Origin of the sequence: Pseudomonas sp. DY-1 (assembly GCF_003626975.1) — a bacterium.
Taxonomy (GTDB): domain Bacteria; phylum Pseudomonadota; class Gammaproteobacteria; order Pseudomonadales; family Pseudomonadaceae; genus Metapseudomonas.
On record NZ_CP032616.1, the window covers coordinates 168,363 to 226,033 of the forward strand.

Sequence of the window (57,671 nt, forward strand, 5' to 3'; positions counted from 1 at the left end):
GCCGGGCACCCTGGCTGGTACCAAGGAAGTGGCCATCGCCGTGGGTGGGGAGAAACCAGAAAACGTTCATGTCAGGTCCTTCAGGCAATCTTCAGCAGGTCGGCGGCAGCGCCGGTGAAGAGGGGGGCGGCGCGCTCGGCGGCGAGCTGGATGCGGGCTTTCAGTGCGTCGCTGGCGATCTGGTAGTTGTCGAAGTCGGCCTCGGAGGCATAGACGCCGATGGGCAGGGTCAGCGACTGGAAGAAACTGAACAGCGGACGCAACTGGTGGTCGAGGACCAGCGCGTGGCGCTCGCTGCCACCGGTGGCGGCGAGCAGCACCGGGGTATCGATCAGGGCATTGAGGTCGATCAGGTCGAACAGGTGCTTGAACTGGCCCGGATAGGTACCGCGATAGACCGGCGTGGCCACGACCAGCAGGTCGGCGTTCTCGATGGCGCGCAGTTCGTGCTCGACGGTATCCGGCAGTTCCTTGCGGGACAGGGCGCCGCCTACCGAGCGGGCGATATCACCCAGTTCGATCAGATGGCTCTGGATGGGCAGGTGCTTGCCCAGCTCGGCGACGATGGCCTGGGTGAGTACCAGGGTGCGGGAAGGACGGAAGGTGCTGCCGGTGACAGCGACCACTTTGATCGGCTTGGTCATGGGGAATCCCTTGTGATGTTGCTCTGTGTGCAGCGGGACAGAGCAAGGGGCGTACCAAGACGTAAAGTGTGCTGAATCAGGGCAGTTCAATGCTGTTTTTCAGGTTTTCTCTGATTAATGCGCAACAGTTGTGCTGATGAAGTGTTGCTGTGGCAACACTCCCTCGGCCGTCTTGAAAGGTTTATATTCGAAAAAGAAATATATAAATATCAATCAATAATTTTTTTATCTATATGTGTTTCGTGCATCATCCGCCTGCGCTATCGGCTGCCAGGAATGCACCATGTCTCTGCTTACGCTCCCCAATGCCCGTGAACTGACCAAGTCGGTACGGGCCACTGTGCTGGTGTTCAAGGACCCGGCTTCCCAGGAACTGCTCAGCCGCATCGAGCGCCTGGCGCCTAGTGAGGCCAATGCGCTGATCATTGGCGAGACCGGTACCGGCAAGGAGCTGGCGGCCCGTCATATCCACAATCTCAGTCGCCGCGCCAGTGGCCCCTTCGTGGCGGTGAACTGCGGCGCCTTTGCCGAAACCCTGGTGGAAAGCGAGTTGTTCGGTCACGAGAAGGGCGCCTTTACCGGCGCCACCCAGGCCAAGGCCGGTTGGTTCGAAACGGCCAACGGCGGCACGTTGTTCCTCGACGAAATCGGCGACCTGCCACTGAACATGCAGGTGAAGCTGTTGCGTGTTTTGCAGGAGCGGGAGGTGGTTCGGCTGGGTTCGCGCACGCCCATTCCCATCGATGTGCGCCTGGTGGCTGCGACTAACGTGAACCTGGCGGACGCCGTCGTCGCCGGGCACTTTCGCGAGGACCTGTTCTATCGGCTGCACGTGGCCAGCATCAAGCTGCCGCCGCTGCGCGAGCGCAAGGGCGATGTCCTGCCCCTGGCGGAATTTTTCCTCGCAGAACATTGCCGGCGCCTGGGCTACACCCCGGCCAGCCTGAGCGAAGAGGCTGCACGCAAGCTGCTCGCCCACAGCTGGCCGGGCAATATCCGCGAGCTGGAGAACGCCATCCACCACGCCCTGCTGGTTTGCCGCAATCGCGAGGTGCAACCTGGCGATTTGCAACTGGTGGATTTGCGCCCGGCCTCGATTCGCCAGGAAGTGCCTCTTCAGCCCGTCGGCCTCGAGTCCGCACTGGAGGCGCTGTTCGAGGAAAACCAGCCGGATCTCTACGAGCGGATCGAGGAGCGGCTGTTCCGCACGGCCTACCGCTTCTGCCACGGCAACCAGCTGCAGACCGCCCGGCTGCTGGGCATCAGCCGCAATATCGTGCGCGCGCGGCTGGAGAAGATTGGCGAACTGGAGGCTGTCAGCCGCACCCCCGGCGTTCGTCTTGCCTGATCCCATCTCCCGCGCCTCATCCTGAGGCGCGAGCGGACTGTAGGAGCGAGCTGGCTCGCAAGCCTTCTGGGCCGCCCCTTCGCGAGCAAGCTCGCTCCTACACAAAGCCCAACCCTGCTGCCGATTCAGGCAAAGGCACGGTTTTTTGACTCACCTGTTCGCGTATTTTGCAAGTCTTGGCGTGCGGCTTCCGGGCGGTGGCAAACAGCAGATTAACGGAGGTTTGTTGATTGGAAGGCTCTAGATCAATGGTTTCGGCGGTTGGTGATGGCCCCTGAATTGGGTGGGTATAGCCCCGAAGTACCACGTATTCGCATCTTTGTAAGAACTTATTTCATTGTAAAAAGCCGTAATAACAACAACTTAGAGTTGTAAATGTTGCGATATTGGTCATTCCGACGGTCGCTTGACAGTGTTTTTGGCCGAATCTTTAGTCAGGTGTGTAAGAAATTGTTTCGCATCGTAGGCAGCTGCATCGTGAGGGCGCTGCAGCCTTAGCCGGGAAACAATAAAAGCTAGGGAGAACGTCATGAGCACTGTCTTTCGAGTCCTGTCCCAAGGGGCGATTTCGCCCATTTCCTCTCATCTTTCCGAATATCACGACCCGCCGGGTCATTGACCCAGGTGCCGGCCAACTTCGCCGGTACCGTCAGGGATAGAACCTCCTGCTGAAGAGCATGAACTGCGCTAGCACCTGCGTCGCTTCAAGGTAGGCGTCATCTAATCCCCCAAATCCCGAAGTCAAGTCGAAAGCGTGGCGCATGACCTTGCTGCCATGGCGCACGCCCCTACGCAGTCGGAAGTGAGGAATCAGCAAAATGGCCAATTTCAACCTCGCGGACCTGGATTTCATCCTCCAGCAGATTCTCATCGCCGAAGCACACGCTTCCGGGGAGGATCTTCGCGACCTGCTACCCAACGTGCAGGTGCCTTTCGGCCTGCGCACCATCGATGGCTCGTTCAACAACCTGTTCGCTGACCAGTCCCAGTTCGGCGCCGCGGATAGCATTTTCCCGCGCCTGCTGGACCCGGTGTTCCGGCCTGCGGAGGCAGGAACTTCCTACGCGCAGATCACGGGCACGGTGATCGACTCCCAGCCGAGGACGATCAGCAACCTGATTGTCGACCAGACCGCCAATAATCCTGCAGTGGTGGCGGCGGCCTTCGATCCGGGGCCGGACGGGACCCTCGGGACCGCCGACGATGTGCTGAAGGACGGCGCCCAGATCGTGACCAGCCCTGGTCTCGACGGGCTGTTCGGTACGGGCGATGACACGCCGACCTTCTTCATTCCCAACGTCGCGCCAGACGGCGGCCTGTCCGCCCCCTTCAATGCGTGGATGACCTTCTTCGGGCAGTTCTTCGACCACGGCCTGGACCTGGTCACCAAAGGCGGCAATGACATCGTCTTCATCCCGCTGCAACCGGATGACCCGCGCTTCGTGGTGGGCAGCCCGACCAACTTCATGGTCCTGACCCGCGCCACCCAAGTGGGCGGTGTACTCGGGCAGAACGAGAACACCACCTCGCCCTTCGTCGACCAGAACCAGACCTACAGCTCGCACCCGTCGCACCAGGTGTTCCTGCGCGCCTATGCGATTGGCGCCGATGGTGAACCGCACGCGACCGGCAGGCTGATCACCAACCGCGCCTTGGGCGCCGATGGCGACTTCGGCACCGCCGATGACGTGGAAATCGGCGGCATGGCCACCTGGGCGGTGGTCAAGGCGCAGGCCCGTGACATCCTCGGGATCAACCTGACCGACGCCAACGTCTTCGATGTGCCGCTGCTGGCCACCGATGCCTATGGCAACTTCATCAAGGGCCCGAACGGCTTCCCGCAAGTCGTCATGAAAGGGGCCGATGGCCTGGCCGGCACCGCTGACGACTTCCTGGTGGAAGGCAATCCGCTGGCGCCCATCGACCTGACCAATGCGGTCGGCACCGGCCACCAGTTCCTTATCGACATCGCCCATAGTGCCGACCCCTCGGCCGCAGCTGGGCTGGTGCGCGACAACAACGGCGTGATCGGTGGTGTCCAGCCGGCCGGTACCTATGACGGCGAACTGCTCGATGCCCACTACATGGCTGGCGACGGCCGGGTCAACGAGAACATCGGCCTGACCACCGTGCACCACGTGTTCCACTCCGAGCACAACCGCCTGGTGGAACAGACCAAGGCGACACTGCTGGCTTCCGGTGATGTGGCGGTCCTCAATCAATGGCTGCTGACGCCCGTAGTCACCATCCCCGCCGACACCTCGACCCTCAACTGGAACGGCGAGCGTCTGTTCCAGGCCGCCAAGTTCGGCACCGAAATGCAGTACCAGCACCTGGTGTTCGAAGAATTCGCCCGGACCATCCAGCCGCAGGTGGATGGATTCCTGGCACCGTCCGGCTATGACACCACCATTGATCCGTCCATCGTCGCCGAGTTCGCCCACACGGTTTACCGTTTCGGCCACTCGATGCTGACCGAGACCATCGACCGCTTCGACCCGAACTTCAACCCGGTCACGGTCGATCCGCTGCACCCGACCAACGACCAGCAGATCGGCCTCATCGCCGCCTTCCTCAACCCATTGGCCTATGCCGCCAGCGGCCCGAGCGCCGAAGAAGCGGCCGGTGCGATCGTGCGTGGCCTGACCCGCACCGTGGGCAACGAGATCGATGAGTTCGTCACTGAGGCCCTGCGCAATAACCTGGTGGGCCTGCCGCTTGACCTGGCGGCACTGAACATCGCTCGTGGCCGCGACGCCGGTATTCCGTCGCTGAACGCAGCACGCCGCGAGTTCTATCACATGACCGGCGACGAGCAACTGACCCCCTATACCAGTTGGGTGGACTTTGCCGATCACCTCAAGCACATGGAGTCGCTGATCAACTTCATTGCTGCTTACGGCACGCACTCCAGCATTACCGGCGCCACCTCTCTGGCGGCCAAGCGCGCGGCGGCGACCTTGTTGGTGCTGGGTGGCGCCGGTGAGCCGGCCGACCGTCAGGACTTCCTGCACAGCACCGGCGCCTGGGCCAGTGGCGCCGACGGCGTGACCACCACCGGCCTCGATCTGGTGGACTTCTGGATCGGCGGCCTGGCCGAAGAGAAGATGCCCTTTGGCGGCATGCTGGGTTCGACCTTCAACTTCGTCTTCGAGACCCAGTTGGAGGCCCTGCAGAACGGCGACCGCTTCTACTATCTGTCGCGCACCGCGGGGATGCACTTCGGCACGGAGCTGGAGAACAACTCCTTCGCCAAACTGGTGATGCTCAACACCGACGTCACTCACCTGCCGAACGCGATCTTCTCAACCCCGACCTGGACCCTTGAGGTCAACCAGGCAGCCCAGCACACCGGCCTGGGCGTTACCGGGCGCGACGACCCCACTGGCGGCATCCTCATCAACGGCGTGGAAATCACCCCGCTGGTTATTCGCGACGATCCCAACACCGCGGCTGTTGAAACCAATTACCTGCGCTACACCGGCGAGGACCATGTGGTGCTCGGCGGTACCGCAAACAACGACACCATCATTTCCGGCGAAGGTGACGACACCCTCTATGGCGATGGCGGCGACGACGTGCTGGAGGGCGGTTACGGCAACGACACCGTCATGGGCGGCGCAGGCGATGACATCATCACCGATGCCGGCGGCGACAACCGCATGGAAGGCGGCGACGGCAACGATGTGATCCATGTCGGCAACATGATGGCTGGCGGCGTCGGTAACCTGATCCTCGGCGGCAACGGCAAGGACTTCATCGTCACCAGCGAAGACATGTCCACCACCTTCGGCGGCCAGGGCGACGACTTCATCTATAGCGCCAAGACCAGCCTGCCGCCCACCGGTAACGAGGGTGATGACTGGATCGAGTGGGGTACCCAGGACGGTGCGCCTGGCGACAACTTTGCGCCCCTGCTGGCTGACAACATCATCGGCAACGATGTGTTCATCGGCGGCGGCGGCTTCGACGAGATGATCGGGGAGGGCGGCGACGATATCTTCGTCGGCAGTGATGCCCAGGACAAGATGGACGGCATGTCCGGCTATGACTGGGTGACCTACAAGAATGACAACATCGGCGTAACCGTCGACCTGGCCCTGGCGGCGTTCCTTGGTATCGGTGAGGTGGGTGACCACATCGCCTTCCCGGTGGCCCAGTCACCAGCCTCGATCTTCGACCGTTTCGCTGAAGTGGAAGGTCTGTCCGGTTCCGCCTTCGCCGATATCCTGCGCGGCGATGACGTCGACCCGACCACCATCATCAACCACGGTGGCGCCACTGGCGGCGCGCTGACCAACCTTGACCTGATCACCGGCCTGCGTGCGTTTGTCGGTACCCAGGCCAGCGTCGGGGCGGACGCCATTCTTGGCACCGCGGACGACCTGGTGGACACCTTCATCGGCGGCAACATCATCCTCGGCGGTGGCGGTAGCGACATCATGGAAGGTCGCGGCGGCAACGACTTGATCGAGGGTGACCTGATGCTGAACGTGCGTATCAGCGTGCGCCAGAACGTCGACGGCACCGGACCGGAGATCGCCAGCTTCGACAGCATGGTGGACCTGATTCCGCTGATGCTGAACCACACCTTCAACCCCGGCCAACTGGTGGCCGTGCGTGAGCTGGTCAACGGTGGTGCGGACTTCGACACTGCCAATTACCAGGGGCGCGCCGGCGAATACACCGTCGTCGCCAATGCCGACGGCTCCTTTACGGTGACTGACTCGGTGGCTGGCCGTGACGGCATCGACCGCCTGACCAACGTCGAACGCATTCAGTTCTCGGACGCCCGTCAGGTGCTGGTCGCCGGCCTCAACGCCGAGCCGGTCGGATCGCTGACCATCACCGATACCAATGGCGGCGGCCTGCAGGTGGGCGACTTCCTCACGGTTTCGGCTGCTGGCGTCACTGATGCCGACAACCCAGGGGCCATCACCGATGTCAACTACGTGTGGCAGGTGGAACGCAACCCAGGCACCGGTGTGTTCGAGGACATCATTGCCGCTCCGGCGGGCGATCTGGCCTTCCAGAGCGCCAACGGCATCCGCTTCCGCATCACACCCGACCTGGCCGGGCTGTCGATCCGGGTAAAAGGTGTCTATGCCGACGGCAATGGCGTGACTGAGCAGGTATTCTCGGCGGCTACCGCTGCCGTGGCGCCCTTCACCCCGCCGCCACCCACCACTGCGGTGGACCCAGGGCCGGCGATCACCGCCGGTGGGCCTGGCGTCCAGTTGGTTCGTGGGGACCTGGACTTCATCCTTGACCAGATCCGCGTCGCCGAAGCTCACGCCAATGGCGCGGACCTGCTGTCCCTGCTACCCAACATCCGTGCTTCGATGGGCTTGCGTACTGTCACCGGCGAGTTCAACAACCTGCTGAACTTCTCCGGCATCGACCAGAGCCAGTTCGGCGCTGCCGACAATACATTCCCGCGGCTGCTGCCGGCGGAGTTCACCAATGAGCAGGATGAGGCGCCGTTCCTCGGTGTGACCAACACCAACTACAACTCCTCCACCAACGTGGTGGACAGCGACCCGCGCACCATCAGTAACCTGATCGTCGACCAGACCAACAACAACCCGGCGGCGGTCGCTGCCGCTGCGGGTACCAATGGCTCCACCCTGGTGACCAGCCCCGGCCTGGATGGCCTGTTCGGTACGGCCGATGACCAGCAGGTGAATTTCATCCCGAACACCATGCCGGACGCCGGCCTGACCGCGCCGTTCAACGCCTGGATGACCTTCTTCGGGCAGTTCTTCGACCACGGCCTGGACCTGGTCACCAAGGGTGGCAGCGGTACGGTGTTCATCCCGTTGCAACCGGATGATCCACGCTTCGTGGTGGGCAGCCCGACCAACTTCATGGTCCTGACTCGTGCCACCCAAGTGGGCGGTGTAGCTGGGCAGAACGAGAACACCACCTCGCCCTTCGTCGACCAGAACCAGACCTACAGCTCGCACCCGTCGCACCAGGTGTTCCTGCGCGAGTACGTGATGACGGCCGGTGGTCCGGTGGCCACCGGTGAGCTGGTCACCAACCGCAACCTGGGCGCTGACGGTCAGTTCGGTACCGCCGACGACCTGGAAATCGGTGGCATGGCCACCTGGGCAGTAGTCAAGGCTCAGGCCCGCGACATGCTGGGGATCAATCTGACCGATGCCAATGTGTTCGATGTGCCGCTGCTGGCCACCGACGACTATGGCAACTTCATCAAGGGTCCGAATGGATTCCCGATGGTGGTCTTCGTCGGTCCGGACGGTCTCCCGGGAACTGCGGACGATGTGCTGCTCGAAGGCGACCCTGCCGCCAACGGTGGTGTGGGGATCAGCCTGGCCGGCGCGGTCGGCACCGGGCACCAGTTCCTCATCGACATCGCCCATGCCGCCGATCCTTCGGCAGCACCGGGGCTGGTGCGGGACAATGACGGCGTCATCAACAGCCAGGTCGGAGCTCCACAGCCAGCCGGTACCTACGATGGCGAACTGCTGGATGCCCACTACATGGCGGGCGACGGCCGGGTCAACGAAAACATCGGCCTGACCGCCGTGCACGCGATCTTCCACTCGGAACACAACCGCCTGGTGGAGCAGACCAAGAGCACCGTGCTGGCCAGCAACGACGTGGCCTTCATCAACGAGTGGCTGCTGACCCCTGTCACCACCTTCCCGACCACCCCGGCCGAGATCGCGGCCCTGCAGTGGAACGGCGAGCGTCTGTTCCAGGCCGCCAAGTTCGGTACCGAAATGCAGTACCAGCACCTGGTGTTCGAGGAGTTTGCGCGGACCATCCAGCCGAACATCGACCCGTTCTTTGCGCCGACCCAGGTCTATGACGTCAACCTGGATCCCTCGATCGTCGCCGAGTTCGCCCACACGGTTTACCGTTTCGGCCACTCGATGCTGACCGAGACGGTCGACCGCTTCGACGCCAACTTCAACCCGATCACGGTCGACCCGCTGCACCCGACCAACGACCAGCAACTGGGCCTGATCGCGGCCTTCCTCAACCCCCTGGCCTATGCTGCCAGCGGGCTGACCCCGGAAGACGCCACCAGCGCCATCGTCCGTGGCGTGACCCGCACCGTGGGCAACCAGATCGACGAGTTCGTCACCGAGGCCCTGCGCAACAACCTGGTGGGCCTGCCCCTCGACCTCGCCGCACTGAACATCGCCCGGGGCCGTGACACGGGCGTGGCAACGCTCAACCATGCCCGCGCGCAGTTCTATGAAGCCACCGGCGACGCCAACCTGAAGCCCTACGTCAGTTGGGCGGATATGGTGATGCACCTGAAGCATCCGGAGTCGCTGATCAACTTCATCGCGGCCTACGGTACCCATGATTCCATCGATGTGACGGCAACGACCCTGGCCGAGAAACGCGCGGCGGCCACGGCCATCGTCCTTGGCGGCGCTGGTGCGCCGGCCGATCGACTGGACTTCCTTAACAGCACCGGCACCTGGGCTGGCGTGGAGACCGGCCTGAACCTGGTGGACTTCTGGATCGGTGGCCTGGCCGAGAAGGTCACGCCCTTCGGCGGCATGCTGGGCTCGACCTTCAACTTCGTGTTCGAGAACCAGCTGGAGAAACTCCAGGACGGTGACCGCTTCTACTACCTGGAGCGCACCGCCGGCCTGAACTTCAACGCCGAACTGGAAGGCAACTCGTTCGCCAAGCTGATCATGGCCAACACTGCTGCTACTCACCTACCGGGCGTGGTCTTCCTGACCCCGGCCTTCACCCTTGAAGTCAATCCGTTGCTGCAGCACACCGGCCTCAACGATGCAGGGCTCGATGGCATCCAGGGCACGCTGGACGATGTAGTGGGCGCCGACGGCATCGCCGGCAACTCCGACCCGCTGGGTGACAACCCGCTGCTGCCACTGGTTAGTCGCGACAACCCGGACACTCCCGGGGCCGATACCAACTACCTGTTGTACCGCGGACCCGACCATGTGGTGCTGGGCGGTAGCGCCGGCAACGACATCCTGCGCTCCAGCGAGGGTGACGACACTCTCTACGGCGACGGCGGCAACGACCGCCTGGATGGTGGGTACGGCAATGACTTCATCAATGGTGGCGACGGCGACGACATCATCACGGACGTGGGTGGCGACGACAACATCAAGGGTGACAACGGCAACGACGTGATCCAGGGCGGCAATGGCGTCAACCTGATCCTCGGAGGTTTCGGTAACGACTTCATCATCACCGGTGAAGACGCCAGTGAGGCCTTCGGTGGACAGGGCAACGACTTCATCCTGGGCTCCAAGGCCAACGAGCAGGACATGGGTAATGAAGGGGATGACTGGCTGGAAGCCGGTACCTCGGACGGCGCCCCTGGCGACAACTTCGATCCGGCCGGCAACGACCCGATCGCGGGCAACGACGTCTATGTCGGCAGTGGGGAGAACGACAAGTTCAACGCTGAGGGCGGTGACGACATCATGGTCGGCAGCGCCGGCCTGGGTGATCGCTACATCGGTGCTTCAGGCTACGACTGGGCGACCTTCAAGAACGATACTCGCGGTGTCACGATCGACATCAGCGATCGCTTCTTCGACCAACCGCAACAACCGGGCTCGGGTGCCTCGGTACTGGCCCGCTTCGACTTCGTCGAAGGCCTGTCAGGCTCCGCCTTCGGTGATGTGATCAGCGGCGACGACTCCGATGCCACTACGCTGCCGACAGCTGGAGCCAAGGGCAGCGTGCTGACCAACATCGCGCTGATCTCGGGTCTGCAGGAGTTCCTCGGCGCCGGGGTCACCTTCTTCGACGGCGGCAACATCATCCTCGGCGGCAGCGGCAGCGATATCCTCATGGGGCGCGGCGGCGATGACCTGATCGATGGCGACAAGTGGCTGAACGTGCGCATCAGCGTACGTCAGAACCTGGACGGCTCAGGCCCGGAAATCGCCAGTTTCAACAGCATGGCCGAGATGGTGCCGCTCATGGTCAACGGAACTTACAACCCGGGGCAATTGGTGATCGTGCGGGAGATCCTGCAGGGCGATGCGGCGCTGGATACGGCGGCCTATCGGGGCCTTTCGTCGGAGTACGACTTCGTCACCAACCTGGACGGCTCTGTGACGGTGACCGACCTGGTGGCTGGTCGTGATGGCGTTGACCGCCTCACCAGCATCGAGCGGCTGCAGTTCACCGACGGGATCATCGATCTGTCCGGCACTGATGCCCGTCCGGTGGGCGCCGTGAGCATTAGCGACGGTACGCCTGAGGTTGGCTCGTTGCTGACCGCATCCCTGGCCGGCGTCACCGATGCCGACAATGCCGGCGGTACCATCACCGGTCCGGTGTCCTACTACTGGCAGGTGGAAACCGTCGCGGGCTCGGGCATCTTCGAAGACATCACCTTCGTCGCTGCCGGTGAGGTGTCCCGCGCCACCGGCCGGACGTTCCGCGTCACCGAGGATCTGGCTGGCCTGGCCCTGCGGGTGATGGCCATCTACAAGGACGCTAACGGCGTGCTGGAGACTGTCCTGTCGAATGTGACGGATACGGTAGCTGTCACCCAGGTCAACGATGTACCGACCGGTGCGCCGGTGATCAGTGGAGCATCGTTCTTCCAAGGTGTGGCGCTAACTGCGAGCCAGGGCACCATTGCCGATGCCGATGGCACCACCACCTCGGTGTTCAGCTTCCAGTGGCAGTCCTCCACCAACGGCACGACCTGGACCAACATCGGCGGTGCCTCCACGACGAACTTCACCCCCGGCGCGGCGCAGGTCGGGTTGATGCTGCGGGTGGTGGTGAGCTTCACGGATGACCAGGGCTTTGCCAACCAGGTGGCGTCGGCGGCGACCGCCTTCATCGGCGGGACGTTCAACGGCGGTCCTGGCAACGACATCCTGACCGGTGGGGCTGGCGACGACGTGATGAACGGCGGTGGTGGTAACGACACGCTCAACGGTGGAGCCGGCAATGACCTGATCGATGGCGCCACGGGTGCCGACAGCATGACCGGTGGAGCCGGCAACGACACCTTCTATGTCGACAACGTGCTCGATTCGGTGACCGAGGCAGTCGGGGACGGGCGTGACATGGTGCGCACGACACTCGCGAGTTACAGCCTGGGCGCCAACGTCGAGGATCTGGCCTATATCGGAAGCAGCAATTTCACGGCGGTGGGGAACGGCCTGGCGAATGTGATCGCCGGTGCCGTGGGGAACGATACCCTGAGCGGTGGCGGCGGCAATGACATGATGTTCGGTGTAGCCGGCAATGATGTCCTCAACGGCAATGCAGGGGCTGATCGTATGGTGGGGGGAGTCGGGGACGACACCTTCTATGTGGACAACGCGCTGGATGTGGTGGTCGAGAATACGGGCGAGGGGAGTGACATGGTCCGTACGACGCTGTCCAGCTACACCCTGGGGGCCAATCTCGAGGTCCTGGTCTCCCTTGGTGCCGGCGCCTTTACGGGGACCGGCAACGCCTTGGCCAACCGGCTGGTCGGTGGCACCAGCACTGATACCCTCGACGGCCTGGCCGGGAATGACATTCTCCATGGGCTGACCGGCAACGACGTGCTCAATGGTGGCGCGGATGCCGACACGATGATGGGTGGCAGCGGTAATGACACCTACTACGTGGACAATGCGCTGGACTTCGTGGCTGAGGCGGTGGGTGATGGGACTGATGTCGTTCGCACGACGCTGTCGAGTTACAGTCTCGGGACGAACGTGGAGAACCTGGTGTTCATTGGCAGCGGGGCGTTCAGTGGCACGGGCAATACCCTGGCCAACCGGATCCTGGGCGGAAGTGACGCCGACACTCTCAATGGACTGGGTGGGAACGACGTCCTGGTTGGCGGTGCAGGCAACGACACCATGAATGGTGGCGCAGGCAATGACATCTTCCAGTTCGGTGCGGGCTTCGGGCAGGACCAGATTCTCGGCTTCGATGCCATTCCTGCGGGAGGCCAGGACCGCTTGCATGTCGCGAATCTGGGCATTACCGCGGCGAACTTCGCTGGTAGTGTGGTCATCGCTGGGGTGGGGGCCGACACCCTGGTCACCATCGGAGCCGACAGCATCACTTTGGTGGGCGTGGCCAGTGCCACCGTGACCCAGGCGGACTTCATCGTCAGCTGAGGAGGCAGCCAACGCGCACGATGCAGTAACGGAAAAGGGGTGAAGCCCTCGCGGCTTCACCCCTTTTTCATGCCTGGCAGAATCGCTCGCCAGATCGATTGCCAGGCCCTATTTCGGCACTTTTGGACTGCTGAATCGGTGTCGCCAAGTTTCTGGCGTATGGGCCGCCCCGTCTACTCTTTATCAAGCAAAAAAGGTGCCGGTGAATTGCCCGGATTTCCCACTTGAGTCAACGGTTGTAATCCGCTGATAAGTGGGAATACGACCAGAAGCCGCTCTAGAACGCCACTTCTAGCTGTCAGGAGAAGAGCGTGCCAGGACCGTTGGAAGAGTGCTACCGCATGTTGAATGCACTTGGTGCACTTGAATTAGTCAACTAATCCTTTTAAATCATTAGCTTAATGTGTTTTTACATTTAGAAACACATGCTGACGTTTTATTGACAGTGCCTAGGGCCGGGGCTTTAGTCAGGGTGTGAACGAGCATGACTGTTTTTTGGCACGCAGCGGCGTTGAGGGACATCGCTGTGGCGCCCGCCACAAGAGTGCTAGGGAGAACACCGCAATGAGCATCGATTCATTCTCGCGCAGTGGGCCAAATGGCCCTTCAGCCTGTGCCGCCCCCCAGGTCCGTTTCCACGGCCCACCCCTCGCCTGAGTTGAAGTGCCGCCTTTGAGCGCGGCGCTGACGGGGACAAATCCATTCAGTCGGAACTGAGCCACTTCCAAGGCTTGGCGGGTTCGGCCGCGACTGCGATTTGCCCGGCTTGATCGATTTCCTTCGAAGAAACGTGGAATTGCCCCCGCGTGGGTGTGATTCGGCCTGACTAATTGCTGTCGGATTGAGGAAAACAACACCATGGCCACCTACATCAAGTCTGACCTCGAGTTCATTCTCCAGCAGATCCTGATCTCTGAAGCCCATGCGGCAGGTGAGGACCTGTCGCTACTGCTGCCGAATTCACAGGTTCCCTGGGGACTGCGGACCGTCGACGGATCATTCAACCACCTGGTGCTGGGGCAGACCGAGTTCGGGGCGGCGGACAACCTGTTTCCGCGCTTGCTCGATCCGGTTTTCCGCATTGCAGATAACGGGACGACCTACAGCCAGACCAGTGGTTTAGTGTTCGACTCGCAGCCGAGGACCATCAGTAACTTGATCGTCGACCAGACCGCCAATAATCCGGCGGCGGTGGAAGCCAACGGTGGCGCGGCTCCCGTCCTGAGCCCGGGACTCGATGGCATCTTTGGCACGCCGGATGACCAGGAGGTGTTCTTCATCCCCAACACCACACCGGATGAGGGCCTGTCGGCACCGTTCAACTCCTGGTTCACTTTCTTCGGCCAGTTCTTCGACCATGGTCTGGACTTGGTGAGCAAGGGGGGCAGCGGGACCATCTTCATTCAGCTGCAAGAGGACGATCCGCTGTTCAACCCGAACAGCGCGACCAATTTCCTGGTCCTGACCCGTGCCACCAACCAGCCGGGTGCGGATGGTGTATTGGGTACCGAGGACGATATCCACGAGCACACCAACACCACCTCGCCCTTCGTCGACCAGAACCAGACCTACAGTTCGCACCCCTCGCACCAGGTGTTCCTGCGTGCCTATGTCACGACTGCTGACGGTCCGGTAACGACTGGCAAGCTGATTACCAACCGTGACCTGGTGGACGGGGTCTTTGGCAACGGCAATGACGTGGACCTGGGCGGCATGGCCACTTGGGCCACGGTCAAGGCCCAGGCCCGCGATGTCCTTGGCATCAACCTGACCGATGCGGACGTGGGCAACATTCCGCTGCTAGCTACCGATCCCTATGGCAACTTCATCAAGGGGGCCAACGGCTATCCGCAAGTGGTAATGAGCGATGGTGCCGGTGGGACCTTCTTGGTCGAAGGCGATCCGACCGCCAACGGCGGACAGGGCATCAGTTTGGCCAACGCTGTGCGCACCGGCCATGCCTTCCTCGATGACATCGCCCATAGCGCGAACCCCTTCAATAGCCAGACCGGCGCGCTGCTGGCCGCCGACGCTGACGGCGTTGCCGGAACCGACGATGGCAATCCGGCCACCTACGACAACGAATTGCTGGACTCCCACTACATCGCTGGCGACGGTCGGGTGAACGAGAACATCGGTCTCACCGCCGTGCACCACGTGTTCCACTCGGAGCACAACCGCCTGGTGGACCACACGAAGGAGGTGATTCTGAGTTCCGGCGATGTGGATTTCCTCAACCAGTGGTTGCTGGTTCCCGTTGTCGGACAGATTCCCGCCGATACATCCACTCTGGTATGGAATGGCGAGCGACTGTTCCAGGCCGCCAAGTTCGGCACGGAAATGCAGTACCAGCACCTGGTGTTCGAGGAGTTCGCCCGTAAGGTGCAGCCGAATGTCGATGCGTTCCTCGCTCCCACTGGCTTCGACGCCACCATCGACCCGTCGATCGTCGCCGAGTTCGCCCACGTGGTGTATCGCTTCGGTCACTCCATGCTGACTGAAACCATCGACCGTCTGGACCCGAACTTCGTCAACAGCGAGATAGGCCTGATCGCCGCCTTCCTCAACCCCTTGGCGTTCGCCGCCAGCGGGGCGGATGCGGATGCAGCCGCCGGAGCCATTGTTCGTGGTGTCACCCGTCAACAGGGCAACGAGATCGACGAGTTCGTCACCGAGGCCTTGCGCAACAATCTGCTGGGTCTGCCGCTGGACTTGGCGACCATTAACATCGCCCGTGGCCGTGATGCCGGTATCCCGTCGCTCAACGCAGCTCGCCGTGAGTTCTTCGAAGCGACCGGGGACAGTCAGCTGGAGGCCTACAGCAGCTGGGTGGACTTCATGGGCGGCCTCAAGCATGAGGCGTCGCTGATCAACTTCATCGCCGCCTATGGCACCCACTCCACCATCACCGGCGCATTGACCCTTGATGGCAAGCGCGCCGCCGCCATGGCCATCGTTCTAGGTGGTGCTGGTGCACCCGAGGACCGCCTGGACTTCTTGCACAGCACCGGAGAATGGGCCAGCGGCGCCAATGGAGTGACCACTACCGGCCTGGATCTGGTGGACTTCTGGGTGGGCGGCCTGGCCGAGAAGCAGATGCCCTTCGGCGGGCTGCTGGGTTCCACCTTCAACTTCGTCTTCGAGACCCAGTTGGAGGCCCTGCAGAACGGCGACCGCTTCTACTACTTGGGCCGCTTGGCAGGACTCAACTTCCTCACCGAGATGGAGCAGAACTCCTTCGCCAAGATGGTGATGCGCAACACCGACGTTGATCGACTGCCGGCGGATATCTTCACCGCTCCTGGTCTGATCCTGGAAGTCGACCAGACGCGCCAGTTCAACGCTGGTGTCGTCAACAACCCCGGTGCTGATGGAATTCTTGGCGATGATCCATCCACCCCGCTTGTGGATGAAAGCGCCGACGATATCGCGACGCCCAACGAGGACCCGCTGGGCGACAATGTGCTTGTTCCGTTGGTGATCCGCGACAACCCGGCCACTCCGGGAGCCGACACCAACTACCTGCGCTACACCGGTGAAGACCACGTGGTGCTCGGTGGCACCAACGAAGCCGACATCCTGATCGCCAGCATCGGCGATGACACCATCTGGGGCGATGGCGGCAATGACCGTATCGAAGGCGGCGATGGCGTGGACAGCCTCAATGGCGGCGCCGGCGACGACATCATCACGGACATGGGCGGCGACGATAACATCAAGGGTGACGACGGCAACGACGTCATCCATGGCGGCAACGGCTTCAACCTGATCCTTGGCGGTGCCGGAAACGACTTCATCATCACTGGCGAGGACGTGTCGGAAACCTTCGGCGGTACCGGCAACGACTTCATCTACGGTGCCAAGGGCAACCTGCAGACTGCCGGTAACGAAGGCGACGACTGGATCGAGATCGGTACCCAGGACGGTGCCCCCGGCGACAACTTCTCGCCCTTCGCCCTGGACGAGGTGGCAGGCAATGACGTCTTCGTCGGCGGTGGTGGCTTCGATGAGATGATCGGTGAAGGCGGCGACGATATCTTCTTCGGCTCGGAAGGTGCCGACCACTTCGATGGTGGCTCCGGCTTCGACTGGGTCAGCTACAAGTTCGACCCGTTCGGCGTGCTGGCCGACATGATCGTCGACGACTTCTTCGAGCCGCCGGTTCCCGCTTCCAACGCCGGCATCTTCGACCGCTTCGCCTTCGTCGAAGGCTTGGCGGGTTCGCAGTTCGGTGATGTCCTGCGCGGTGACAACGCGGATGCTGCGGAGATCGCTGAAAACGGTCCGCTGGGCAGCGTGCTGAACCAAGCCGGCATCGACCTGATCGCCGGGCTGCAGGAGTTCCTCGGCGCAGGTGTCACGTCGTTCGGCGGGGGCAACATCATCCTTGGCGGTGGCGGCAGCGATATCCTCGAAGGCCGCGGCGGCGATGACCTGATCGATGGCGATCGTACGCTCAACGCCTATGTCAGCGTGCGTACCAATCCTAGCGATCCGGCCACGGAAATTCGCCGGGTCGACAGTATTGGCGCGCTGATTCCGGACATGCTCTCGGGTGCGATCAATCCGTCGCAGCTGGTCATCGTGCGTGAAGTCATCCAGACCGTTGGCCCCAACTACGACACAGCGGTTTACTCGGGCAACTTCGACGACTACCAGGTCGATATCAACAACAACGGCACCACGCTGGACTTCAGCGACGACGTGATCACGGTGACCCACCTTGAGGTGGACGTCGACGGCAATACCGTCATTGGTGCCGACGGCGTGGACCGGCTGACCGGCATCGAACGGCTCCAGTTCAACGATCAGTCCGTGGCTTTGGTGCCGGGTGGCAACGCCGGCCCGCAGGGGCTGCTGCAGATCAGCGATAACACTCCGCAGAACGGCCAGGTCCTGACCGCTTCGTCCCTGCTGGTGACCGATGCGGACAACATTACCGGAGGGAACCCGACGGGCGCGATTACCGGGCCGGTTGCCTACTTCTGGCAAAGAGAGACCGTTGCCGGATCGGGTTTGTTCGTGGATATCGTCAACGAAGCCGGGGAACGACCGGAAACGGCGCAACGCGACAGCTTCCGTGTGACTGCCGACCTCGACGGCCTGGCGCTGCGGGTGAGGGCTGTCTACAAGGACGCCGATGGCGTGCTGGAGAACGTGTTCTCGAACGCTACTGCCGCGGTGAACGGCAACGTGGTTGTTGCGCCGCCAGCAGCCGTACCGCAGGAAAGCTTCGTTGCCAGCCCCGGCGTACATCTGGTTCGCAGCGACCTGCAGTTCATCCTCGACCAGATCATTATCTCCGAGCGCCATGCCGCTGGTGAGAACCTGCTGGATATCGTGCCTAACTCTCGCGGTGCATTTGGTCTGCGCACTGTGGATGGCTCCTTCAATAACCTGGTTCCGGGTCAGGAGCACTTCGGTGCGGCTGACCAGCCTTTCCCGAACCTGGTCCCACCCGTGTTCCGTGACGACCAGGACGGGGACACCATGAACCTCGGCCCGGGAGGCGTGGTCACCAACACCGACTACGGCGCCCCCGGCAATGTGGCCGATACTGACCCGCGGACCATCTCCAACCTGATCGTCGACCAGACCATCACCAACCCAGCCGCTGTGCAGGCCTATGTGGATGCCGGTCTGGGAACCCTGGACCCCAGTGGCGTGCTGCTGGACCTGAACGGCGCACCGATCCCGGCTGGCCAGCCGCTGTTCATCCCCAACACCGCGCCGGACGAGGGGCTGTCCGCCGGCTTCAACTCCTGGTTCACCCTGTTCGGCCAGTTCTTCGACCATGGCCTGGACCTGGTGACCAAGGGCGGCAATGGCTTTGTCTTCGTGCCGCTGCAGCCGGATGACCCCCTCTTCGTTCCGGGGGGTACCTCGAACTTCATGATCCTCACCCGCACCAGCAACGATGCTCCGGGGCAGGACGGCTTGATGGGCACCGCAGACGACATCATCGGTGGCGGACCGCTCAATACGACCACGCCGTTCGTCGACCAGAACCAGACCTATACGTCCCACGCCTCGCACCAGGTGTTCCTGCGCGAGTACGAGCCAGACGCTAGCGGAAATCCGGTCGCCACGGGTCGCATGCTCGATGGCGTCGGTGGCCTGCCGACCTGGGCCGAAGTCAAGGCTCAGGCCGCCCAGATGCTGGGCATCCAGTTGACCGATGGCAACATCGGCAATGTCCCGCTGTTGGCGACTGACCTCTATGGCAAGTTCATCCCGGGAGCGAACGGGTTCGCGCAGATCGTCACCCTTGTTGGCGACCAGATCGTGCTCGTCGAGGGCGTCGCGGGCGGCCTCGCGATTCCGGGCAACGCCCTGTTCACCGGGCATGCGTTCCTGGATGACATCGCCCATGCGGCCAACCCGTTCAACAGCCAGACCGGCGCGTTGATGACGGCGGATGCAGACGCGGTAACCGGTCCGGTACCGAACCCCGCATTCGATCCGAATCTACCGGTGGGGCCAGGCAACCAACCGTTCCTGCCCCAACCGGCCAATACCTTTGACAACGAACTGCTCGACCGCCACTTCATCACAGGCGACGGGCGTGGTAACGAGAACATCGGGCTGACCTCGGTTCACCATGTGTTCCACGCCGAGCACAACCGCATGGTCGATCAGATCAAGGCTGTGGTGCTGGCCAGCAACGATCCGGATTTCATCAGCAATTGGCAGAATGCGGACGGCAGCTGGAATGGCGAACGTCTGTTCCAGGCGGCTCGCTTCACGACGGAAATGCAGTACCAGCACCTGGTGTTCGAGGAGTTCGCCCGCAAGGTGCAGCCGCAGGTGGATGTGTTCTTCAATGCCACCCAGGTGTATGACACCCAGATCAACCCGGCGATCGTCGCCGAGTTCGCCCACGTGGTGTACCGCTTCGGCCACTCCATGCTCACCGAGACTGTGGACCGGCTGAACCCGGACTTCACCGACGCGGGCAGCATGGATCTGATCGATGCCTTCCTGAACCCGCTAGCGTTCAACAACAACGGTGCCCTGTCGGCTGAGGAGGCTGCCGGCAATATCGTCCGTGGCATGACTCGCCAGGCCGGCAACGAGATTGACGAGTTCGTCACCGAGGCATTGCGCAACAACCTCCTCGGATTGCCACTGGACCTGGCCACCATCAACATCGCTCGCGGCCGTGACACCGGCGTGCCCACGCTCAACGCGGCGCGTCAGGACTTCTACAACGCGACCGGCGACAGCCAGCTGCGGCCCTACACCAGTTGGGTCGACTTCGCTGCTCATCTGAAGCACCAGACGTCCATCGTCAACTTCATCGCGGCCTATGGCACCCATGCCGAATTGCTGGCGGCTGACGTGAATACGACTGCCGAGAAGCGTGCGGTGGCCTTCGCCCTGGTGTTTGGTGGCGATGCGATCATCAACGAAGGGACTGCGGAACAGCGCACCTTCACCGCCGACACCGCGGATCGTCTGGCCTTCCTCAATGGACCCGCGGCTACCACTGGGGTCAACGATATCGACCTGTGGATCGGTGGTTTGGCTGAAAGGCAGATGCCTTTCGGTGGTCTGCTGGGCTCGACCTTCAACTTCGTGTTCGAGAACCAGATGGAGAAACTCCAGGACGGCGATCGTTTCTACTACCTCGAACGCACGGCGAGCATGAACTTCCTCACCGAGCTGGAGAACAACTCCTTCGCCAAGATGGTGATGGCCAACACCAACGCGATCCACCTGCCAGGGGATATCTTCTCCGACCCAGGCCTGATCCTGGAGGTGGACATTACCCGGCAGTTCAACGCGGATGTGGTCAACCCTGGGGCTGATGGCATTCTCGGTGATGATCCCTCGACGGTGGGTATCGACGAAAGCCTCGACGACTTCGCTGCTCCAGGCGAAGACCCGCAGGGCGGCAGTGCCTTGCTGCCCTGGGTGATCCGCGACAACCCGGTCAATACCGACAATCTCGCCACGGCGTTCTACAACGAGGCGAACACCAACTACCTGCGCTACACCGGTGATGAGCACGTGGTGCTGGGCGGTACCGACGGCGACGACGTCATGATCGCCAGCATCGGTGACGACACGATCTGGGGCGATGGCGGTCGTGATCGCATTGAAGGCGGCGACGGCAACGACCTGATCCGCGCAGGCGATGGCGACGACATCATCACCGACCGCGGCGGCGACGATAACATCCAGGGCGACGGTGGCAACGACGTCATCCACGGCGGCAATGGCATCAACCTGCTGCTGGGTGGTTTCGGCAACGACTTCATCGTCTCGGGTGAGGACGCCACGGAAATCTTCGGTGGCGTCGGCAACGACTTCATCCTTGGTACCCGTGGCAACGAAGCGCAGTTCGGCAACGAGGGTGATGACTGGCTGGAACTGGGCGGCCCTGACGGCAACGCCGGTGACAACTTCAACGAGTTCGGCCTGGACAACGTGCCCGGCAACGATGTGTACATCGGCGAGCGCGGCATCATCGACCGCATGGATGGCGAGGGTGGTGACGACATCATGCTCGGCAATGGCGGCGAGGGCGACCGCTATGTCGGTGCCTCCGGCTTCGACTGGGCAGTGTTCCGCGACGACCCGCAGGGGGTCAATATCGAGTTCGACCTGCGTGCCTTCGACGAAACCCCGGTGACTCCGTCGACCGCTTCCCTGTTGACTCGCTTCGAGTTCATGGAAGGTCTGTCCGGTTCGTCCCACAGCGACATCCTCAAGGGTGACGACCGCGATGCGGCGGCCATCTCCACCTCGGGCGTGAACGGCAGCATCCTCACCAACATCGGCCTGATCGCCGGGTTGGGGGAATTCCTGGGCACTGGGGTCACCTCGTTCGGCGCCGGTAACATCATCCTCGGTGGCAGCGGTAGCGACATCATCGCGGGCCGGGGCGGGGATGACCGGATCGACGGCGATCGCTCGTTGACCGTCTATATCAGCGTGAAGCAGAACGCCGACGGAACCGGACCGGAGATTGACCGCGCCTTCAGCATGACCGAGCTGGTACACGACATGCTTACCGGCCGCTACACCCCCGGTCAGTTGGTGGTCACTCGCGAGCTGCTCGCCGGCAATGGGGCGTTCAACTACGACACCGCCGAGTTTTCCGGCAATCGTGCCGATTACACGGTGCTCAACAACGGTGATGGCACCTGGACCGTGACCGACACTGTCGATGGACGCGATGGTAGCGACCGCCTGAGTGGTATCGAGCGCCTGCAGTTCAACGATGTCAGCGAGGCGCTGGTGGTTGGTCTCAATAGCGGGCCTGTGGGGCTGGCAACAATCAGCGATGCCACACCGGAGGTGGGGACTCGCCTGGTGGCATCCATTGCAGGTGTGACCGATGCCAACAACGCGGGTGGCATTGTCACCGGGCCGGTGTCCTACTACTGGCAGGCTGACGTGCGTGGTGACGGCATCTTCGAAGACATCATCATCGAGAACGCCGGCGCCGAACTGGCCCGCGCCACCGGACCGAGCTTCCTGGTCACCGCCGCCCAGGCTGGGCTGGCGATGCGCCTGAAGGCCATCTACAAGGACGGCAATGGCGTGCTGGAGACCGTGTACTCGGCAGTGACTGCACCGGTATCGGGCACCCAGGTCAACGATGTACCGACTGGTGCGCCAGTGATCAGCGACACCACGCCGGCCCAAGGCCAACTGCTGACGGCCACGCGCGGCACCATCGCCGATGCCGATGGCACCACCACCTCGGTGTTCAGCTTCCAGTGGCAGTCCTCCGCCAACGGCACGACCTGGACCAACATTGGCGGTGCCACGTCGGCAAGCTTCACCCCCGGCGCATTGCAGGTTGGGTTGATGCTGCGGGTGGTGGCGAGCTTCACGGATGACCAGGGCTTCCTCAACCAGGTGGCGTCGGCGGCGACCGCCTTCATCGGCGGGACGTTCAACGGCGGTCCTGGCAACGACATCCTGACCGGTACCGCCGGTGACGATGTGATGAACGGCGGTGGTGGTAACGACACGCTCAACGGTGGAGCCGGCAATGACCTGATCGATGGCGCCACGGGTGCCGACAGCATGACCGGTGGAGCCGGCAACGACACCTTCTATGTCGACAACGTGCTCGATTCGGTGACCGAGGCAGCCGGGGACGGGCGTGACATGGTGCGCACGACCCTTGCGAGTTACAGCCTGGGCGCCAACGTCGAGGATCTGGCCTATATCGGAAGCAGCAATTTCACGGCGGTGGGGAACGGCCTGGCGAATGTGATCGCCGGTGCCGTGGGGAACGATACCCTGAGCGGTGGCGGCGGCAATGACATGATGTTCGGTGTAGCCGGCAATGATGTCCTCAACGGCAATGCAGGGGCTGATCGTATGGTGGGGGGAGTCGGGGACGACACCTTCTATGTGGACAACGCGCTGGATGTGGTGGTCGAGAATACGGGCGAGGGGAGTGACATGGTCCGTACGACGCTGTCCAGCTACACCCTGGGGGCCAATCTCGAGGTCCTGGTCTCCCTTGGTGCCGGCGCCTTTACGGGGACCGGCAACGCCTTGGCCAACCGGCTGGTCGGTGGCACCAGCACTGATACCCTCGACGGCCTGGCCGGGAATGACATTCTCCATGGGCTGACCGGCAACGACGTGCTCAATGGTGGCGCGGATGCCGACACGATGATGGGTGGCAGCGGTAATGACACCTACTACGTGGACAATGCGCTGGACTTCGTGGCTGAGGCGGTGGGTGATGGGACTGATGTCGTTCGCACGACGCTGTCGAGTTACAGTCTCGGGACGAACGTGGAGAACCTGGTGTTCATTGGCAGCGGGGCGTTCAGTGGCACGGGCAATACCCTGGCCAACCGGATCCTGGGCGGAAGTGACGCCGACACTCTCAATGGACTGGGTGGGAACGACGTCCTGGTTGGCGGTGCAGGCAACGACACCATGAATGGTGGCGCAGGCAATGACATCTTCCAGTTCGGTGCGGGCTTCGGGCAGGACCAGATTCTCGGCTTCGATGCCATTCCTGCGGGAGGCCAGGACCGCTTGCATGTCGCGAATCTGGGCATTACCGCGGCGAACTTCGCTGGTAGTGTGGTCATCGCTGGGGTGGGGGCCGACACCCTGGTCACCATCGGAGCCGACAGCATCACTTTGGTGGGCGTGGCCAGTGCCACCGTGACCCAGGCGGACTTCATCGTCAGCTGAGGAGGCAGCCAACGCGCACGATGCAGTAACGGAAAAGGGGTGAAGCCCTCGCGGCTTCACCCCTTTTTCATGGCATGAAGAATCGCCGTTTCACCTGCTTGATATTTCGAACGGCCGGTGCGTATTTTGTACAAGCCGCCATCCAGAGCGGCTGTAGTGCACAAGGACAATAACCATGACTACCAAAGTCCGCAGCCCGCTCGCCGAGCGACTGGCCGGTGTAGAAGAGATCGAGTGCGTCACCCCCGACCTGAACGGGGTGATGCGGGGCAAGGTGATGACGGGGGAGGGCTTCCTCTCCGGCCGCCGTTTGCAGCTGGCGCGGGGTGTGCTTCTTCAATGCATCATGGGCGGTTACCCGCCGGCCCGTTTCTATGGCTGCGACGACGGCGACCTGGCCCTGGTCGCCGAGCCGAGCCAGATCCATTGCCTGCCTTGGGCCGATCGGCCACGCGCCTTGGCGATCTGCGATGCCCAGGAGCTGGACGGTCGGCCTTCGGGGTTGTCCACGCGGGGGCTGCTGCGCAAGGTGGTGGAGCGCTATGCCGAACACGGCTGGAAGCCCGTGGTCGCCACAGAGCTGGAGTTCTTTGTCTTCGCGACCAACCCGAATCCGACGGAGGCTTTCCAGCCGCCACTCGGGCTGGACGGACGTCGTGAGATCGGTTGTTCGGCCTTCAGCGTGTCCTCCAACAATGGCCTGAGGCCGTTCTTCGAGGAGGTCTATCGCGGCATGGCGGCTTTCGGCATGTCCCGCGATACCTTCATGCACGAGATGGGCGTCAGCCAGTTTGAGATCAACTTCCTCCATGGCGACCCGCTGCTGCTCGCGGACCAGACCTTCCTGTTCAAGCATCTGCTCAAGGAGGTCGCGCTCAAGCACGGCATCCAGGTGGTCTGCATGGCCAAGCCATTGGCGCACACGCCGGGCAGTTCGATGCATATCCATCAGAGTGTGGTGACGCTCGACGATGAGGCGAACATCTTCAGCGATACCCTGGGCGAGCCCACCGCGGCCTTTGCCCACTTCATCGGTGGCCAGCAGGCGGCCATGGCGGATTTCACCGCGCTCTTCGCGCCAAACGTGAACTCCTACCAGCGGCTTTGCCACCCTTATGCGTCGCCCAACAATGCCTGCTGGTCCCACGACAACCGGGCGGCGGGCCTGCGTATTCCAGCCAGTGCGCCGGAGGCCAGAAGGGTGGAGAACCGCTTGCCCGGCGCAGACGCCAATCCCTATCTCGCCATCGCCGCCAGTCTGGCAGCCGGGCTCTACGGGATGGAACAGCAGCTGCAGCCGAGCGCGCCTATCCAGGGCGAATTCGAGGCGCCGGACGAATTGTTGCTTCCCTGTACCCTGCATGCTGCGATCGAGCGTCTGAAACGCAGCGATCTGGCGCGTGAACTGTTCGGCAAGGAGTTCATCGAAGGCTACATTGCTACAAAGACGATGGAGCTCAGCAGCTTCTTCGATGAGATCACGCCCTGGGAACGGCGCATCCTCGCCTCTCAGGTCTGATCGCCCAAGGGCCGTCCGATCGGTCGGCCCTTCCTGTACATGGAGCCGCCTGGAGCGCCGATGCATCGGATCTGGAAGTCGTTTCGCGCACTGTATTTCGCCACCTTGCTCATGCTGATCGGCTCCGGCCTGCTCAGTACCTACCTCGGCCTGCGCCTCGCGGCGGACAAGGTGGATGGGCTCTGGGTCGGCGCCCTGATGGCGGCCAACTATTTCGGCCTGATCCTTGGCGGCAAGCTGGGACACCGGCTGATCGCGCGGGTCGGGCATATCCGTGCCTACGTGGCCTGCGCCGGGGTGGTGACGGCGGCCGTGCTTGGGCACGGTCTGATCGACTTCCTGCCAGCCTGGTTGTTCATGCGGATGCTTGTTGGCCTGGGGATGATGTGCCAGTACATGGTGATCGAGAGTTGGCTCACCGAGCAGGCCGAGGCGAGCCAGCGTGGACAGGTTTTCGCGGGCTACATGGTTGCCTCCTACCTGGGGCTGGTCCTCGGGCAGCTGGTGCTGGTCCTGCATCCCGGCCTCGGGCCGGAGTTGTTGATGCTGGTGGCCATGTGCTTCGCACTGTGCTTGGTACCGGTGGCGCTGACCCGCAAGCTGCACCCGGCGCCGCTGCATCCGGCACCGCTGGAGCCGCGCTTCTTCATCAAGCGGGTGCCGCAGTCCATGACCACTGTGCTGGTTTCCGGTCTGGTGATCGGTTCCTTCTACGGCCTGGCGCCGCTCTATGCCACGGCCCAGGGCCTGCCTATCGATCAGGTGGGCTTGTTCATGGGGAGCTGCATCCTGGCCGGACTCCTCGTGCAGTGGCCGTTGGGCTGGCTGTCGGACCGTCATGATCGCGCGGTGCTGATTCGCAGCACAGCGGCCTTGCTCGCAGTGTCCGCTTTGCCCCTGGCGATCATGCCGACGGCGCCCCTCGAGGTGCTGTTCCCGGTAGGCTTCCTGGTCTGCCTGCTGCAGTTCAGCCTTTACCCGCTCGCGGTGGCTTTCTCCAATGACCATATAGAAGCCGAAAGGAGGGTGTCGCTGACCGCCATGTTACTGATCACCTTCGGTGTGGGGGCGAGTATCGGTCCGCTGTTGACCGGCGCACTGATGAAACAGCTGGGACCGAACATGCTCTATGCATTCGTCTGCTTCTGCGCCACGGTTCTGGTGTTGCGGGTTCGACCTGATGCCGTTACCGGGCTACACCGGGTCGACGAGGCGCCGCTGCACCATGTGCCGACCCCGGACAACATGACCAGTTCACCCCTGGTGGCAGCCCTGGACCCGCGCGTCGATGAAAAGGCGGTGCACGACCAGATGCAGAACGGCGACGTTCCGCCGCCAGAGCCGTCGACCGAGGGAATGCCGGAGCAGCCACAGCCCGACAAATAGTGGCCCAACGCCACATCGTTTTTGCCCAATTATCGACCAGTGCGGCTACCCGAGCTTCAAGCCCAAGGCCTGCCTTGGGACTTCAAGGAGGAACTGGTCATGTCGTTGAGCATTTCCCTGCATCTGCTGGCCAGCGCCCCTCAGGCTGGCAAGCACCACCCCCGCCTGGTTCCGGAGTTGGGCGAGGAGGGGGTGAGCCAGTTGCATCGGCAATTGGTGGCGCGCGTACTCAACCTACCGCCGCTTGGCTTCTGTGAGCGGATCTTCTGGATCGAGGATGGGCCGGACGAGGCCCTTGAAGCCCTGGCCGAGGACAACGACTGGATGGTCGTGGGGCAGCCGGTGGGTGACCTGGGGGAGCGCATGCGACGTATCGCTGCCTTGGGGTTGTCAGAAAACGATGCCGTGGTGCTTATCGGCCAGCATTGCCCGATGCTGGATGCCGATTACCTGTCGGCCGCTTGCGAGGCGCTGCATCAGCACCAGGCGGTTCTGGGGCCGACGGAGGATGGCCGCTACGTGCTCCTCGGCTTGCGACGTGTCGATCCGCGCCTGTTTGAAGCCATGCCCTGGGGCAGTGACCAGGTGCTGGCCCTGACGTGTGAACGCCTGCAGGAGCTGGATTGGCAGCATGGGCTGCTGCCATCGCTATGGGTGATGGACAGTCCCGAGCATCTGCCGCGCCTGGGGCGTCTGGGTTTCAAGCTCGGAACTGTCTGAGGGAAGGTCGACACAGCGGAAGCCATGCCGGGTTGAGCGCTAGAAGAGCTCGTCCTTTTCGAATCGACGCGCTTCACGTTGCAGCTGGTAGACGAAGCGCTCGACGTTGCGCTGTACCAGCCCACTCATGTTGTGGAAGCGGATGCCTACGAAGCTCATACCCAGCTTCTCGTCGAAATGCAGATGGCGTAGCTCAACCGGGGTGGTAACGGGGCCGATGGGCATCTTGGCGCTGAAACGCTCATAAATCTGCCCAGGTTGCAGGCGGCCGCTCAGGTCGCCTTCGAACCGCAGCTTACACCCGGTGGCCGAGATATCCAGCATCACACCCTTTATCGCGGACGACATCTTGTCGCCGTCCAGCTCGATGGGTACCAATTGGCTTTGCTTGAGGGGGGCACGAAAGGCGTTGCGGCGCTGGTGGTAGGTCACCTCGTCGGGCAGTGGGCACCAGTAGCAACGACCTCCCTCGAACTCCCCGAGTGTTGCCGGCTGCTGGGTATCCCAGGCGATACGCACGCCATCATGGAAGCCTTCTACACGGAAGGATTCGCCGCTCTTCAGGAAACGCTCGCCGTCGTTCGGGATCATCTCGTCCAGGGCGATAAGACCGCGATCGCGGTCCACTTCAATCAGGTAACTCTGGAAACGCTGGTTTCGGCCGTGGAAGGTGACGATCAACGGATCGTGATGCTGCTGAAGCAGACGAAGATTGGCCAGGATCTCTACCGGTGTCTTGAGCACCTTGGGGGGTTGAGGGCCGTTAACTTCGTGGAATGGATTGGACACGGTCCAGGTTTCTCCGAACGCAAACGCGGGTTACACAAAGAGCAGTGGCGTCATGCCTCCATGTGTCTTTGTGCCTTTCTTGTAATGTCTTGTCAGGCCTGGCTAAGCGGGCGCTGCTGGCCGATTCTAGCGGCCGCGCCGCGGCTGTCATAGAGGCTGGGCGTGTCACCGCCACGCAGGATGCCGAGCATGCTGCCGATCGTTGCCCGATTGGCGCGGATCAGTCGACCGTTTCGCTCGTTGGTCGTTCTGCATCGTTCGAGCAGCTCGCCCAGTTCGTCGCTGCGTTCGAGCAGTTCCTGGCCCACGGGGGAGCGCTCGGCGAGTTGCTGCAAACCGGCGCGATCGGTGCTCAATTGGAGGCTGGCCAGCAGTTGGCTGCGTTGGTGGCCATGCTGGTCGAGTTGGGCAAGCAGGGGTTGCTTGTCGGCCAGCAGTTTCTCGAGGCGGACGAGGTCGCGCTCGCCCAGAACCTGGAATTCTTCGTCCATTAGCTCAAGCAAACGCTTGGCATGGCCGATATCGTCGGTGAACAGCTGAAGCAGGTTGGTATCGTGCATACGCGCTCTGGGGCCTTAGCGTCCAAGTTCCCCAGCGCCGCCCGTGGACTAGCGCTGGGATTCGAAGTTCAGCAGCTTGCTGGCCACGCGCTTGCTGTCGACCTGGTAGGAGCCGTCGGCAATGGCCTGCTTGAGCTTTTCCACGCGTTCCTTGTCCACCACGGGCAGGTCGCGCAGTTTTTCGCCGGCTTTCTGCAGCACTTGAGCTTCGCTGCTCAGTTGCACGGATTCGCCGCTTTTGGCAGTCGGAGCCTGCTCGCCGGTGTTCTGGGTCGAAGCAGTCTGGCCGCTGGTGACGGTTTCGCTCTTGCCGGCCTGGGTGCTGCCGGTACGCCCGGAGTTGGCAGGCGTGGGGCCGTTATTAAGCCGGTTGAAGTCGATAACCATGATGCTGAACCTCGGACGCTAATTGGACGCTTACCGTTTTATCGGCCCTGTCCGGGATAACTTTAGAAAATTCTTTCGTACCGGCTGAGTTTAGGAAATCAGCCCGGTCCGGCGCCAGCGGAATCATGTCTACATATCTACCTGAACCTGGCCTGGCCCTTTCACTCGGGCCTTGATCACGCGGCCGGAGCTCAGGTTTCGGACCCGTATTTGCTCACCCGGCGCGCCCTTGCTCATGGCTTCGCCCGGCATGCGTACATTGATTGACGAGCCGACGGCGCTGATCACGACCTGGTCGCCCTTGCTCACTACTTCGGCCTGCTCCAGGTGCAATGGGGCCAATACCTGGTCGGAAACCAGGGAGCGCGTAGTTTTCTGTCCAATGATCTGCCCCGGATCGCTCAGAAAGCCCTGGCTCAGGGTGCCCACGTCACGCTCGGCCAGGGCCACGTCCTGATGGGTGATGGGCACGCCACGGCGCAATGCGCGCGTGACTACCACCACTTCGCGATAGAGCTTCACCTGGGCGGGGACGAACACTGTCCAGGGGGCGCTGCCCTCACAGCTGATTCGTACCGTGACACGCCCCAGCGGCTGGGCAGGGCTTTCCAGCTTGGCCGTCAAATCCCTGTCGCATTCTGCCAGCCGCAGGCGGGGATCGAGCCGGTTGACCTGGATTTCGCTGCGACCCTGGATATTGCCGCGCTGCAGATATTCTTCGACGGTGAACTCAAGAAAGCCTTCGGCGGTGCCGATAAGTACTTCAGGCGACGTCACACTCGCACTCGACGCAGGGCTGTAGCCGAGACAGCACAAAGCGGGTAAAACAGCCGCAAGCGTATTGCGGCGTTTTGCCATCAGGTGTCGGAAAAGCGTCATCATGGTGTTCATGCAAACTTAGAAGCAAGGCTCGTGCCGCCTGCTAGGCTGAAGCGGGCGCTCATCGACTTGTAATAGGAGTCTGGTCATGGCCGGTGTTTTGGATTCGGTTAACCAGCGTACTCAACTGGTCGGGCAGAACCGCCTGGAGCTGCTGCTGTTCCGTCTTGACGGGCCGCAGCTGTACGGGATCAACGTGTTCAAGGTGAAGGAGGTACTGCAGTGCCCCCGTCTCACTCTGATGCCCAAGTCCAGTCCGGTTGTACGCGGGGTCGCCAATATCCGTGGGGGTACCATTCCGATTCTCGACCTGTCCATGGCGACCGGGCGCAGAGGCCTCGATGACCTGAAGAACAGCTTCGTCATCATCACGGAATACAACACCAAGGTGCAGGGGTTCCTGGTGCGCTCGGTGGAGCGCATCGTCAACATGAACTGGGAGGAGATCCATCCGCCACCCAAGGGAACCGGTCGCGACCATTACCTGACGGCGGTCACCCGGGTCGACAAGCAGTTGGTGGAAATCATCGACGTCGAGAAGATCCTCGCCGAAGTGGCGCCCACCTCCGAAGTGGTGTCCGAAGGCGTTATCGATATCGACACCCAGAGCAAGGCCGTCAGCAAGCGCGTCCTGATCGTCGACGACTCTTCCGTCGCGCGCAAGCAGGTGATCCGTTGCCTGGAAACCGTCGGCGTCGAGGTCAAGGCCTTGAACGATGGGCGCCAAGCCTACAACTACCTGCGTGAATTGGTGGAAGAAGGCAAGGCGCCGGAACAGGAATTGCTGATGATCGTTTCCGACATCGAGATGCCGGAGATGGATGGCTATACCCTGACGGCGGAGATCCGCAACGATCCGCGCATGCAGAAGTTGCATATCCTCCTGCATACTTCGCTTTCGGGTGTGTTCAACCAGGCAATGGTGAAGAAGGTCGGGGCGGATGACTTCCTCGCCAAGTTCAAGCCGGATGACCTGGCCGCGCGAGTCGTGGAACGCATCAAGGTAACGGACGGGGGCTGATTCGGCCCCCTGACACGGAAACAGATCGGTGAGGCGCCCTTAGTGTCTTCAGGCAATGTGGAGTTCGAGCAGTTCCGGGTGTTCCTGGAAAAGACCTGCGGCATCCTGCTGGGCAGCAACAAGCAGTATCTGGTCTCCAGTCGGCTGAACAAGCTGATGGAGCAGAACGGCATCAAGACGCTGGGTGAACTCACTCAGCGCATCCAGGGATTTTCCCGTGGTGGCCTGCGCGAGCAGGTCATCGATGCCATGACCACCAACGAGACCTTGTGGTTTCGAGATACCTATCCCTTCGAAGTGCTGAAAAGCCGGGTGCTGCCCGAGCTGCTCAAGGCCAACCCGAATCAGCCGCTGCGCATCTGGTCGGCGGCCAGTTCGTCGGGGCAGGAACCGTTCTCCATTTCCATGACGATCGACGAGTACGAGAAGATCAACCTCGGCCAGCTCAAGGCCGGCGCGCGAATCGTCGCTACGGATCTGTCCAGCTCGATGCTGGCGGCCTGCCGCTCTGGCGAGTACGACAGCCTGGCCATGGGGCGGGGCCTCTCGCAGGAACGTCTGGTACGTTACTTCGACCCGAAAGGGCCGGGGCGTTGGGCAGTCAAGCCGGCCATTCGCAGCCGTGTGGAGTTTCGTCCGCTGAACCTGCTGGACAGCTATGCGGCGCTGGGCAAGTTCGACATCGTCTTTTGCCGCAATGTGCTGATCTACTTCTCCGCCGATGTGAAGAAGGACATCCTCACTCGCATCCACGCCACCCTTAAACCGGGCGGCTATCTGTTCCTCGGCGCGTCCGAGGCGCTGAACGGCCTGCCGGACCTCTACCAGATGGTCCAGTGCAGTCCGGGGATCATTTACAAGGTGAAGTAAAGAGGGAGGCCAGTGGCCTCCCTCTTTATTTGTCCGAGCGCACGTTACACCAAAGTCAGTGTCACGTTGATGTTGCCACGCGTAGCGTTGGAGTAAGGGCAGACGATGTGCGCCTTGTCCACCAGTTCCTTGGCGGCCTGCTTGTCCAACCCGGGCAGGGAAATCTTCAATTCGACTTCGATGCCGAAACCTGTCGGCAGGGTACCGATGCCCACGGCACCTTCTATATAGGTGTCTTCGCTGAGAGTGATTTTCTCCTTGCCGGCGACGAACTTGATCGCACCGAGGAAGCACGCTGAGTAACCCGCCGCGAAGAGCTGCTCGGGGTTGGTGCCGTCGCCACCAGGGCCGCCCAGCTCCTTGGGAGTGGTCAGCTTCACATCCAGCACGCCGTCCGAGGACACGGCGCGGCCTTCACGGCCGCCGTAGGCTTCGGCGTGGGCGGTGTACAGGGCTTTTTCAATGGGCATGGCGCGTCTCCAGTTGAGGGAAGAGACAAGCAAGCCTAGTCAATGGATGCGATCTGCCCACTGCCGTTTGACTGAAAAGGCCCCTGGGTCAGGCTGTCAGCCAATCGATGAACAGGGCGAACAACTCCGCCTGGGAGCTGATTTCCAGCTTGGTGTAGAGATTCTTGCGGTGCATGCGCACGGTTTCCGGGGAGATTTCCAGCACCTTGGCGCTGGATTTTGCCGAGTGCCCGCGAAGCAGCAGGTGGGCGATTTCCCGCTCGCGTTCGGTCAGCCGGTCGCTGCCGAAGTTCATGAAGGCCTCGCGTATCTGCTGGTTAAGCGCCGCGGCCGGCGCCGAATGCATGGGCGCAGGTCCATGGCCGTCCAGACAGCGCACCAGTCCGCCGCGCTCGTCGAACTGGCGAATCAGTTCCCGAACCAGCGGCTGTGCGGCCCGAAGAAGGTCCAGCTCGGCAGTGCTGAAGCGTGCGCCGCTGCGACCCTGGTAAACGCACAGCGAAACCTTGCGCTGGCCGCCCAGGTCGACGATGAAGTGGGCGTCTTCCACCGAGCCGCATTTCAGGTAGTAGGTGCGGTAGTACTCGCTATTGAAGAAGTCGTCCGGGGCGATTTCCGAGAGGTGGTAGAAGCCTTCCTCCAGGCCGTTCTCCAGTGCAAGGCAGAAGGGGTCGAGCATGTAACCACGGGCGTAGTAGCGCTCGGTGAGCGCCTCGCGGTACTCAGCCGGGATTCCACGCTGGTAGAGCGGGCGCGGCGGCAGGCCCTTGCACTCCAGGCCAAGCAGTACGGACTCGATAGGGACGAGGCTGGCCAGCGCCTCTGCCAGCCTCTCGCAAAAGCCGGCTTCGGCAACGCTGGCCATGGCCAGGGCCAGCCCCGCATGCCAGGCATGCAGGGTGGCTGGGGTGGTTCTGTCAGCAGTGGTTTCGGTCATGGCCGGCAGTCTACTGGTGCCGCCAGGTGGCGGCCAGACCCCCTCAACTCCCGGCATAGTCGCCACTTCGCGCAAGGTCGGCGGCGGTTTCGAGGATGGCCTCGCGCAGCGTGTCGACGATCTCGTCCACCTGGGCGTGGGTGATGGTCAGCGGCGGCGACATCACGTTCAGGTGCACGATAGGCCGTACCAGTAATCCGCGCTTCTGCGCCCTCAGGTGGATCTGCTCACCGATATTCAACTCATCGGGGAACAGGGTCTTGCTGGCCTTGTTGGCAACGAACTCGACGCAGGCCATCAACTTCTTGCAGCGCACGCTGCCCACCAGCGGCAGGTCGGCCAGGGTCCGCAGGCGCTCCTCCAGATAGGCACCCACTTCGTCCACATGGGTCAGCAGGTTTTCCCGCTGGATGATCTCGATGTTCTTCAGCGCGCTGACGCAGCTCACCGGGTGCCCGCTGTAGGTGAAGCCATGGCTGAAGCAGCGGCCCTTGCCCGGCTCGCCGATCACCTGCCAGATACGATCGGAGAAGATGCAGGCACCCAGCGGCAGGTAACCGGAAGTTAGGCCTTTGGCGGTAGTGATGATGTCCGGCACGACGCCGAACACATCTTCCGAGGCGAAGAAGGCGCCCAGACGGCCGAAGGAGGTCACCACCTCGTCGGAGATATAGAGCACGTCATGGCGCTGGCAGACCTCCCACATGCGCTTGTGGTAGCCGGCCGGCGGGATGATCACGCCGCCCGAGCCCATGATCGGCTCGGCGAAGAAGGCACCCACCCGGTCCGCACCCAGGGTGAGGATCTTGTCCTCGAACTCGTTGACCAGAAAGTCCAGGAACTGCGCTTCATCCATGCCCGCCGGTGCTCGGTAGGGGTTGGGGCAGGAGATGTGATGGATGCGGTCCTTGAGGAAGTCGAACTCGGCCGGACGGTCCGCTGCCTTGCCGCCCAGCGACATGGTCAGGAACGTGGAGCCGTGGTACGCGTTGATGCGGGTGATGACGTGTTTCTTTTCCGGCTTGCCGCGGCAGTTCTGGTAGTACTGCACCAGGCGGTAGGCGGTATCCACGGCGGTGGAACCGCCGGTGGTGAGGAACACGTGGTCGAGGTCGCCCGGAGCCAGTTCGGCAAGCTTCTCGCAGAGTTCGATGGCCTTGACGTTGGCCATATCGCAGAACGGGTTGGAGTAGGCGAGTTGGCGGACTTGTTCGGCGATGGCCTCGGCCATTTCCTCGCGGCCGAGGCCAATGTTGGTGCACCACATGCCGCCCACGGCGTCCAGGTAGCGATTGCCGGCGGTGTCGAAGATGTAGGCGCCGCTGCCGGCTGCGATGTTCAACGAGCCGTTTTCCCTGTGGTCGTCGAAGATGTGGTAACCGTGCATGTAATGCGCTTTGTCGGCGGCCACCAGGCGCTCATCGTCGAACTGGGCGAAGAAGTCGGTGTTTGGGGTGTTCATGGTCTTTACCTCGGGTCCATCTCTACTGGGCAGTTCAATTCACTTGCCGGTCTTGACCGCATTCCAGGTGCGGGTGATCAGGCGCATCGCTTTCTGCGGCTGGGTTTTCTGGGTGAAGAGCCGGGCGCGGGTCGCGTCGTCGGGATAGATCGCCGGGTCGTTCCTCACCTCGGCGGCTACCAGCGGAGTGGCGGCCTTGTTGCTGTTGGCATAACGGATGTAGTCGGTAACCTGTGCGATCACCTTGGGCTGCAGCATGTATTCGATGAACTTGTGAGCGTTCTCCACATGCGGCGCGTCCTTGGGGATGTAGAAGTCATCGAACCAGATCAGCGAGCCTTCCTTGGGTATGAAGTAGTCCAGCTTCACCTTGGCGCCAGCTTCGGTGGCGCGAGCCTGGGCCGTGGCGTAGTCGCCGGACCAGGTCATGGCGATGCACTGGTCGCCATTGGCAAGACCGTTGAGGTAGCTCATGGAGTCGAACTTGCGGATGTAGGGGCGCACCTTCATCAGCAGGTCCTGGGCGGCCTTTAGGTCTTCGGGCTCGGCGCTGTTCGGGTCGCGCCCTAGGTATGCCAGCGCCAGCGGCAGCACATCAGTGGGGGAGTCGATCAGGGTCACGCCACAATCTGCGAAACGCGACACTATCTCGGGGTCGAAGACCATCGCCAGGGAGCCGATAGGCGCGTCGGGCATGCGCGCCTTGATCATGTCGACGTTGTAGGTGATGCCATTGCTGCCCCAGGTGTAGGGCGCCGAGTAGGCTACGCCCGGATCGAAGTGTTCCAGGTTGGCCAGGACCTGTGGGTCGAGGTTGCTCCAACTGGGCAGGCGGCCCTTGTCCAGCGGCTGGAAGACCCCTGCCTTGAGCAGTGGCGGCACCAGGGCGGCGTTGAGCACCACCAGGTCGTAGCCGGAACGGCCTGGCAGCAACTTGCCCTGCACGGTCTCGTAGGAATCGAAGGTGTCGTAGATCACCTTGATCCCGGTGGCCTTCTCGAACTCGGCGAGGGTGTGTTCACCCATGTAGTCCGACCAGTTGTACAGGCGCAGGGTGTTGCCGTCGTCCGCCGGGCTCAGGGCCGGCAGAAGGATGAGCGTCGCGCCGAGTGCAGCGACCAGGGTCTTGCGCATGTCGGTTCACCTCTATTGTTGTTATCGAATCGCCTCGCTACCTACTTTGTGCCCCTTGGTCGACCTCGGCCATAACCCGAACGGGTAGGTGGGGTCGACTTCCTCCTGTACAGTCGTTCAGAACCTGTCCATGATCTGCCGCGCATCGCAAGAGCTTGAACAGGTTCTACGACTCGCCGGACCACCAAAGGAGCTTTCGGCATGACGACCCAGGATGTGCGCTACTCCCGCCTGGACCCCGAGTTGCGCAAGGCGCACTTGATCGAAGCGACCCTCATATGCCTGAAACGCCACGGTTTCCAAGGGGCCTCCATCCGCAAGATCTGCGCCGAGGCCGGTGTCTCGGTGGGGCTGATCAATCACCACTACGCGAGCAAGGACGAACTGGTCGCCGAGGCCTACCTGGCTGTCACGGGACGGGTGATGAAGCTCCTGCGCGATGCCATCGACGATGCTCCGCCCAGTCCACGGCCGCGACTATCGGCGTTCTTCCAGGCGTCCTTCAGCGCAGAGCTGTTGGACCCCCAACTGCTGGAGGCGTGGCTGGCCTTCTGGGGAGCCGTGAAGACTGCCCAGGCCATCAATCAGGCTCACGATCAGTCCTATGGCGAGTACCGGGCCATTCTTGCCAAGGTGCTCACTGAACTGGCACTTGAGGAGGGCTGGCAGGGTTTCGACGCCGAGCTCGCCGCCATCAGTCTCAGTGCATTGCTCGATGGGCTCTGGCTGGAGTCCGGGCTGAACCCGCACACCTTTACGCCGGCACAAGGCGCGCAGATCTGCGAAGCGTGGGTCGACGGTCTCCAGGCTGGCGGCATGCAGCGCTTCCTGCGTCCCGTCGGCGGCTGTTGATCGATCGTTCAGCGGGCGATAACCTCCAGCCACTCCAACAATAAGATCGCCCCGCCAAGCAGCGGCGGCAGAGGGCATTTGCAATGGCTCCCAGTGTGCTGATCGTCGACGACGATCCGCTGATCCGTGAACTGCTCCAGTCCTACCTCGCCCAGGAGGGCTACCAGGTGCGTTGCGCCAGCACTGCCGAACAGGCAGAAGCCTCGCTGGCGGAAAGCCCGGTAGACCTGGTGATGCTCGACATCCGCCTACCCGGCAAGGACGGCCTGACCCTGACCCGCGAACTGCGTGTGCGTTCCGAGGTCGGCATCATCCTCATCACTGGCCGCAACGATGAAGTCGATCGTATCGTCGGCCTTGAATGCGGCGCCGACGACTACGTGGTCAAACCCCTGAATCCCCGTGAATTGGTGTCCCGCGCCAAGAACCTGGTGCGTCGGGTACGTCATGCCCAGCAACCGGCTGCGGTTCCCGGCAGTCCGCTTCGGCGTTTCGCCGACTGGATGCTGGACAACGACCGCCGCCGCCTGATCGATCAGGACGGCAGCGAGACCCTGCTAACTCATGGCGAGTTCCAGTTGCTCAGCGTGTTCCTGCGCAATGCCGGGCACACCCTTAGCCGCGACCAATTGATGGACCAGATCCGCAACCGCGAATGGCTACCCAATGACCGCTCCATCGATGTGCTGGTCGGGCGGCTGCGCCGCAAGCTGCGCGACGATCCCGCTGAACCGCAGCTGATCATCACCATCCACGGCACGGGTTATTTGTTCACCGCCACGGCCAGCGCTGCCTGAATCCATGGCGCGTACCTGGCTGCTGGCGCTGTTCATGCTCTGCAATACCGTCCATGCCGCGCCTGCCGTGCGCTACTGCGACTATCCGGTCTATCCGCCGATTTCCTGGAGCGACGGCAAGCAGGTACGCGGCCTGGCGCCGAGAGTGGTCAAGGCAGTGTTTGCCAGACTCGGCCTGGACGTGGAAATGGTGGTGCTGGGTAACTGGAAGCGCTGCCTGATGGATGCCGCGCAGGGACGTGTGGATGTGGTGCTGGCGTACCGGACGCCCGAGCGTATGGCCGAGCTGGCCTTTGCCGAAACCGCCGTGCTGCGCGAGGAGGTGGCGGTGTTCTACAACCGGCAGCGCCCGCTTGAGGTGAACAAGCTGGAAGACCTCACGCGCTATCGCGGAGGCCTGCTGTTTGGTGAAAGCTACGGCGAAGCGTTCGACCAGGCTGTTGCCCGCGCTGGCAATATCGAATGGGTGTCCGACAGCCAGCAGAACTTCGGCAAGCTGATTCGTGGCCGGATCGACTTCATTCCCCATGAGCGGCGCACCGGGTTGCTCTATATCGAGCACCTGCCAGGCGGCAGCGATATCCGGGCCCTGCCGCTGACCCTGGCGGTGGATCACCTGCGTCTGGCGGTGTCACGACATTCCCCATTGGCGGTGCGCATGGGGGAAATCGACCGCGAGCTGCAGCACCTGGCCGATAGCGGTGAAATCGAGCGCTGGCTGGCGGAGAGCGAAGCCACCTACCGCGACATGATCGCCCAGCCGGAGTCGCGCCGATGACCGTGCCGAAACCCGCCAGCGGCCTGCTGCGACGGCTGCTGCTGTTCATCCTGTTGTTCAGCCTGTGCTTCACGCTGGTGGCCAGCGCAGTGCAACTGCACTTGGAATACCGCCGCGAGATGCGCGACATCGACGCGCGACTGGACCTGATCCGTGTCGGCTACTTGGCCAGCTTCGAGCGCAGCCTTTGGGATCTCAATCAGGAACAGCTCAAGATGCAGTTGCGCGGCCTGGCAGACTTTCCCGATATCGCCAGAGTTCGCCTGACGAGCGCTGATTTCGATTTGCAGGAAGGTGCCAGCGACCCCACCGGTCCGCTGCGACGCGAGCATTTTCCGCTTTCCTACCAGCCGCCCAGTGGCGAGCCACGCCAGTTGGGCGAACTGGAAGTCGCCATCGACCTCGGGGCTGTCTATCAGCGCCTTTATGCCACTGGCCTCACCAGCCTGCTGTGGATGGGAGTCTTCCTGTGTGGTCTCGCGATAACTCTGTCCTGGCTGTTCCATCGACTGGTCACCCGCCATCTGCAGGTCATGGCCGATTTCGCCCGGCGCATCGGCGCTGGTGACTGGCATGAGGCGTTGCACCTCGATCGCCGGGGTGGGCGCGGCGCCGATGAGATCGACACGGTCGCGCAGGCCCTCGACGACATGCGCCGCGCTTTTGTCGACGATATTCAGCGCCGCGAAGAGGATCGGGCCGCTTTGCAGGGCATGGTGGAACGGCGCACTGCCAGCCTGCAACGGGCCAAGGAAGATGCCGAGGCAGCCAACCTCGCCAAGTCGCGCTTCCTTGCCACCATGAGTCACGAAATCCGCACCCCCCTCAATGGCATCCTCGGCATGGCCGAGCTGCTGCGTGGCGCTACTCTGGACGAGCGCGACGGAAAGCGGCTGGACGCCCTGTACAAGGCGGCGGAAGGCTTGCTGGCAATTCTCAATGAGGTGCTCTATTTCGCCCGCCTGGAGGAAGGGGAGGGCAGGCCTGAGCGGGTCGACTTCTCCTTCCCGGAACTGCTCGACCAGGTGTTGACCCTGCTGGAGCCCAGGGCCGGTGCTAATGGCACCATCCTTCGTTCGCGCCTGGATCCGAGGGTCCAGGTGCGCTGCCACGGCGCTGAACAGTTCCTGCGCCAAGTGCTGAGCAATCTGTTGGCCAATGCGGTGAAGTTCACTACGGACGGGGAAATCCTGGTGGATGTGCGGCTGCTGGAGTCGAAGCCCGATGGGCAACGACTGCGCATCAGCATCACTGACGATGGCATTGGCATCGCGCCTGAGATGCAGGCGAAAATCTTCGAGCGCTTCACCCAGGCCAGCGAAGCTGTCGCCCAACGCTACGGAGGCACAGGCCTGGGGCTGGCCATCAGCAGGCGTCTGGTGGAGTTGATGGGGGGCAGTATCGGTGTCGAGAGCGTGGAAGGTGAGGGAAGCTGTTTCTGGTTCGAGCTGACATTGCCAGTCGCACGAAATCAGAACAGCATCCCGGCTATCACGGCACCGGGCCAGCCGCTGGATGTGCTTGTGGTCGAGGACGTCGCCCTCAACCGCGAAGTCGTGACCGGGCTACTGGAGCGTGATGGCCACAGCGTCACCTTGGCAGAGGACGCCGAGCCGGCCTTGCAGCTTTGCCGGCAGCGACGCTTCGACCTGATCCTGCTGGACCTTCACCTGCCGGGCATGGCCGGCACCGAGCTATGCCGGCTGATCCGTGGCGACTTCGAGGGTGCCAACCGGGGCACCCGCATCCTCGCCTTTACCGCCAGCCTGCAGCCGGCCCTGGTGCGCAGCTGCCTGGACGCCGGCATGGATGGTGCGCTGGCCAAGCCGTTGAAGCTCGACGACCTGCGCCGTGCCCTGACCAGGCCAGGAACGGTGGCCGTAGAGGTGGAGAGTGACGAGCTGCTGGACCAGCAATTGCTGGACACCCATCGCGGCCTTCTCGGAGAGCAGAAGGTCCAGGGGCTGTTGGTCCTGCTGCGACGCATGCTCGACGAACAGCGTACCGGCTTGCTGGATGCTCTGGAGGCACAGGATTGCGCCGAAGTCGGGCACCTCGCCCATCGCCTCGCCGGCAGCAGTGAGTCCCTCGGGCTACGTGCATTGGCGAGCTGCTTGCGAGAGCTGGAAGACCTGGCGCAGGCCGGCGATGCGCTCGCCCTGCCTGCGCTGACACCGCGCCTGGAAGAGCTGCTGGCGCGCTCTGTCCAGATGCTGGACGAGCAATTGCAGCGCGCCTAGTGAGCGTCGAACAAATTCCTTACGACTTTTTACAATTTCGATCCCCGCATTCAACGGCGTCTTACAAGTCCTTCCAATAATCGGTCCGAGCCGCGTCCAACGCGGTCCTCGTGGCCTATTGGAGACAAGAATAATGACCAGCAAAGCCCGCCTCTCCCGTCGTACCTTCACCGAGGTGCGCCATGTCTGAAGAACGCATCCAGCTCACCCGCGCGCTGAAAAGCCGCCATATCTTCATGCTGTCCCTCGGTGGGGTGATCGGCACTGGCCTGTTCATGGGCTCGGGCATCACCATCCACCAGGGCGGCCCCGCAGGCGCGGTGCTGGCCTACCTGGTAGCCGGCCTGCTGATGTACCTGGTGATGGTCTGCCTCGGTGAGCTCTCGGTACAGATGCCGGTATCCGGCTCTTTCCAGGCCCATGCCACCCGTTACATCGGTCCCGGTACCGGCTTCATGATCGGCTGGGTCTACTGGATGAGTTGGGCCACCACGGTTGGCCTGGAATTCACCGCAGCCGGCATGCTGATGACGCGCTGGTTCCCCGAAGTCCCCATCTGGTACTGGTCGGCACTGTTCGTGGTGGTGCTGTTCTCCCTGAATGCCCTGGCCACTCGCGCCTTTGGCGAGGCGGAGTACTGGTTCTCTGGAATCAAGGTGGCGGCCATTCTCGGCTTCATCGTCGTCGGCCTCCTGGCAATCTTCGGCGGCCTGCCGCTAGCCAGTGGCGAACCGGCGCCGAAGTTCTCCAACCTGATCGGTGACACCCTGTTCCCCAACGGCCTTTCTGCGGTGTTCGCCGTGATGATGGCGGTGGTTTATGCCTTCCAGGGGTGCGAGATCATGGGTGTGGCCGCCGGTGAGACGGATCAGCCGGAGAAAAGCATTCCGCGCGCTGTGCGCAACGTAGTGTTTCGCGTGCTGATCTTCTATGTGCTGGCCATCGTGGTGCTTTCGGCCATCGTTCCCTGGCAGGAGGCGGGCCTGATGGAAAGTCCGTTCGTCCAGGTGTTCGATATGGTCGGAATTCCGTTTGCAGCCGACCTGATGAACTTCGTCATCCTCACCGCCATCCTCTCGGTGGGAAACTCAGGTCTCTATGCTTCAACCCGGATTCTCTGGGCCATGTCCAAAACCGAAATGGCGCCGCGTAGCCTGGCAACACTCAGCAAGCGCGGTGTACCGCTGCGTGCCCTCTGCATCACCTTGTGCTTCGCACTGCTGTCGCTGCTGACCAGCGTCGTAGCCGCCGACACCCTGTTCATGGTGCTGATGGCCGTCAGCGGCATGGCCGGCACCGTGACCTGGATCGTCATCGCTCTGGCGCAGTACCGTTTCCGCCGCGCGCACTACAAGGCCGGCGGTACCGTTCAGGACCTGAAGTACGCAGCGCCCCTGTATCCCATCCTGCCTCTGGCCTGCATCCTGCTGTGCAGCTCGCTGTTCGTCTTCCTGGCAATGGACCCGACACAACGGCCGTCGCTTTACTGGGGCTTCGGCTTCGTCGGTATCTGCTACGCCGTCTACTACTTCCTGCAATTCAAGCGTCAGCGCCGGGCGATGGTTGCTCCTGCGGTGTAACGTCCTCGCGCGCTATTGGCGAATGACTTCGCGCCTACAGAAAGCGTGCAAATCTTCAACCTCACACGGACTGCCCCCTCTCCCTCTGGGGGAGGGGGCCAATCCTCAGCTCGAGCTTCCTGCCCATTTTGAGGGAAAGGATTGTCGGTTTCGAGTTGTTCAAAGATGTAACAACCGTCGCTCCCGTTACGTTTCTCTCCGGGCTAAATCAATTTAAAACAAACACTTAGGTGTATGGCTTCGACGTTACATACCCCATTTGGGCGGGATTGCCGGCTTCCTGAACACTCGTTTAGGATCGTCCTGAATTCCTCACCACCAATCACAACAAGACGAGGGTTGCGATGACCACCTTGCTCAGCCAGGTCGAAGCCGGTGTCGCCCGGATCACCCTGAACCGCCCCCAACAGCGCAATGCGCTGGACATTCCCACCCTGAACGCCCTGCTTGAACTGCTTGCTGCCCATGAAGTCGATCCGGCCGTGCGCGTTGTGATGCTGACCGGAGAAGGGCGCAGTTTCTGCGCTGGTGCCGATCTTGCCGAATGGGCCGACGCGGAAGCCCGCGGCGAGTTGGAAACCTATGGCTGGACCGAAACAGCCCACGCCCTGATGACCCGGCTGCATGGCCTGGCCAAACCTACCATCGCCGCCATCAATGGAACCGCCGTCGGCGCGGGGATGGACCTCGCGCTGTGCTGCGACCTTCGCGTTGCCGCCGCCTCGGCGCGCTTCAAGGCTGGCTACACCGGCATGGCCTATTCGCCGGATGCGGGGGCCAGTTGGCACCTTCCGCGCCTGATTGGCGCCGAACAGGCCAAGCGCCTGCTGTTCCTCGATGAACTCTGGAGTGCCGACCGCGCGCTGTCGGCAGGGCTGGTAGGTGAAGTCTGCGCCGACGAGCAACTGCAGGCTGTCGCCGGTGAGCTGGCTGCGCGCCTGGCAGTTGGTCCCACCTTCGCCTTTGCCCAGGCCAAGGCGCTGATTCGTGATGGCGCCAGCCGTAGCCTCGCCCAGCAACTGGAAGCCGAACAGGCTGCCGGCTTGCTGTGTGGCCGCAGCGAAGACGCCGCCGAAGCGCTGCGCGCCGTGGCCGAGAAACGTTCCCCTCAATTCAAAGGCCGCTAAGCGCGGGCAGGTGACTCCCATGGATTTCAAACTGACCCAGGAACAGGAAATGCTCGTCGAGGCGGTGAAGAGCTTCGTCGAGAAGGAACTGTTGCCGTATGAAGAGGAAGTGGACCGCGCCGACGCCGTCTCCCCGGAGCTGGCTGCGCAGATTCGCGGCAAGGCGCTGGCCGCCGGCTTCTATGCCTTCAACATGCCGGAAGAGGTAGGTGGAGGCGGACTCGACTACCTGTCCCAGGCTTTGGTCGAGCGCGAGCTGTCCAAGGTGTCCTGGGCGTTGCATGTGTTCGTCGCGCGGCCTTCGAAGATCCTCATGGCCTGCAAGGGCGAGCAGATCGAGCAGTACTTGCTGCCCTGCATCCAGGGAGAAAAGATCGACTGCTTCGCCCTGACCGAACCGGGTGCCGGGTCCGACGCCAACTCCATCAAGACCCGCGCAGTGCGCGATGGCGACGACTTCATCCTGAACGGTGCGAAGCACTTCATCAGTCACGCCGGTCATGCCGACTTCGCCATCGTTTTCGCCGTCACCGACACCTACGAGCGCAACGGCAAGAAGCGCAATGCCGTCACTGCCTTCCTGGTGGACAAGGGCACTCCCGGCATGACCGTGCGCCGTGGTCCCCGGTGTGTCAGCAACAAGGGCTATCACACCTACGAAATCTTCTTCGATGACTGCCGCGTGCCGGCCTCCAAGGTCCTTGGCGAAGTGGACAAGGGTTGGGAAGTGGCCAACGCCTGGCTCACCGCCGGCCGTGTAATGGTGGCGGCCAATTGTGTTGGCCAGGCCCAACGCGCCCTCGATCTGTCGTTGCAATGGGCCGCCGACCGCAAACAGTTCGGCCAGCCCATAGGTACTTACCAGGGCATCTCCTTCAAGCTCGCGGACATGGCCACGCAAATTCGCGCGGCCGAGCTGATGACCCTGCACACCGCGTGGAAAATGGACCAGGGCAGCATGACTGACGGCGAGGCCGGCATGGCCAAGCTGTTCGCCAGCGAAGTGCTGGGCAAGGTGGCCGACGAGACCGTGCAGATCTTCGGCGGCATGGGCCTGATGGATGAAGGTCCGGTGGAACGCATCTGGCGCAACGCCCGGATCGAGCGAATCTGGGAAGGCACCTCGGAAATCCAGCGCCACATCATTTCCCGCGAACTGCTGCGGCCGCTGCTGCGCTGACGCCTCAGCTCCCCGCTCCCTTCGGTGTCGATGAGCGATTGATCTCGAAGCGATCGCGCCGGGGTGCGGAGCGGGGCAGGGGTTGAGGGAAATCCTGCCAAGTCCCAAGCCGAGAACTGACATGAATAGAGACAACCTCAAGCGCCTGCTGGCGCCCCGGCATCTGGCCTTCATCGGCGGTCGCAGCATGGCCCGTGCGCTCAAGCGCTGCGCCGAGGGCGGCTTTGCCGGCCAGATGTGGCTGGTCAATCCCCAGCACGCCGAACTGGAAGGCGTGAATTGCGTGGCCAGTGTCGCCGAACTGCCCTGCGGGCCGGATGCGGTGTTCATCGCCACCAACCGCGAGCAGACCCTGGACAGCGTTGCCGCGCTTGCCGCAAAGGGAGCGGGAGGCGCCATCTGCTACGCCTCCGGCTTTGCCGAAACCGGTGCCGAAGGCCAGGCCCTGCAGGCACAACTGCTTGCGGCGGCCGGCGAAATGGCGCTGCTCGGCCCGAACTGCTACGGCCTGCTGGACTACCTGCATGGCGCGGCTCTCTGGCCAGTAGCCCATGGCGGCCAACTGGTGGAGAAGGGCGTGGCGGTGCTCACGCAGAGTGGCAACTTCGCCTACAACCTGTCCATGAGTGACCGCTCCCTGCACGTGGCCTACATGGCCTCTGTGGGCAATCAGGCCCAACTGGGCGTGGCCGAACTGATGGATGTGCTGTTGGATGAACCTCGCGTCACAGCCATCGGTCTGCACCTCGAGGGCTTGAAGAACATACCGGGCTTTGCCCGCGCGGCGCACAAGGCGTTGGAGAAGGGCATCCCGATCATCGCCTTGAAGACTGGTGTATCGCAGATTGGCGCAGAGCTCGCTCTCAGCCACACCAGCTCCCTTGCTGGCTCCGATACGTTGTACGACAGCCTCTTCGAGCGTCTCGGAGTGATTCGTGTCAGTGGCCCGGTGAGTTTCATGGAAACCCTCAAGGCTGCGGCCTGCGGCAAGCTGCCAAGCGGTCCCGGCCTGATCGCCCTGGCCTGTTCCGGCGGCGATGCCGGGCTGATCGCCGACTACGCCGAACTCAACGGTCTGCAATTGCCGAAGCTGGACGACGGTCAATGTCGCGAGCTGGCGCAGGTCCTGCCGGCTTACGCCAACATCGCCAACCCATTGGACTTCACCACTGCCATCTGGGGCGATGGTGCTGCACTGGCGCGCATGCTCGACAGCGCTATGGACAGTCCCGCCGACGCCGCGCTGCTTGTGCTCGACTACCCGGGCGAAGATACCGGAGAGCGCCCTCAGTGCGACCTGCTGCTGGAGCTCTACTGCGACGCCCTCGCGCGTCACGGCAAGACTGGCTTCATCGCTTCGGCCTTGCCCGAACTGCTGCCGCCCCATGCCCGTGAATACCTGCATGCTCGTGGCGTGGCCGCCCTGCAAGGGGTGGAAGATGGGTTGGCCGCCTGGGGCCGCATCGCCACCTACCGGCAGCGCCGCGACCGATTGCTGGCGCGAGGTGAGTCGGCCCTGGTGCCCCTGAGCCCGGCTCCTGTGGCAGAGGGCGAATTGCTCGACGAGTGGCAATCCAAGCAAGCCCTGCGCACTTTCGGCCTCCCGGTGCCGCAGGCGCTGCTGAGTACTCCTGAGCGGGCGCTGGAGGATGCCGGGAGGCTTGGCTATCCGCTGGTACTGAAAGCCGTCAGCGCCCATTTGCCGCACAAGACCGAAGCCGGCGCGGTTGCGCTCAACCTGCGCGACGCCGAGTCCCTGGACCAGGCCCTGGGCGAGATGCGGCAACGTATTGCCGCCTATGCACCGGGCGTGGCCTTCGACCAGGTATTGCTGGAGCGCATGGCCACACCGCCGCTGGCGGAGCTGATTGTGGGCGTCAAACGCGAAGAAGGTTTCGGCCTGGCTTTGGTGATCGGCGCCGGTGGCATTCTCGTCGAGTTGCTCAAGGACAGCCGCAGCCTACTGCTGCCCACCAACGATGCGGCAATCCGCGATGCCCTGTTGAGCTTGCGTAGCGCGCCGCTGCTTACCGGCTTCCGTGGGCGGCCGGCGGCCGACCTGGAGGTGCTGGTGGCCGCCATTCGCGCTGTGGCGGATTACGCCTGCGAGAACGCCGGGCGCTTGCTGGAGCTGGACGTGAACCCACTGCTGGTCTGCGCGGAAGGCGCCGTGGCGGTGGATGCACTGATCCGTATCGCGGAATGACATCCCCTCCTGTAGGAGCGAGCTTGCTCGCGAGCGGCGGAGCACGAGAGTTTCGCCAGCAAGCTGGCTCCTACAGGTCTTGGCATCGATTCGAGGGAATACCACATGCAACAACAGAATAGCCTCACCGGCGGCCAGGCCCTGGTTCGCCTCCTGGCCAGCTATGGCGTGGATACCGTGTTCGGTATCCCCGGCGTCCATACCCTGGAGTTGTACCGCGGCTTGCCCGGCAGTGGCATCCGGCACGTGCTGACCCGGCACGAGCAGGGTGCCGGTTTCATGGCTGACGGCTATGCGCGGGTCAGTGGCAAACCCGGTGTCTGCTTCATCATCACCGGTCCCGGCGTGACCAATGCGGCTACCCCCATCGGCCAGGCCTACGCCGATTCGATCCCGATGCTGGTGATCTCCAGCGTCAACCACACGGCGAGCCTCGGCAAAGGCTGGGGCTGCCTGCACGAAACCCAGGACCAGCGCGCCATTACCACCCCCATCACCGCTTTCTCGGCCGTGGCCCTGACTCCGGAAGACCTGCCCGAACTGGTGGCGCGCGCCTATGCCGTGTTCGACGGCGAACGTCCGCGCCCGGTACATATCTCCGTGCCGCTCGACGTGCTTGCCGCCCCGGTGGCACGGGACTGGACCGCCGAGGTGGTACGCCGCCCCGGCCGTGGCTTGCCGGATAGCGCGTCCCTGGATGCGGCGGCCAAGCGGCTGGCCATGGCCAAGCGACCGATGATCATCGCGGGTGGTGGCGCCCTCGGGGCTGTCGACGCCCTGCAGGCATTCAGCGAACGTCTGGCTGCCCCCGTATTCACCAGCGTGGCTGGCAAGGGGCTGTTGCCGCCGGATGCTCCGCTCAACGCCGGTTCCAGCCTTTGCATGGCGCCCGGTTGGGAAATGATCGCCGAGGCTGACCTGGTGCTGGCCGTGGGTACCGAAATGGCTGATACGGACTTCTGGCGTGAGCGTCTGCCGCTGTCCGGCGAACTGATCCGAATCGATGTCGACCCGCGCAAGTTCAATGATTTCTACCCCTGTGCCGTGGCGCTTCGGGGCGACGCCCGACAGTCGCTCGAGGCGCTGCTGGCACGCATTCCCGAAGCAGGCAGGGCAGGGCAGGAAGCCGCCGCCCGCGTAGCTCGCCTGCATGAGGCGATACGCAATGGCCACGCCCCTCTGCAGGGTATTCACCAAGGCATCCTCGACCGCATTGCCGCCACGTTGCCGGCCAGTGCCTTCATCAGCACCGACATGACCCAGCTTGCCTACACCGGCAACTACGCATTCGCCAGCCGGGCGCCGCGCAGCTGGCTGCACCCTACGGGCTACGGCACGCTCGGTTACGGCCTGCCGGCCGGCATCGGCGCCAAGTTCGGTGCGCCAGAGCGGGCCGGCCTGGTGCTCGTTGGCGATGGCGGATTCCTCTACACCGTGCAGGAACTGGCCACCGCGACGGAAGAGCTCGACAGCCCGCTGGTGGTGCTGCTGTGGAACAACGACGCCCTGGGCCAGATTCGCGACGACATGCAGGCCCTGGACATCGAACCGGTGGGCGTGCTGCCGCGCAACCCCGATTTTGCCGCCCTCGCTCGGGCCTTCGGTTGCACGGTGATGCAGCCGCGGAGCCTCGACGAGCTGGAGCGTGACCTGCGCACAGGCTTCGACCACCCCGGCGTCACCCTGATCGAACTGAAACACGCCTGTGCTCGTTGAGCCTGGGTCAAGGAGATAACCATGCGCTTTTCCGACCTCACCCAACGTATCGCCGGCGATGGCGCGGCAGCCTGGAACATTCACTACCGTGCGCTGGAGCGCCAGGCCCGGGGCGACGACATTCTCCTGCTGTCGGTCGGCGATCCCGATTTCGACACGCCGCAGCCCATCGTCCAGGCCGCCATCGACAGCCTGCTCAATGGCAACACCCATTACTCCGACGTGCGCGGCAAGATCACCCTGCGTCAGCGTATCGCCGACTGGCACAACCAGCGCAGTGGGCAGAATGTCGGCACGGACGAAGTCGTGGTGCTGGCCGGTGCGCAGTGCGCGTTGTTCTGCGTCGTGCAGTGTCTGCTCAATCCGGGCGATGAGGTCATAGTCGCCGAGCCCATGTACGTCACCTACGAAGCGGTGTTTGGTGCCTGTGGAGCGAAGGTGGTCCCGGTACCGGTACGTTCGGAGAACGGCTTCCGCATCCAGGCGGAGGATGTCGCCGCCGCCATTACCCCGCGCACCCGGGCACTGGCCCTGAACAGCCCGCACAACCCGTCCGGTGCCAGTTTGCCGCGCACCACCTGGGAAGCCCTGGCCGAGCTCTGCATTGCCCATGATCTCTGGATGATCTCCGACGAGGTCTACAGCGAACTGCTCTTCGAGGGCCAGCACATCAGCCCGGCCAGCCTGCCAGGAATGGCGGAACGCACCGCCACCATCAACAGCCTGTCCAAGTCCCACGCCATGACCGGATGGCGGGTGGGCTGGGTCGTGGGTTCGAAGGAGCTGTCCGGGCACCTGGAAAACCTCGCCCTGTGCATGCTCTACGGCTCGCCTGACTTCGTTCAGGATGCGGCTTGCGTCGCACTGGACACTCGCCTGCCCGAGCTGGAAGCCATGCGCGAGGCCTATCGCCAGCGACGCGATCTGGTGTGCGCGAGCCTGGAAGGCTGCCCCGGCCTGCGCGCGCTGAAACCGGACGGCGGCATGTTCGTGATGGTGGATATCCGCCCGACCGGGTTATCCGCCCAGGAATTCGCCGACCGACTGCTGGACAACCATGGCGTTTCGGTTCTGGCGGGTGAAGCATTCGGACCTAGCGCGGCCGGGCATATCCGCCTGGGGCTGGTGCTGGGCAGCGAGCCGCTGCAAGAGGCCTGCCGTCGCATTGCCCGCTGCGCGGCCGAGCTGATTGAACAGCGCAAAAACCTGTGAATGATGCTTGGCGCTACGCACCGAATCCCTGATTGTTGGGCTTCGCTACGCTCTGCACCAACCGACGGACCGTCCCATAAGGAACACCCATGAAGATCCTGATCGTCCATGCCCACCCGGAATCGCAGTCCTTCTGCAGCGCCTTGCGCGACCTGGCGGTGGAAACCCTGCAAGGGCAGGGGCACGAAGTCCGGCAGTCCGACCTCCACGCGCTGGATTGGAACCCGGTCGCCAGTGCCGCCGATTTCAGCGAGCGGCAGAACCCCGATTACTTGGTCTATGCCCTGGAGCAACGCGAAGGCGTTAAGGCCGGCAATATCGCGCCGGACATCCAGCGCGAACTCGACAAGCTGCTCTGGGCCGACCTGCTGATACTCAACTTCCCGCTCTACTGGTTCTCGGTTCCGGCCATTCTCAAAGGCTGGATCGACCGGGTGCTGGTATCCGGCGTCTGCTACGGCGGCAAGCGTTTCTACGATCAGGGCGGCCTGGCCGGCAAGAAGGCGCTGGTGACGCTGACCCTGGGCGGCCGCGAACACATGTTCGGTGAGGGCGCCATCCACGGTCCGCTGGAGGACATGCTGCGGCCGTTGCTACGTGGCACCCTGGCCTATGTCGGCCTGGAAGTTCTGCCACCTTTCGTGGCGTGGCACGTGCCCTACATCAGCAGCGATGCGCGCCAGGATTTTCTGCGCGCCTATCAGGATCGGTTGCAGGGGCTGGATCAGGACGTACCGCTCCGGTTTCCCCGGCTGGACCAGTTCGACGACAGGCTGTATCCACTGACTCGTTGAGAGCACTGAGAGCACCAAGGCCGCCCGAGGGCGGCCTTCTTCTTTCTGCGCTGAACTCTTTTTGTAGGGGCGAGCTCTGCTCGCGAAAGTCCCGGGCGTGCTCATTCGCGAGCAAGCTCGCTCCTACCGGTTCTATCGCCGGATGCCCCCCGGCAAAGCGGCAACCAGCGGCAAGTTGCCCTTGCCGCTTTGCCGTCCGTCCAGCGTCCATTGCCGCTTTTTGCCGCTCATTTTTAAATCAAGTAATTGAAAATAAAGGTAAAAATAGTTTGGCACGGCCTTTGCTGAGTGTATGGCAAGCAAACCAGATTGCCACTGGCAAAGGTTCCGGACATGAGCATCAGCTTCGAAAAGGCCCTCGGCATCCATCAGCAAGCCCTCAGCTTCCGCGCTCAGCGTGGCGAGGTGCTGGCCAACAACATCGCCAACGCCGACACCCCGAACTACAAGGCTCGTGACCTGGACTTCGCCAGCGTGCTGGCCCAGCAGTCGGAGAAGGCCGCCCACGGCAGCTTCCAGGCCGCCCGGACCAACGAGCGCCACATCGTCGCCGAAGGTTTCGACATGGCTGACGCCTCGCTGAAGTACCGCATTCCCTTCCAGGCGGCCGTCGACCAGAACACCGTCGACGCCCAGCTGGAACAGTCGAACTACACCGAGAACGCCATGCAGTTCCAGGCCAGCTTCACCTTCCTCAACAGCAAGTTCAAAGGGCTGATCGGCGCCCTGCGCGGCGAATAACGGAGAGCCAAGCCATGTCACTGTCCAGCATCTTCAATATCGCCGGCACCGGCATGAGTGCTCAGAACACTCGGCTGAACACCATCTCCAGCAACATCGCCAACGCCGAAACGGTTTCCTCCAGCCTCGACCAGACCTACCGCGCCCGCCATCCGGTGTTCGCCACCATGTTCCAGGACAGCCTGGGCAACGGCGACCGTGGCTCGCTGTTCGCCGACCAGGACCAGTCCGGCGCTGGCGTGCAGGTGCTCGGCGTGATCGAGGACCAGAGCACCCTGACCCCGCGCTACGAGCCGAACCACCCGGCGGCCAACGCGGATGGCTACGTCTATTACCCGAATGTGAACGTGGTCGAAGAAATGGCCGACATGATTTCCGCCAGCCGGTCCTTCCAGACCAACGTGGAAATGATGAACACCGCCAAACAGATGATGCAGAAAGTGCTGACCCTGGGTCAGTGATAGCGCGCGAGGGAACAGCATGAGTGTCAGCAACGTAGCGTCCACCGATGGCCAGTCGTTTCTCGATCAGTACGCCATCAAGAGCGAAACCAAGAGTAAGGACCTCGGCAAGAACGAGTTCCTCGAGCTGCTGGTCGCTCAGTTGAACAACCAGGATCCGCTGTCTCCCCAGGAGAACGGCGAGTTCATCGCCCAACTGGCGCAGTTCAGCCAGGTGGAAGGCATCGAGAAGCTCAACACCAGCATGGGTTCGCTGCTGTCCGGCTACCAGTCTTCCCAGGCTCTGCAGGCTTCTTCGCTGGTGGGCCGCAAGGTGATCGTGCCGAGCGAGAAGGCGGTGGTGGACACCAGTGAAACCTTCAAGGCCAGCGCCAACCTGCCCATTTCCAGCAGCAACGTCTGGGTCAACGTCTACGACAGCGCCGGCACCTTGGTGAACCGCGTCAACCTCGGAGAGCAGCCGGCTGGCAGCGTGAGCTTCATGTGGGACGGCAAGGACTCCAGCGGCAAGGTCATGCCGCCCGGCACCTACAAGTTCGAAGCCCAGGCCCAGTACGGCAGCGAGACCAAAGCCCTCTACACCATGCTGCCGGCTAACGTCGACAGCGTCACCCTGGGCCAGAATGGCGGCGAACTGATGCTCAACCTTGCGGGTATCGGCAGCGTCGGCCTCTCCAAGGTCCAGGTCATCGGTCAGTAACTTCCCGGTTCAGAGCGCCGGGAAGCACCGGCAAAGGAGATTTAAATGGCGTTCAACATCGGTCTCAGCGGCCTGCGTGCAGCGACCAGCGACCTCAACGTCACCGGTAACAACATCGCCAACGCCGGTACAGCTGGCTTCAAACAGTCCCGAGCGGAGTTCTCCGACGTCTACGCCGCTTCGGTGCTTGGCACTGGCAAGAACGCCCAGGGTAGCGGCGTGCTGCTGGGTGATGTGTCCCAGCTGTTCAACCAGGGCAACATCAACTACACCCAGAACGCCCTGGACCTGGCCATCAACGGCAACGGCTTCTTCCAGACCAGCAACAACGGTGAAGTCAGCTACACCCGCGCCGGCTACTTCGGGACCGACCGCAATGGCTACATCGTCAACAACTTCGGCTACCGCCTGCAGGGTTATGGCATCGACGGCAATGGCAACGTGCAGAACGGCGTGGTCAGCGACCTGCAGATCCAGACCGCCAACCAGGCACCCAAGGCCACTACCCAGGTCGCCCAGAAGTTCAACCTGAACTCCACCACCAAGGCGCCGACCAATACCCCGTTCGATCCGAGCGATCCGACGACCTACACCTCGTCCACCTCGGTCAACATCTATGACTCCCAGGGCAATGCCCATGTCATGACCCAGTACTTCATCAACAACTCCGACCCGGCCGCGACGCCGCCGGTGACCAACAACTGGACCATGGCCGTGCTGGTGGATGGCCGTAACCCATCCAACCCGACCAGCACAGACCCGCACACCACCAACCTGCTGTTCAATGCCGACGGCAGCCTGAACACTGCCGGCATGGCGGCAGGTGGCGAGCTGAACTACGACCCCGCTACCGGGTTGATGAACCTGGATGACTGGGTACCTGCGGTTTCCGATGGCGGCACGCCGGCCAACTGGTCGGCCAACGGCGCCACCGCCAACGCCGGCGGCATCGGCATCGACATTCGCGGCTCCTCCCAGTACTCCAGCGCTTTCGCGGTGAACAGCATCAGCCAGGACGGCTATACCACCGGCCAACTGGCCGGTCTGGAAATCGACGATACCGGCGTGATCTTCGCTCGCTACACCAATGGCCAGTCCAAAGTGCAGGGCCAGGTGATCCTCGCCAACTTCGCCAACGTCCAGGGCCTGAGCCCGGTAGGCAAGACCGGCTGGGTGCAGTCGTTCGAATCCGGCGAGCCGGTGGTTGGTACGCCGCGCTCCGGCACCCTGGGTGCCCTTCAGGCCGGTGCCCTGGAAGACTCCAACGTCGAGTTGTCGGACCAGTTGGTGAACCTGATCGTGGCCCAGCGCAACTACCAGGCGAACGCCAAGACCATCCAGACGGAAGACGCTGTAACCCAGACCATCATCAACCTGCGCTGATGAACTGCTGTTGTAGGGGCGAGCTTGCTCGCGAAGGTTTGCCCATTCGCGGGCAAGCCCGCTCCTACTGGCGGCAATTCCCCTTGCCGTTGGCGGCAGCCCCTCGCCGCCGGCGCTTTGACAAGGCCCTGTAAGGGGCCTTTTCTTTTTTAAAAAAACCCTTATTTGTCAATTGCTTGCTCGTGATTTTCGGGTTTGGCACGCGGCTTGCTGGATAGCTTGCACAGCGCCAAGGGCGGCAACGCCCACTCGGAGAGATTCATGGACAAGATGCTTTATGTCGCAATGAGCGGAGCCAGCCAGAACAGCCTGGCCCAGCGCGCTCATGCCAATAACCTGGCGAACATCTCGACTTCCGGTTTCCGCCGCGACTTCGAACAGGCGCGTTCCATGCCTGTGTTCGGCGACAGCTTCCCGTCGCGGGTCTATGCCATGACCGAGCGTCCCGGCACCGACTTCACGCCTGGTGCCTTGCAGGAAACCGGTCGCGACCTGGATGTGGCCATCGAAGGGGAGGGCTGGGTTGCCGTGCAAGCCCCCGACGGCAGTGAAGCCTATGTGCGCACCGCCAGCCTGCAGATCGATGCCCTTGGCCAGCTTCGCACCGGCAATGGTTTGCCGGTCATGGGCAATGCCGGTCCCATCGCCATTCCGCCGGAGCAGAAAGTCGAGATCGGCCAGGACGGCACCATCAGCATCCGTGCCCTGGGTGAAGCCCCTAACGTGGTGGCCGAGGTGGATCGCGTCAAACTGGTCAATCCCGATCCCAAGCAGCTGGAGAAGGGCGCCGACGGCTTGATCCGCGTCAAGGACCCGCAGCAGGCGGTGCAAGCCGACGCCAATGTCCGCGTGGCCTCCGGCTTTATCGAAGCCAGCAACGTCAATGCCGTGGAAGAGATGACCGCGATCCTGTCTCTGTCCCGCCAGTTCGAGCTTTCCGTGAAGATGATGCGTACTGCCGAAGACAATTCGTCGGCAATGGCGCGGGTCTTGCAGTTCAGCTAATCACCAGTACGCGGCGCCATGTTTCCGGCGCCCGAGGAGAAGAAAATGCTTCCGGCACTCTGGGTCAGCAAGACCGGCCTGTCCGCCCAGGACATGAACCTGACCACCATTTCCAACAACCTGGCGAACGTTTCGACCACGGGCTTCAAGCGCGATCGCGCAGAGTTCGAGGACCTCCTGTACCAGATCCGTCGCCAGCCGGGTGGCCAGACCAGCCAGGACAGCGAACTGCCGACCGGCCTGCAACTGGGTACCGGTGTGCGCATCGCCGGCACCCAGAAGATCTTCACCCAGGGCAGCCTGCAAACCACCGAGCAGCCGCTGGACATGGCCATCAACGGTCGCGGCTTCTTCCAGGTGCTGATGCCCGATGGCACCGTCGCCTATACCCGCGATGGCAGCTTCCACCTGAACTCCGACGGCCAGATCGTCACCTCCCAGGGCTTCGCCCTGGAACCGGCCATCGTCCTGCCCGCCGAAGTGCAGACCTTCACCGTCGGCGAAGACGGCACCGTCTCCGTGACCACCACCGGCAACCCCGCTGCCCAGGTAATCGGCAATATCCAGACCGCCGACTTCGTCAACTACGGCGGCCTGCAATCCATCGGCAACAACCTGTACCTGGAGACTGCCGCCAGTGGCGCGCCGCAGGTCGGTACGCCGGGTCTGACCGGCCTGGGCGTGGTGCAGCAGAACACCCTGGAGAACTCCAACGTCAGCGTGGTCGAGGAACTGGTGAACATGATCACCACCCAGCGTGCCTACGAGATGAACTCCAAGGTCATCTCCACAGCCGACCAGATGCTCGCTTTCGTCACGCAGAACCTGTAACGCCCTGAGGTAGTTGTCATGAACCGGCTGATCATTCTCCTCCCGCTGCTCGGCATCACCCTCATCCAGGGCTGCGTGCAACCTGCGCCGCGACCGAACGATCCCTATTACGCGCCCGTGCTGCCGCGCACTCCGCTGCCTGCCGCGCAGAGCAACGGCGCCATCTACCAGGCCGGTTTCGAGACCAACCTCTACGACGACCGCAAGGCCTATCGTGTGGGTGACATCATCACCATCACCCTCAACGAGCGCACCCAGGCCAGCAAGAACGCCAACTCGCAGATCCAGAAGGACAGCAACGCCAACATCGGCCTGACTTCGCTGTTCGGTGGTGGCGTCTCGGTGAACAACCCCAATGGCGGCCTCAATCCGCTGGATGCCGCACGACTGTCCCTGGATGCGGAGTACAACGCCACCCGCGATACCAAGGGTGATTCCAAGGCAGGGCAGAGCAACAGCCTGTCAGGTTCCATCACCGTCACCGTGTCCGAAGTCCTGCCCAACGGCATCCTTGCGGTTCGCGGCGAGAAGTGGTTGACCTTGAACACCGGCGACGAGCTGGTGCGCATTGCCGGCATGGTCCGCGCCGATGACATCGGCACCGATAACACCGTGCCGTCCACCCGTGTGGCCGATGCGCGCATCACCTACTCCGGTACCGGCGCCTTCGCCGACGCCAGCCAGCCGGGCTGGTTCGACCGGTTCTTCATGAGCCCGCTGTTCCCGTTCTGATGAGACCGACCATGAAGCGACTGATTTCCGCTCTCTGCCTGCTGTTGGTTGCCGGCCTTGCCCAGGCCGAGCGCCTGAAGGACCTGGCGAGCATCCAGGGTGTGCGGACCAACCAGCTGATCGGCTACGGCCTGGTGGTGGGCCTGAACGGCACAGGTGACCAGACCACCCAGACGCCGTTCACCCTGCAGACCTTCAACAACATGCTGGCGCAGTTCGGCATCAAGGTCCCGGCCAACGTCGGCAACGTGCAGCTGAAGAACGTCGCGGCGGTATCCATCCACGCGGACCTGCCGCCCTTCGCCAAGCCGGGTCAGACCATCGACGTGACCATTTCCTCCATCGGCAACGCCAAGAGCCTACGCGGCGGCAGCCTGCTGATGTCACCGCTCAAGGGTATCGACGGCAATGTCTACGCCATTGCCCAGGGCAACCTGGTGGTGGGCGGCTTCGACGCCGAGGGCAGCGACGGCTCGAAGATCACCGTCAACGTTCCGTCCTCCGGGCGCATTCCTTCCGGCGCCACCGTGGAGCGTCCGGTGCCGAGTGGCTTCGAGCAGGGCAACTTCCTCACCCTGAACCTCAATCGCCCGGACTTCACCACAGCGAAGAACATCGTCGACAAGCTCAACGAACTGCTCGGCCCGGGCGTTGCCCAGGCGGTCGATGGCGGTTCGGTACGGGTCAGTGCGCCGCTCGATCCGAACCAGCGCGTGGACTATCTCTCGGTGATCGAGAACCTGGAAATCGAGGCGGGCCAGGCCGTGGCCAAGGTCATCATCAACTCGCGTACCGGCACCATCGTCATCGGCCAGAACGTGAAGGTGCAGCCGGCTGCCGTGACCCATGGCAGCCTTACCGTGACCATTACCGAAGACCCTATCGTCAGCCAGCCGGAAGCCTTCTCCGGTGGCC

37 protein-coding genes (2 of these 37 cut by a window edge) are annotated in these 57,671 nt (G+C 62.7%); 27 read left to right on the plus strand and 10 right to left on the minus strand.

Features of this window, described 5'->3' with window-relative positions:
* Together ssuD and msuE are read right to left on the minus strand one after the other, a co-directional pair.
* Window positions 1-70: the 5' portion of an FMNH2-dependent alkanesulfonate monooxygenase gene (gene ssuD / locus D6Z43_RS01100; protein WP_120649880.1), read on the minus strand. 1,079 nt of this gene lie to the left of the window's left edge; 70 of the gene's 1,149 nt are visible here — the first part of the coding sequence; the start codon lies at window positions 68-70; the stop codon falls past the left edge of the window.
* Between the two features lie 10 nt (window positions 71-80).
* Complete coding sequence (gene msuE / locus D6Z43_RS01105) at window positions 81-644, minus strand: FMN reductase (RefSeq protein ID WP_120649881.1); 564 nt, start codon at window positions 642-644, stop codon at window positions 81-83.
* Window positions 645-927: 283 nt separating this feature from the next.
* On the opposite strand from msuE, the gene D6Z43_RS01110 reads away from it, so the two are divergent.
* The 6 genes from D6Z43_RS01110 (at window position 928) to D6Z43_RS01135 (ending at window position 27,912) form a co-directional block, all read left to right on the plus strand.
* Window positions 928-1,992, plus strand: coding sequence for a sigma-54-dependent Fis family transcriptional regulator (locus tag D6Z43_RS01110; protein ID WP_120649882.1), 1,065 nt, complete (start codon window positions 928-930; stop codon window positions 1,990-1,992).
* Between the two features lie 818 nt (window positions 1,993-2,810).
* Entirely contained in the window at window positions 2,811-13,106 is a 10,296-nt protein-coding gene (locus D6Z43_RS01115; RefSeq protein WP_120649883.1) for a peroxidase family protein, read from the plus strand.
* An 858-nt stretch (window positions 13,107-13,964) separates the two neighbouring features.
* A complete protein-coding gene (locus D6Z43_RS01120; protein ID WP_120649884.1) occupies window positions 13,965-24,287 on the plus strand; it encodes a peroxidase family protein in 10,323 nt (3,440 codons plus the stop codon).
* A 277-nt stretch (window positions 24,288-24,564) separates the two neighbouring features.
* Window positions 24,565-25,806: a glutamine synthetase family protein gene (locus tag D6Z43_RS01125; protein WP_162945883.1), complete on the plus strand. Its 1,242-nt coding sequence runs from the start codon at window positions 24,565-24,567 to the stop codon at window positions 25,804-25,806.
* Between the two features lie 60 nt (window positions 25,807-25,866).
* Window positions 25,867-27,192 (plus strand): MFS transporter, encoded by a 1,326-nt coding sequence (locus D6Z43_RS01130; protein ID WP_120649886.1) that lies wholly within the window; start codon window positions 25,867-25,869, stop codon window positions 27,190-27,192.
* A gap of 99 nt (window positions 27,193-27,291) precedes the next feature.
* On the plus strand, window positions 27,292-27,912 hold the full coding sequence (locus D6Z43_RS01135) for a TIGR04282 family arsenosugar biosynthesis glycosyltransferase (RefSeq protein ID WP_120649887.1): 621 nt from the start codon (window positions 27,292-27,294) through the stop codon (window positions 27,910-27,912).
* 39 nt (window positions 27,913-27,951) lie between these two features.
* Here D6Z43_RS01135 and D6Z43_RS01140 read toward each other — a convergent pair whose 3' ends face one another.
* The 4 genes from D6Z43_RS01140 to flgA form a co-directional block, all read right to left on the minus strand.
* On the minus strand, window positions 27,952-28,701 hold the full coding sequence (locus D6Z43_RS01140; protein ID WP_120649888.1) for a flagellar brake protein: 750 nt from the start codon (window positions 28,699-28,701) through the stop codon (window positions 27,952-27,954).
* Window positions 28,702-28,793: 92 nt separating this feature from the next.
* Window positions 28,794-29,261 (minus strand): flagella synthesis protein FlgN, encoded by a 468-nt coding sequence (locus D6Z43_RS01145; RefSeq protein WP_120649889.1) that lies wholly within the window; start codon window positions 29,259-29,261, stop codon window positions 28,794-28,796.
* 48 nt (window positions 29,262-29,309) lie between these two features.
* The gene (gene flgM, locus D6Z43_RS01150) at window positions 29,310-29,648 is read right to left on the minus strand and encodes a flagellar biosynthesis anti-sigma factor FlgM (protein WP_120649890.1); all 339 of its coding nucleotides are present in this window, start codon (window positions 29,646-29,648) and stop codon (window positions 29,310-29,312) included.
* 129 nt (window positions 29,649-29,777) lie between these two features.
* Window positions 29,778-30,506, minus strand: a complete 729-nt coding sequence (gene flgA / locus D6Z43_RS01155; RefSeq protein ID WP_371924438.1) for a flagellar basal body P-ring formation chaperone FlgA — start codon at window positions 30,504-30,506, stop codon at window positions 29,778-29,780.
* Between the two features lie 109 nt (window positions 30,507-30,615).
* Between flgA and D6Z43_RS01160 the strand changes: the two genes are divergently transcribed.
* Both D6Z43_RS01160 and cheR read left to right on the plus strand, forming a co-directional pair.
* Window positions 30,616-31,548, plus strand: a complete 933-nt coding sequence (locus D6Z43_RS01160) for a chemotaxis protein CheV (RefSeq protein ID WP_120649892.1) — start codon at window positions 30,616-30,618, stop codon at window positions 31,546-31,548.
* A 42-nt stretch (window positions 31,549-31,590) separates the two neighbouring features.
* A complete protein-coding gene (gene cheR / locus D6Z43_RS01165; RefSeq protein ID WP_120649893.1) occupies window positions 31,591-32,418 on the plus strand; it encodes a protein-glutamate O-methyltransferase CheR in 828 nt (275 codons plus the stop codon).
* Between the two features lie 44 nt (window positions 32,419-32,462).
* On the opposite strand, the gene D6Z43_RS01170 is transcribed toward cheR, so the two are convergent.
* The 4 genes from D6Z43_RS01170 to D6Z43_RS01185 form a co-directional block, all read right to left on the minus strand.
* Window positions 32,463-32,888: an organic hydroperoxide resistance protein gene (locus tag D6Z43_RS01170; protein WP_120649894.1), complete on the minus strand. Its 426-nt coding sequence runs from the start codon at window positions 32,886-32,888 to the stop codon at window positions 32,463-32,465.
* Between the two features lie 88 nt (window positions 32,889-32,976).
* Window positions 32,977-33,825, minus strand: coding sequence for a LuxR C-terminal-related transcriptional regulator (locus D6Z43_RS01175; protein WP_120649895.1), 849 nt, complete (start codon window positions 33,823-33,825; stop codon window positions 32,977-32,979).
* A gap of 43 nt (window positions 33,826-33,868) precedes the next feature.
* The gene (locus tag D6Z43_RS01180) at window positions 33,869-35,287 is read right to left on the minus strand and encodes an aminotransferase (protein WP_120649896.1); all 1,419 of its coding nucleotides are present in this window, start codon (window positions 35,285-35,287) and stop codon (window positions 33,869-33,871) included.
* A 39-nt stretch (window positions 35,288-35,326) separates the two neighbouring features.
* Window positions 35,327-36,421, minus strand: coding sequence for a polyamine ABC transporter substrate-binding protein (locus D6Z43_RS01185; protein ID WP_120649897.1), 1,095 nt, complete (start codon window positions 36,419-36,421; stop codon window positions 35,327-35,329).
* A 201-nt stretch (window positions 36,422-36,622) separates the two neighbouring features.
* Between D6Z43_RS01185 and D6Z43_RS01190 the strand changes: the two genes are divergently transcribed.
* The 19 genes from D6Z43_RS01190 to D6Z43_RS01280 all read left to right on the plus strand — a co-directional run.
* Window positions 36,623-37,273: a TetR family transcriptional regulator C-terminal domain-containing protein gene (locus D6Z43_RS01190; RefSeq protein WP_120649898.1), complete on the plus strand. Its 651-nt coding sequence runs from the start codon at window positions 36,623-36,625 to the stop codon at window positions 37,271-37,273.
* 83 nt (window positions 37,274-37,356) lie between these two features.
* A complete protein-coding gene (locus D6Z43_RS01195) occupies window positions 37,357-38,070 on the plus strand; it encodes a response regulator (RefSeq protein WP_120649899.1) in 714 nt (237 codons plus the stop codon).
* Between the two features lie 4 nt (window positions 38,071-38,074).
* A complete protein-coding gene (locus D6Z43_RS01200; RefSeq protein ID WP_120649900.1) occupies window positions 38,075-38,848 on the plus strand; it encodes an ABC transporter substrate-binding protein in 774 nt (257 codons plus the stop codon).
* Window positions 38,845-41,088 carry an ATP-binding protein gene (locus D6Z43_RS01205; protein ID WP_120649901.1) on the plus strand — a complete coding sequence of 748 codons (2,244 nt, stop codon included), beginning with the start codon at window positions 38,845-38,847 and terminating at the stop codon, window positions 41,086-41,088. Before D6Z43_RS01200 ends, D6Z43_RS01205 begins: the two co-directional genes overlap by 4 nt.
* A 182-nt stretch (window positions 41,089-41,270) precedes the next feature.
* Window positions 41,271-42,668 (plus strand): amino acid permease, encoded by a 1,398-nt coding sequence (locus D6Z43_RS01210; protein ID WP_120649902.1) that lies wholly within the window; start codon window positions 41,271-41,273, stop codon window positions 42,666-42,668.
* Between the two features lie 344 nt (window positions 42,669-43,012).
* Window positions 43,013-43,795: an enoyl-CoA hydratase/isomerase family protein gene (locus D6Z43_RS01215; protein ID WP_120649903.1), complete on the plus strand. Its 783-nt coding sequence runs from the start codon at window positions 43,013-43,015 to the stop codon at window positions 43,793-43,795.
* 19 nt (window positions 43,796-43,814) lie between these two features.
* A complete protein-coding gene (locus D6Z43_RS01220) occupies window positions 43,815-44,975 on the plus strand; it encodes an acyl-CoA dehydrogenase family protein (protein ID WP_120649904.1) in 1,161 nt (386 codons plus the stop codon).
* Window positions 44,976-45,096: 121 nt separating this feature from the next.
* Window positions 45,097-47,181: an acetate--CoA ligase family protein gene (locus D6Z43_RS01225; RefSeq protein WP_120649905.1), complete on the plus strand. Its 2,085-nt coding sequence runs from the start codon at window positions 45,097-45,099 to the stop codon at window positions 47,179-47,181.
* A 105-nt stretch (window positions 47,182-47,286) separates the two neighbouring features.
* On the plus strand, window positions 47,287-48,897 hold the full coding sequence (locus tag D6Z43_RS01230) for a 5-guanidino-2-oxopentanoate decarboxylase (protein ID WP_120649906.1): 1,611 nt from the start codon (window positions 47,287-47,289) through the stop codon (window positions 48,895-48,897).
* A 21-nt stretch (window positions 48,898-48,918) separates the two neighbouring features.
* On the plus strand, window positions 48,919-50,109 hold the full coding sequence (locus D6Z43_RS01235; protein WP_120649907.1) for a pyridoxal phosphate-dependent aminotransferase: 1,191 nt from the start codon (window positions 48,919-48,921) through the stop codon (window positions 50,107-50,109).
* 89 nt (window positions 50,110-50,198) lie between these two features.
* Window positions 50,199-50,903 carry an NAD(P)H-dependent oxidoreductase gene (locus D6Z43_RS01240; protein WP_120649908.1) on the plus strand — a complete coding sequence of 235 codons (705 nt, stop codon included), beginning with the start codon at window positions 50,199-50,201 and terminating at the stop codon, window positions 50,901-50,903.
* Window positions 50,904-51,236: 333 nt separating this feature from the next.
* A complete protein-coding gene (gene flgB / locus D6Z43_RS01245) occupies window positions 51,237-51,644 on the plus strand; it encodes a flagellar basal body rod protein FlgB (protein WP_120649909.1) in 408 nt (135 codons plus the stop codon).
* Between the two features lie 14 nt (window positions 51,645-51,658).
* Window positions 51,659-52,105, plus strand: a complete 447-nt coding sequence (gene flgC, locus D6Z43_RS01250; RefSeq protein WP_077521856.1) for a flagellar basal body rod protein FlgC — start codon at window positions 51,659-51,661, stop codon at window positions 52,103-52,105.
* 19 nt (window positions 52,106-52,124) lie between these two features.
* Complete coding sequence (gene flgD, locus D6Z43_RS01255) at window positions 52,125-52,805, plus strand: flagellar hook assembly protein FlgD (RefSeq protein ID WP_120649910.1); 681 nt, start codon at window positions 52,125-52,127, stop codon at window positions 52,803-52,805.
* A 45-nt stretch (window positions 52,806-52,850) separates the two neighbouring features.
* The gene (flgE, locus tag D6Z43_RS01260) at window positions 52,851-54,188 is read left to right on the plus strand and encodes a flagellar hook protein FlgE (RefSeq protein WP_120649911.1); all 1,338 of its coding nucleotides are present in this window, start codon (window positions 52,851-52,853) and stop codon (window positions 54,186-54,188) included.
* Between the two features lie 261 nt (window positions 54,189-54,449).
* Window positions 54,450-55,193 (plus strand): flagellar basal-body rod protein FlgF, encoded by a 744-nt coding sequence (flgF, locus tag D6Z43_RS01265; protein WP_120649912.1) that lies wholly within the window; start codon window positions 54,450-54,452, stop codon window positions 55,191-55,193.
* A gap of 45 nt (window positions 55,194-55,238) precedes the next feature.
* Complete coding sequence (gene flgG / locus D6Z43_RS01270; RefSeq protein WP_120649913.1) at window positions 55,239-56,024, plus strand: flagellar basal-body rod protein FlgG; 786 nt, start codon at window positions 55,239-55,241, stop codon at window positions 56,022-56,024.
* Between the two features lie 18 nt (window positions 56,025-56,042).
* Entirely contained in the window at window positions 56,043-56,756 is a 714-nt protein-coding gene (flgH, locus tag D6Z43_RS01275) for a flagellar basal body L-ring protein FlgH (protein WP_120649914.1), read from the plus strand.
* 11 nt (window positions 56,757-56,767) lie between these two features.
* Window positions 56,768-57,671 carry the 5' portion of a flagellar basal body P-ring protein FlgI gene (locus D6Z43_RS01280; RefSeq protein WP_120649915.1) on the plus strand. The gene runs 197 nt beyond the window's last position, so only the first 904 of its 1,101 coding nucleotides appear in the window; its start codon is at window positions 56,768-56,770; the stop codon falls past the right edge of the window.

Bases quoted from the DNA above. Each gene is read 5' to 3' on its own strand.
- D6Z43_RS01230 (WP_120649906.1), top strand. From the start codon at position 47,287: ATGCAACAACAGAATAGCCTCACCGGCGGCCAGGCCCTGGTTCGCCTC.
- flgE (WP_120649911.1), top strand. From the start codon at position 52,851: ATGGCGTTCAACATCGGTCTCAGCGGCCTGCGTGCAGCGACCAGCGAC.
- flgF (WP_120649912.1), top strand. From the start codon at position 54,450: ATGGACAAGATGCTTTATGTCGCAATGAGCGGAGCCAGCCAGAACAGC.
- flgG (WP_120649913.1), top strand. From the start codon at position 55,239: ATGCTTCCGGCACTCTGGGTCAGCAAGACCGGCCTGTCCGCCCAGGAC.
- msuE (WP_120649881.1), bottom strand. From the start codon at position 644: ATGACCAAGCCGATCAAAGTGGTCGCTGTCACCGGCAGCACCTTCCGT.
- D6Z43_RS01130 (WP_120649886.1), top strand. From the start codon at position 25,867: ATGCATCGGATCTGGAAGTCGTTTCGCGCACTGTATTTCGCCACCTTG.
- D6Z43_RS01190 (WP_120649898.1), top strand. From the start codon at position 36,623: ATGACGACCCAGGATGTGCGCTACTCCCGCCTGGACCCCGAGTTGCGC.
- D6Z43_RS01110 (WP_120649882.1), top strand. From the start codon at position 928: ATGTCTCTGCTTACGCTCCCCAATGCCCGTGAACTGACCAAGTCGGTA.
- D6Z43_RS01240 (WP_120649908.1), top strand. From the start codon at position 50,199: ATGAAGATCCTGATCGTCCATGCCCACCCGGAATCGCAGTCCTTCTGC.
- D6Z43_RS01235 (WP_120649907.1), top strand. From the start codon at position 48,919: ATGCGCTTTTCCGACCTCACCCAACGTATCGCCGGCGATGGCGCGGCA.
- D6Z43_RS01210 (WP_120649902.1), top strand. From the start codon at position 41,271: ATGTCTGAAGAACGCATCCAGCTCACCCGCGCGCTGAAAAGCCGCCAT.
- D6Z43_RS01185 (WP_120649897.1), bottom strand. From the start codon at position 36,421: ATGCGCAAGACCCTGGTCGCTGCACTCGGCGCGACGCTCATCCTTCTG.
- D6Z43_RS01205 (WP_120649901.1), top strand. From the start codon at position 38,845: ATGACCGTGCCGAAACCCGCCAGCGGCCTGCTGCGACGGCTGCTGCTG.
- D6Z43_RS01170 (WP_120649894.1), bottom strand. From the start codon at position 32,888: ATGCCCATTGAAAAAGCCCTGTACACCGCCCACGCCGAAGCCTACGGC.
- flgA (WP_371924438.1), bottom strand. From the start codon at position 30,506: ATGGCAAAACGCCGCAATACGCTTGCGGCTGTTTTACCCGCTTTGTGC.
- D6Z43_RS01225 (WP_120649905.1), top strand. From the start codon at position 45,097: ATGAATAGAGACAACCTCAAGCGCCTGCTGGCGCCCCGGCATCTGGCC.
- D6Z43_RS01175 (WP_120649895.1), bottom strand. From the start codon at position 33,825: ATGACCGAAACCACTGCTGACAGAACCACCCCAGCCACCCTGCATGCC.
- D6Z43_RS01135 (WP_120649887.1), top strand. From the start codon at position 27,292: ATGTCGTTGAGCATTTCCCTGCATCTGCTGGCCAGCGCCCCTCAGGCT.
- D6Z43_RS01200 (WP_120649900.1), top strand. From the start codon at position 38,075: ATGGCGCGTACCTGGCTGCTGGCGCTGTTCATGCTCTGCAATACCGTC.
- D6Z43_RS01220 (WP_120649904.1), top strand. From the start codon at position 43,815: ATGGATTTCAAACTGACCCAGGAACAGGAAATGCTCGTCGAGGCGGTG.
- D6Z43_RS01160 (WP_120649892.1), top strand. From the start codon at position 30,616: ATGGCCGGTGTTTTGGATTCGGTTAACCAGCGTACTCAACTGGTCGGG.
- D6Z43_RS01195 (WP_120649899.1), top strand. From the start codon at position 37,357: ATGGCTCCCAGTGTGCTGATCGTCGACGACGATCCGCTGATCCGTGAA.
- D6Z43_RS01115 (WP_120649883.1), top strand. From the start codon at position 2,811: ATGGCCAATTTCAACCTCGCGGACCTGGATTTCATCCTCCAGCAGATT.
- flgM (WP_120649890.1), bottom strand. From the start codon at position 29,648: ATGGTTATCGACTTCAACCGGCTTAATAACGGCCCCACGCCTGCCAAC.
- D6Z43_RS01125 (WP_162945883.1), top strand. From the start codon at position 24,565: ATGACGGGGGAGGGCTTCCTCTCCGGCCGCCGTTTGCAGCTGGCGCGG.
- D6Z43_RS01120 (WP_120649884.1), top strand. From the start codon at position 13,965: ATGGCCACCTACATCAAGTCTGACCTCGAGTTCATTCTCCAGCAGATC.
- D6Z43_RS01215 (WP_120649903.1), top strand. From the start codon at position 43,013: ATGACCACCTTGCTCAGCCAGGTCGAAGCCGGTGTCGCCCGGATCACC.
- flgC (WP_077521856.1), top strand. From the start codon at position 51,659: ATGTCACTGTCCAGCATCTTCAATATCGCCGGCACCGGCATGAGTGCT.
- flgH (WP_120649914.1), top strand. From the start codon at position 56,043: ATGAACCGGCTGATCATTCTCCTCCCGCTGCTCGGCATCACCCTCATC.
- D6Z43_RS01145 (WP_120649889.1), bottom strand. From the start codon at position 29,261: ATGCACGATACCAACCTGCTTCAGCTGTTCACCGACGATATCGGCCAT.
- D6Z43_RS01180 (WP_120649896.1), bottom strand. From the start codon at position 35,287: ATGAACACCCCAAACACCGACTTCTTCGCCCAGTTCGACGATGAGCGC.
- flgD (WP_120649910.1), top strand. From the start codon at position 52,125: ATGAGTGTCAGCAACGTAGCGTCCACCGATGGCCAGTCGTTTCTCGAT.
- flgB (WP_120649909.1), top strand. From the start codon at position 51,237: ATGAGCATCAGCTTCGAAAAGGCCCTCGGCATCCATCAGCAAGCCCTC.